Origin of the sequence: Megasphaera indica (assembly GCF_046614755.1) — a bacterium.
Classification (GTDB): Bacteria; Bacillota; Negativicutes; order Veillonellales; family Megasphaeraceae; genus Megasphaera; species Megasphaera intestinihominis.
Genome location: NZ_JBKKJR010000015.1, coordinates 1 through 57,671 on the forward strand (window position 1 = coordinate 1; position 57,671 = coordinate 57,671).

At 51.8% G+C, this 57,671-nt stretch carries 53 protein-coding genes (1 of these 53 running past the window's edge); 13 read left to right on the plus strand and 40 right to left on the minus strand.

Annotated elements, in window-relative coordinates:
- Positions 1-439 precede the first annotated feature (439 nt).
- The 5 genes from ACFCTO_RS08285 to ACFCTO_RS08305 all read right to left on the minus strand — a co-directional run bounded on the left by ACFCTO_RS08285 (position 440) and on the right by ACFCTO_RS08305 (position 6,682).
- On the minus strand, positions 440-1,348 hold the full coding sequence (locus tag ACFCTO_RS08285; RefSeq protein WP_499876711.1) for a hypothetical protein: 909 nt from the start codon (positions 1,346-1,348) through the stop codon (positions 440-442).
- Positions 1,349-2,813: 1,465 nt separating this feature from the next.
- Positions 2,814-3,374: a GNAT family N-acetyltransferase gene (locus ACFCTO_RS08290; protein ID WP_499876712.1), complete on the minus strand. Its 561-nt coding sequence runs from the start codon at positions 3,372-3,374 to the stop codon at positions 2,814-2,816.
- A gap of 285 nt (positions 3,375-3,659) precedes the next feature.
- Complete coding sequence (locus ACFCTO_RS08295) at positions 3,660-4,229, minus strand: kinesin (protein WP_147675874.1); 570 nt, start codon at positions 4,227-4,229, stop codon at positions 3,660-3,662.
- 230 nt (positions 4,230-4,459) lie between these two features.
- On the minus strand, positions 4,460-5,251 hold the full coding sequence (locus ACFCTO_RS08300; RefSeq protein WP_292299922.1) for a hypothetical protein: 792 nt from the start codon (positions 5,249-5,251) through the stop codon (positions 4,460-4,462).
- A gap of 75 nt (positions 5,252-5,326) precedes the next feature.
- Positions 5,327-6,682: a purple acid phosphatase family protein gene (locus tag ACFCTO_RS08305; protein ID WP_499876713.1), complete on the minus strand. Its 1,356-nt coding sequence runs from the start codon at positions 6,680-6,682 to the stop codon at positions 5,327-5,329.
- Between the two features lie 139 nt (positions 6,683-6,821).
- On the opposite strand from ACFCTO_RS08305, the gene ACFCTO_RS08310 reads away from it, so the two are divergent.
- Positions 6,822-7,418, plus strand: coding sequence for a manganese efflux pump MntP (locus ACFCTO_RS08310; RefSeq protein ID WP_499876714.1), 597 nt, complete (start codon positions 6,822-6,824; stop codon positions 7,416-7,418).
- 96 nt (positions 7,419-7,514) lie between these two features.
- Here ACFCTO_RS08310 and ACFCTO_RS08315 read toward each other — a convergent pair whose 3' ends face one another.
- Positions 7,515-8,540 (minus strand): branched-chain amino acid aminotransferase, encoded by a 1,026-nt coding sequence (locus tag ACFCTO_RS08315; protein ID WP_292299924.1) that lies wholly within the window; start codon positions 8,538-8,540, stop codon positions 7,515-7,517.
- Positions 8,541-8,767: 227 nt separating this feature from the next.
- Here ACFCTO_RS08315 and ACFCTO_RS08320 point away from each other — a divergent pair, with 227 nt between their 5' ends.
- The 3 genes from ACFCTO_RS08320 to bioA are packed head-to-tail and all read left to right on the plus strand — an operon-like array spanning position 8,768 to position 11,379.
- The gene (locus ACFCTO_RS08320; protein ID WP_499876715.1) at positions 8,768-9,334 is read left to right on the plus strand and encodes a biotin transporter BioY; all 567 of its coding nucleotides are present in this window, start codon (positions 8,768-8,770) and stop codon (positions 9,332-9,334) included.
- Between the two features lie 17 nt (positions 9,335-9,351).
- A complete protein-coding gene (bioD, locus tag ACFCTO_RS08325; protein WP_292261235.1) occupies positions 9,352-10,020 on the plus strand; it encodes a dethiobiotin synthase in 669 nt (222 codons plus the stop codon).
- Positions 10,021-10,032: 12 nt separating this feature from the next.
- The gene (gene bioA / locus ACFCTO_RS08330; protein ID WP_292261233.1) at positions 10,033-11,379 is read left to right on the plus strand and encodes an adenosylmethionine--8-amino-7-oxononanoate transaminase; all 1,347 of its coding nucleotides are present in this window, start codon (positions 10,033-10,035) and stop codon (positions 11,377-11,379) included.
- On the opposite strand, the gene ACFCTO_RS08335 is transcribed toward bioA, so the two are convergent.
- The 4 genes from ACFCTO_RS08335 to ACFCTO_RS08350 form a co-directional block, all read right to left on the minus strand.
- The gene (locus tag ACFCTO_RS08335; RefSeq protein WP_020311601.1) at positions 11,376-11,657 is read right to left on the minus strand and encodes a glutaredoxin family protein; all 282 of its coding nucleotides are present in this window, start codon (positions 11,655-11,657) and stop codon (positions 11,376-11,378) included. The genes bioA and ACFCTO_RS08335 overlap by 4 nt on opposite strands.
- A 32-nt stretch (positions 11,658-11,689) precedes the next feature.
- Entirely contained in the window at positions 11,690-12,088 is a 399-nt protein-coding gene (locus ACFCTO_RS08340; RefSeq protein WP_292261231.1) for a NifB/NifX family molybdenum-iron cluster-binding protein, read from the minus strand.
- Between the two features lie 296 nt (positions 12,089-12,384).
- Positions 12,385-13,518 (minus strand): L,D-transpeptidase, encoded by a 1,134-nt coding sequence (locus ACFCTO_RS08345; RefSeq protein WP_499876716.1) that lies wholly within the window; start codon positions 13,516-13,518, stop codon positions 12,385-12,387.
- Positions 13,519-13,572: 54 nt separating this feature from the next.
- Positions 13,573-14,901: a nucleobase:cation symporter-2 family protein gene (locus tag ACFCTO_RS08350; RefSeq protein WP_499876717.1), complete on the minus strand. Its 1,329-nt coding sequence runs from the start codon at positions 14,899-14,901 to the stop codon at positions 13,573-13,575.
- Between the two features lie 224 nt (positions 14,902-15,125).
- Between ACFCTO_RS08350 and ACFCTO_RS08355 the strand changes: the two genes are divergently transcribed.
- Together ACFCTO_RS08355 and ACFCTO_RS08360 are read left to right on the plus strand one after the other, a co-directional pair.
- Complete coding sequence (locus ACFCTO_RS08355; RefSeq protein ID WP_499876718.1) at positions 15,126-15,755, plus strand: DUF47 domain-containing protein; 630 nt, start codon at positions 15,126-15,128, stop codon at positions 15,753-15,755.
- Positions 15,748-16,743 carry an inorganic phosphate transporter gene (locus ACFCTO_RS08360; RefSeq protein WP_299722919.1) on the plus strand — a complete coding sequence of 332 codons (996 nt, stop codon included), beginning with the start codon at positions 15,748-15,750 and terminating at the stop codon, positions 16,741-16,743. Before ACFCTO_RS08355 ends, ACFCTO_RS08360 begins: the two co-directional genes overlap by 8 nt.
- Positions 16,744-16,885: 142 nt before the next feature.
- On the opposite strand, the gene ACFCTO_RS08365 is transcribed toward ACFCTO_RS08360, so the two are convergent.
- Together ACFCTO_RS08365 and ACFCTO_RS08370 are read right to left on the minus strand one after the other, a co-directional pair.
- Positions 16,886-17,890, minus strand: a complete 1,005-nt coding sequence (locus ACFCTO_RS08365) for a 1-aminocyclopropane-1-carboxylate deaminase/D-cysteine desulfhydrase (protein ID WP_299722922.1) — start codon at positions 17,888-17,890, stop codon at positions 16,886-16,888.
- 67 nt (positions 17,891-17,957) lie between these two features.
- Complete coding sequence (locus tag ACFCTO_RS08370) at positions 17,958-19,565, minus strand: gamma-glutamyltransferase family protein (protein WP_302420662.1); 1,608 nt, start codon at positions 19,563-19,565, stop codon at positions 17,958-17,960.
- A 170-nt stretch (positions 19,566-19,735) separates the two neighbouring features.
- On the opposite strand from ACFCTO_RS08370, the gene ACFCTO_RS08375 reads away from it, so the two are divergent.
- Entirely contained in the window at positions 19,736-20,626 is an 891-nt protein-coding gene (locus ACFCTO_RS08375; protein WP_302420663.1) for a diacylglycerol/lipid kinase family protein, read from the plus strand.
- Between the two features lie 22 nt (positions 20,627-20,648).
- Complete coding sequence (locus ACFCTO_RS08380) at positions 20,649-21,896, plus strand: amidohydrolase family protein (RefSeq protein WP_299722928.1); 1,248 nt, start codon at positions 20,649-20,651, stop codon at positions 21,894-21,896.
- Positions 21,897-22,051: 155 nt separating this feature from the next.
- On the opposite strand, the gene rpsR is transcribed toward ACFCTO_RS08380, so the two are convergent.
- The 4 genes from rpsR to ACFCTO_RS08400 form a co-directional block, all read right to left on the minus strand.
- Entirely contained in the window at positions 22,052-22,282 is a 231-nt protein-coding gene (gene rpsR, locus ACFCTO_RS08385) for a 30S ribosomal protein S18 (protein WP_014015538.1), read from the minus strand.
- A gap of 45 nt (positions 22,283-22,327) precedes the next feature.
- Entirely contained in the window at positions 22,328-22,768 is a 441-nt protein-coding gene (locus ACFCTO_RS08390) for a single-stranded DNA-binding protein (protein WP_337371856.1), read from the minus strand.
- Positions 22,769-22,784: 16 nt separating this feature from the next.
- Positions 22,785-23,069 (minus strand): 30S ribosomal protein S6, encoded by a 285-nt coding sequence (gene rpsF, locus ACFCTO_RS08395; RefSeq protein ID WP_014015536.1) that lies wholly within the window; start codon positions 23,067-23,069, stop codon positions 22,785-22,787.
- Positions 23,070-23,297: 228 nt separating this feature from the next.
- Entirely contained in the window at positions 23,298-27,041 is a 3,744-nt protein-coding gene (locus tag ACFCTO_RS08400; protein WP_337742106.1) for a phosphoribosylformylglycinamidine synthase, read from the minus strand.
- Positions 27,042-27,215: 174 nt separating this feature from the next.
- On the opposite strand from ACFCTO_RS08400, the gene ACFCTO_RS08405 reads away from it, so the two are divergent.
- Together ACFCTO_RS08405 and ACFCTO_RS08410 are read left to right on the plus strand one after the other, a co-directional pair.
- Positions 27,216-27,791: a xanthine phosphoribosyltransferase gene (locus ACFCTO_RS08405; protein ID WP_020723908.1), complete on the plus strand. Its 576-nt coding sequence runs from the start codon at positions 27,216-27,218 to the stop codon at positions 27,789-27,791.
- Positions 27,792-27,802: 11 nt separating this feature from the next.
- Positions 27,803-28,423, plus strand: a complete 621-nt coding sequence (locus ACFCTO_RS08410) for a hypothetical protein (RefSeq protein WP_020311590.1) — start codon at positions 27,803-27,805, stop codon at positions 28,421-28,423.
- On the opposite strand, the gene ACFCTO_RS08415 is transcribed toward ACFCTO_RS08410, so the two are convergent.
- The 3 genes from ACFCTO_RS08415 to pepD all read right to left on the minus strand — a co-directional run bounded on the left by ACFCTO_RS08415 (position 28,406) and on the right by pepD (position 31,061).
- Entirely contained in the window at positions 28,406-29,107 is a 702-nt protein-coding gene (locus tag ACFCTO_RS08415) for an FprA family A-type flavoprotein (protein WP_292282190.1), read from the minus strand. The two genes, ACFCTO_RS08410 and ACFCTO_RS08415, sit on opposite strands and share 18 nt — an antisense overlap.
- Positions 29,104-29,364: a 4Fe-4S binding protein gene (locus tag ACFCTO_RS08420; protein ID WP_239639863.1), complete on the minus strand. Its 261-nt coding sequence runs from the start codon at positions 29,362-29,364 to the stop codon at positions 29,104-29,106. Before ACFCTO_RS08420 ends, ACFCTO_RS08415 begins: the two co-directional genes overlap by 4 nt.
- Positions 29,365-29,606: 242 nt before the next feature.
- Entirely contained in the window at positions 29,607-31,061 is a 1,455-nt protein-coding gene (pepD, locus tag ACFCTO_RS08425; protein ID WP_440339637.1) for a beta-Ala-His dipeptidase, read from the minus strand.
- 255 nt (positions 31,062-31,316) lie between these two features.
- On the opposite strand from pepD, the gene ACFCTO_RS08430 reads away from it, so the two are divergent.
- Together ACFCTO_RS08430 and ACFCTO_RS08435 are read left to right on the plus strand one after the other, a co-directional pair.
- A complete protein-coding gene (locus ACFCTO_RS08430; RefSeq protein WP_499876719.1) occupies positions 31,317-33,386 on the plus strand; it encodes an OPT family oligopeptide transporter in 2,070 nt (689 codons plus the stop codon).
- Positions 33,387-33,571: 185 nt separating this feature from the next.
- Positions 33,572-34,870 carry a nickel pincer cofactor-dependent isomerase, group 22 gene (locus ACFCTO_RS08435; RefSeq protein ID WP_499876720.1) on the plus strand — a complete coding sequence of 433 codons (1,299 nt, stop codon included), beginning with the start codon at positions 33,572-33,574 and terminating at the stop codon, positions 34,868-34,870.
- A gap of 72 nt (positions 34,871-34,942) precedes the next feature.
- Here the strand turns inward: ACFCTO_RS08435 and ACFCTO_RS08440 are convergent, their stop codons facing one another.
- From ACFCTO_RS08440 to uxaC, 10 genes are all read right to left on the minus strand, one after another.
- Positions 34,943-35,530: a phosphatase PAP2 family protein gene (locus tag ACFCTO_RS08440; protein WP_481324993.1), complete on the minus strand. Its 588-nt coding sequence runs from the start codon at positions 35,528-35,530 to the stop codon at positions 34,943-34,945.
- 23 nt (positions 35,531-35,553) lie between these two features.
- Positions 35,554-35,994 carry an Rrf2 family transcriptional regulator gene (locus tag ACFCTO_RS08445; protein ID WP_020311820.1) on the minus strand — a complete coding sequence of 147 codons (441 nt, stop codon included), beginning with the start codon at positions 35,992-35,994 and terminating at the stop codon, positions 35,554-35,556.
- A gap of 12 nt (positions 35,995-36,006) precedes the next feature.
- Complete coding sequence (locus tag ACFCTO_RS08450) at positions 36,007-36,351, minus strand: molecular chaperone Hsp90 (protein ID WP_298674718.1); 345 nt, start codon at positions 36,349-36,351, stop codon at positions 36,007-36,009.
- 362 nt (positions 36,352-36,713) lie between these two features.
- On the minus strand, positions 36,714-37,352 hold the full coding sequence (locus ACFCTO_RS08455; protein WP_499876721.1) for a bifunctional 2-keto-4-hydroxyglutarate aldolase/2-keto-3-deoxy-6-phosphogluconate aldolase: 639 nt from the start codon (positions 37,350-37,352) through the stop codon (positions 36,714-36,716).
- Positions 37,353-37,593: 241 nt separating this feature from the next.
- Entirely contained in the window at positions 37,594-38,538 is a 945-nt protein-coding gene (locus tag ACFCTO_RS08460; protein WP_499876722.1) for a sugar kinase, read from the minus strand.
- Entirely contained in the window at positions 38,531-38,965 is a 435-nt protein-coding gene (locus tag ACFCTO_RS08465; RefSeq protein WP_020724132.1) for an HIT family protein, read from the minus strand. Before ACFCTO_RS08465 ends, ACFCTO_RS08460 begins: the two co-directional genes overlap by 8 nt.
- A 12-nt stretch (positions 38,966-38,977) precedes the next feature.
- Complete coding sequence (locus ACFCTO_RS08470; RefSeq protein ID WP_292106032.1) at positions 38,978-40,411, minus strand: glycoside-pentoside-hexuronide (GPH):cation symporter; 1,434 nt, start codon at positions 40,409-40,411, stop codon at positions 38,978-38,980.
- A 12-nt stretch (positions 40,412-40,423) separates the two neighbouring features.
- The gene (locus ACFCTO_RS08475; RefSeq protein ID WP_499876723.1) at positions 40,424-41,914 is read right to left on the minus strand and encodes a UxaA family hydrolase; all 1,491 of its coding nucleotides are present in this window, start codon (positions 41,912-41,914) and stop codon (positions 40,424-40,426) included.
- A gap of 3 nt (positions 41,915-41,917) precedes the next feature.
- The gene (locus tag ACFCTO_RS08480; RefSeq protein ID WP_499876724.1) at positions 41,918-43,375 is read right to left on the minus strand and encodes a tagaturonate reductase; all 1,458 of its coding nucleotides are present in this window, start codon (positions 43,373-43,375) and stop codon (positions 41,918-41,920) included.
- 14 nt (positions 43,376-43,389) lie between these two features.
- A complete protein-coding gene (gene uxaC / locus ACFCTO_RS08485) occupies positions 43,390-44,799 on the minus strand; it encodes a glucuronate isomerase (protein ID WP_499876725.1) in 1,410 nt (469 codons plus the stop codon).
- 354 nt (positions 44,800-45,153) lie between these two features.
- Between uxaC and ACFCTO_RS08490 the strand changes: the two genes are divergently transcribed.
- A complete protein-coding gene (locus tag ACFCTO_RS08490; protein ID WP_337947779.1) occupies positions 45,154-46,149 on the plus strand; it encodes a LacI family DNA-binding transcriptional regulator in 996 nt (331 codons plus the stop codon).
- A 122-nt stretch (positions 46,150-46,271) separates the two neighbouring features.
- Here ACFCTO_RS08490 and ACFCTO_RS08495 read toward each other — a convergent pair whose 3' ends face one another.
- The 11 genes from ACFCTO_RS08495 to ACFCTO_RS08545 form a co-directional block, all read right to left on the minus strand.
- A complete protein-coding gene (locus tag ACFCTO_RS08495; protein WP_499876726.1) occupies positions 46,272-46,961 on the minus strand; it encodes a GntR family transcriptional regulator in 690 nt (229 codons plus the stop codon).
- A gap of 425 nt (positions 46,962-47,386) precedes the next feature.
- Positions 47,387-48,025: a bifunctional 2-keto-4-hydroxyglutarate aldolase/2-keto-3-deoxy-6-phosphogluconate aldolase gene (locus ACFCTO_RS08500; RefSeq protein ID WP_303147759.1), complete on the minus strand. Its 639-nt coding sequence runs from the start codon at positions 48,023-48,025 to the stop codon at positions 47,387-47,389.
- 242 nt (positions 48,026-48,267) lie between these two features.
- Positions 48,268-49,212: a sugar kinase gene (locus tag ACFCTO_RS08505; RefSeq protein WP_499876727.1), complete on the minus strand. Its 945-nt coding sequence runs from the start codon at positions 49,210-49,212 to the stop codon at positions 48,268-48,270.
- Between the two features lie 129 nt (positions 49,213-49,341).
- A complete protein-coding gene (locus tag ACFCTO_RS08510; protein ID WP_370836687.1) occupies positions 49,342-49,761 on the minus strand; it encodes an HIT family protein in 420 nt (139 codons plus the stop codon).
- A 15-nt stretch (positions 49,762-49,776) separates the two neighbouring features.
- Positions 49,777-51,111: a gluconate:H+ symporter gene (locus tag ACFCTO_RS08515; protein WP_499876728.1), complete on the minus strand. Its 1,335-nt coding sequence runs from the start codon at positions 51,109-51,111 to the stop codon at positions 49,777-49,779.
- Positions 51,112-51,133: 22 nt separating this feature from the next.
- Positions 51,134-52,738: a mannitol dehydrogenase family protein gene (locus ACFCTO_RS08520; protein WP_303147766.1), complete on the minus strand. Its 1,605-nt coding sequence runs from the start codon at positions 52,736-52,738 to the stop codon at positions 51,134-51,136.
- A gap of 16 nt (positions 52,739-52,754) precedes the next feature.
- The gene (gene uxuA, locus ACFCTO_RS08525; RefSeq protein ID WP_292301455.1) at positions 52,755-53,834 is read right to left on the minus strand and encodes a mannonate dehydratase; all 1,080 of its coding nucleotides are present in this window, start codon (positions 53,832-53,834) and stop codon (positions 52,755-52,757) included.
- 363 nt (positions 53,835-54,197) lie between these two features.
- Positions 54,198-55,145, minus strand: a complete 948-nt coding sequence (locus ACFCTO_RS08530) for a 2-hydroxyacid dehydrogenase (RefSeq protein WP_020310313.1) — start codon at positions 55,143-55,145, stop codon at positions 54,198-54,200.
- A 121-nt stretch (positions 55,146-55,266) separates the two neighbouring features.
- Positions 55,267-55,704, minus strand: coding sequence for a MarR family winged helix-turn-helix transcriptional regulator (locus ACFCTO_RS08535; RefSeq protein ID WP_499876729.1), 438 nt, complete (start codon positions 55,702-55,704; stop codon positions 55,267-55,269).
- An 8-nt stretch (positions 55,705-55,712) separates the two neighbouring features.
- Complete coding sequence (locus ACFCTO_RS08540; protein ID WP_499876730.1) at positions 55,713-56,927, minus strand: MFS transporter; 1,215 nt, start codon at positions 56,925-56,927, stop codon at positions 55,713-55,715.
- A gap of 291 nt (positions 56,928-57,218) precedes the next feature.
- Positions 57,219-57,671, minus strand: the 3' portion of a protein-coding gene (locus ACFCTO_RS08545) for a 3'-5' exonuclease (RefSeq protein ID WP_499876731.1). Its footprint extends 102 nt past the window's final position; only the last 453 of its 555 coding nucleotides appear in the window; its start codon lies beyond the right edge, outside the window — the gene reads right to left on this strand; it ends in the stop codon at positions 57,219-57,221.

Sequence of the window (57,671 nt, forward strand, 5' to 3'; positions counted from 1 at the left end):
TGACTATGAAAAATTATATGCAAACTACAAGAAAAAGGCAGCTTTGATTGCTGGATAACTGATTGATAGAAACCTCAATTTAATTTGTACTCAAACTTGACATAGGACCACGTGCCTTCTGTTGCTCCTGCTGTACATCCGCAAGTGCCTTAGCAATATTCATGATTGTATCGTTATCAAGGTTCACTGTGTTATTGTTGTCCATCGTCATAATATATGCTCTCCCTTCTGAAAAGAAAAAGAGCTATTATGACGTGAAGCTCATAACCAACTTCATCATATCACAATAGCTCTTGTTTGTCTGTATACCCCAATATGTTGAGGTTTAAGTGTCTTACGAGTTGCCTTAGGGTAATTCCCTTCACGGCATCCGTAACGGCCCTTAAAACGGCTCTCAGCGCATTTTAATCAAGTAATAAAGCAAGGAGATAGAGAAGTCTTAGAAGTCCTCTGTGTCTTCTTCCTGCGCTTCATCTTCTCTCCAGTCTACAAGAAGACTGCCAGTATGTGTGAGGATATTCAGCTTTTCATAATCTCTACACACATCATACATGTCTACTAAGTGCATGTAGCTGTACACATTATTAATAGCCTCTTGTGTTCGTAGTGTCTTATTCTTCCCATGTAGGGCGAAACTGCTACGAATCATACAGGCACATTCACGGCTTTTCAATGGTGTAAGTTCCATATCACATCGCAACGGAGTACAGTAATGGCTTTCCAAAAAGGAATACGGATTCTTTTCAAAGGGGCGGCACTCAACAGGTGTATAGCCCTTTTTGCGTCTGTTCTGGTAGAAGGCCGTACCAATATCACCGACGGCGACCCCATCAGCAGAGGTAGACACAAAGAACACATAGGCATAACCTTTTTTACCCCATCCAATAGATATGGCCGTCATGGTGTCTTTTCCATTCTTGTGAAGCCAGTTCTTTAGGCTTCTATGTTCTTTGTGAATGTCTTCCTTTTTCATCCGCTTCCTATACGTAGCGTATCCAATGACCCATTTATTGTTAATGGCGGCATCTGCAATCGTGCTAAAGTATGCAAAGTGTGTCTGCAAGCCTCTGTTACGCTCTGCAAAGCGGTTAATGACTTCCTCATCCGTCAAAGCTTCCGTGAGCTTTAAAAGCCGCTCATTCTCTTTCTTTCTGGCTCTATTGGCTCTCTTGAATCGCCTTTTGTCTGCTTCTGTCCACGCATGGCTATATGGTGTCTTTTCCTCTGTGTCTTCCTCTTCATCAAGCTTACAATAACGCATGAGAGAACCGCAAGGCAGGTCAAAGACCGTAACAGTATCCATAGTGTCACATGCTTCCTGCTCCATAAATTCATTCAATTCATCCATCAAAATCAGCATCCTTTCTTTTTGTCTATACTATTTGTGTACCCCAAAGTCCCCTCATTGGCTCTATTAAGCCATTTATGCGACCTTCTAACCCCCCCTATTTTTGTAAGCTCAAAACGTCCTCATAACGTCCTACAAAGACCGATGAAGTCCCTAAAGACCCGTTAATGATGATTGTTAATGATTATCCTAAATCCCCAAAATAGACAGGACAATAGAACCACATAGGCTCTAAGAGAATCCCATACATCCCATGAAATCATCATGCGTATCCTCTTCTATCAGTATGTGGAACAATTAGACAACCATTCATACATGGCACTATTGGTTTCTTCGCATGGTGGAACAATTCATCAAGCGTACATAGGTGTACTCTTTTCTTCGGTTAGTGCCACAATAGCACCATGGTATATAGATGGCACATTTAACAGCCCTCATAGAACCATGTAGGACGCCATGTAGGACAAGCGACGGTTTCTTTCCTTATTGTGCACCAATAAATTTATGTAGGACGCCATGTAGGACAAGCGACAAGGAAGCGGCCAAAACCAACAGATGAGATAGAGTATACATTTTATGATATATTTATGCATCTTTTATGAATTATCATTCAACCATTATGCAAAGACCCCGAAAAGCTCCCATGAGTAGGACTAAGACACACTCAAAGAATGGCTCAACCATGCCACTTACAGGCCATAGCGCCCTCATTAGTTCCGATAATCAAAGATTATCGGTAGTAATATTTTAGGTAGGAAGCGGCCATGAATACGCCTAACGAGCCTTAAATCTGCTTCTGTATGTCACCATGATTATTACATCAAAGAACAGCAGACCCCCTAAAACCTCTCGTGTCTGCTCCTCAATGAATCTGAACAGTCGCAACGCCCTATGGGGGATAGCGGCCCGAAAGCTCAGACACATAAGGTCACACGGAAATTTCATACAAAACGGAGTCCCTAAAGGTGGTCATTACCGTAAAGGTAGTTATTCATATATACTCATGACTTACGACCCTGTGCCATGGTGTCTTTTCCCTTTTCTGTGTGTCTTCTCAAAAAGAAAACTCTCTATTTGCCTCTGTAATCAACTTTTATATATCTGTCCATGTTCTTTATCATGAAAAATATAAAAGCTCATTACAGGCTCAAATAGACGTAATTTTGATTAAATCATGTGAAAATCGGTTATTTCCTTCACGCCACAAAGGCTCTTTCAAAAGTGGTGTATGCGTTCGTAATGAGAGGGTCGTAGGTTCGAATCCTATTAGTGGCTCCAAAAAATCAAGAGGCTGTCGCATATGCGACAGCCTCTTTTTGCGTTTGAAGTTGAAAGCTATCGCTTCAAACATCATACATCCAACTGCTCCTAAATCAATTTAATTCCTTCTCCTAAGTTGCACATGACTGCCAAATCCCCCTCTCCCTACAAACTCCATGCTACAAACTATAAAGCAAAAAGGGTCTCATTTTTTTGCCGGAAATCGGGGATGAATGGTATGGGGTCCGATCATTTTTTCCATCCAGACGACGTCATACCAGCGGTCGAATTTGTAGCCGCTGTTGTGGAAACGGCCTACCAGGGTGTAGCCAAGGCGTTGATGGAAGTTCAGGCTGCCGTTGGTGACATACGGATCCTGGTCGTCACGGGGTACGGCAATGCAGGCGTTGATGTTGAGTATTCCCATGGATTTCAAGGCTTTTTCCAGTGATTCGTACAGCTTGCGGCCAATCCCGTGTTTACGGGCGTTTACATCGACGTAGATGCTCGATTCGACGGACCAGGCATAGGCTTCACGGCCATAGAATGCATGCGCATAGGCATAACCGATGACCTTGCCGTCTATTTCGGCAACCAAGTAGGGATAGTGCCGCGAAATTTCTTGGCGGCGCCGTTCCATTTCCGCCATATCCGGCGCGGTGTATTCAAACGTAATGGCCGTCTTTTCCACATAGTGTGCGTAAATCCTGGCCAAAGCTGCCGCATCATCTCCACAGGCTGGCCGAATCGTAATATTATCGCTCATGGCCGTATCTCTCCTTTTCAAAGAACCCCTCAGACCGCCTTCGGCGGCCAGCTCCCCTATCATGGGAGCCTTAAACCTCTCAGACCGCCTTTGGCGGCCAGTTTCCCTGCTCATAGGAGCCTTAAACCTCTCAGACTGCCTTCGGTACCCAGCTCCCCTATCATGGGAGCCTTAAACCTCTCAGACTGCCTTTGGCGGCCAGTTTCCCTATCATGGGAGCCTAAAAAAAAGACTATGGCATGCTCTCAGGATTTCCATGCCATAGCCCCTGTTCCCGGTATATGATTATTTCCAGAATTCCCACCAATGGCGGTTGTCTTTTTCGGCCAGCTGCTGGCGCAGGCTATCTCGTTCGGCCTGGACGGTGGCCAGTGTTTCCTGGAGTTGTTTGTGTTCGTCTTCGATGATACTGCCTTCTTTTTTCAGGCGGTCCAGTTCGCTCTGCAGGGCATCGGCCTGGTCCTTGTTCTGCTGAGCTTCCAGGGCTTTGACTTTGACTTCAGACAGTTCGTTCTGTTTGGCGATCAGGTTCTGCTGCAACGTGATGACCTGCTGCTGGGCTGTGTTGAGGTCCTGCTGGGCTTTGAGCAGCAAAATGCGCAGGTTGTGCGATTCTTGCTGGGCATTGGATACTTTTTCACTTTCCAGTTCGGTAATGGTCGCCTGGTCGTGGAGGCCGCGCAGCTGGTCGAGGATGCGGACAGCTTCCGTATCGAAGGCCCATTCGCCTTTCTGCATGGTGGCGTGTTCTTCTCCGTCATGATTGATTTCGTCCAGATGTTTTTTGACGAACTGGATGATGCCCTGACGGGTCTTGATATTATAGCGGTCCATTAAATCTCTTGTCGTAATCACGTGTTTTCTCTCCTCATGTTTACTATCTCTGTTTTTGCATTTACCTGGCTCATTTTTCCAATAAAAAAAAGGCTTAACCATGCCAGCCAGCGCAACAGCAATTCATATAAATCAATTACCTTTAGTTTACCGTATTTCAAAGAATAATGCAACGAAAAGGGGGCTGTCACATGAAGATTCCCGTCATGTGAGGCCCCATTTCAGTCGATGTGCAATTAGTATCTATCCGATTAGATGGAAAGTTGGACGAAATTCTGGCCAAAGCGCAGGTATTCGCCTTGGGGCAGTTTATAGGCTTTGGAAATGGCGTTGGCTTCTGTCGGGACTTCCGGCGTCGTTTCCAATTCGTAAGACTTGGCATAGGCACCTGCTGTGTCCGAAGCGGTCAGGCCGGATTTATCGAACTTCAAATCGCTGCCGTCATAGATGCGGATACCGATGACGATGCCGCCCTGGAGATAAGCATCCATATGGTGGTTATCATAAATCCAGCGGTCTGTTCCCTGATCTTCGGCAGTACTGCTCGGCTGGCCATAGGCAGCCGTCAGGTCTTCCTGGGTCATGCCAAGGTAGACGCCGCCAATGGATTCGTAACGGTCGGCGTTGAGGGAACGGCGTAAGGGCATCTTATTGTCTACGATGAGGTACTGATGGGATTTATGGCCCATCAAATCCATCTTGATTGTCCGGTCGCCGGTCTGTTCATGGATGGTAAAGGTCCCGGTCCGCGGGTAATCATAGGTACAGTCTTTCGGATCCGTCACCGTGCAGCCGTTGATGGTGTTTCCTTCGATGGTCATGACCAGGTTGCCCTTGGTGCTGTACCATTCACCGGCAGCCGGGTCGAGCCAGTCGACGACATTCTGGTCCGGAGCGGCCTGAGTCGTTGTCGTCACCGTAGCCGTTGCCTGCGGTTCTGCTGCCGTCGTTTCCGTCGTAGTCGTATCTTCTGCAAAGCAGACGGCTGATAAACTCATCGTCACGAGCGCACAAAGGATCATATTTTTTGCTAATTTTTTCATTCTCATTCGCTCCTCTTCTGTTTACTTTCTGTAACTGTTAATTATACACGTCTTCCAGAAAGAAAACAACCGTCTTTACTTCTGTTTATGTTTGTTTACACTTTTCTTAGCATGTTGCTTAGCACTCTGCTTATCTTTCTTGGTCTTCGTTTCCGGCGCCTTTACGGTGTTGTCTGCGTCCTTGGAAACTTCCGCTTCCTGGTGCTTGGCCGGGATGGAAACGGTATCGATCAGGGTGCCGTCATTTTTCAGGGCGCTGACGCGGAATTCATCCGGTTCGACCTGGAGCGTCAGGTACATGGGCATATCCGTCGGGTTATAGTAAACGACATCGGTCGGTTTCTTGACCGAGCCATCCCAGGATTCTGTTCCGGAGCGTCCCGTGGCAATGTAGACGGTCCCTTCTGTAGCGGCCTGGTCGTTCTTGATGGGAACGGTCCGTTCATAGCAGTGTTCATGGGCCGTAAATACCAGGGGGACATCGTATTTATCGAAGAGCGGCATGAAGTATTTGCCGTTTACATCGAGGGTGCCGTTATACGGGCTGTCCCAAGGCGGACGGTGCATGAGGACGACCAGCCGTTTCCCGGCCTTCTTGGCCGCAGCCAAATCCTTGTCGAGCCAGGCTGCTTCATCTTCCATCATCGTCGGACGCCAGCCGTTCAATTCTTCATAATCCGTATTGAGGGACACGTAGTGGACGTCGCCATAATCAAAGGAGTAAGCCAGGCGGTTCTGGTCCTTCGGTCCACCATAGGGCACGGCGAACAAGGCCTTATACGTATACGGTTCGGCAAATTTCCAATCCATGCTATAGGCTTCGTGGTTGCCCAGGACCGGGACAAAGGGGATGTGGCTGGTCAGGACATCGGCATTTTCAAACCAGTCCCGCCACTGGAAGTAGGCCTGCCCGTTGTCGGTAATGTCGCCCATGTTGATGAAGAAAGCCGCATCATCGTTCTGCTGCCAGGCGATCTGCGCCGTCTGACCCCAGACGCTGTAATCAGTGGACTGAGAGTCGCCGAAGACGAGGACTTTGTATTTGTTTAAATCTTCTTTTGTCGTCGAAAAAGTAATCCAATCGGTCGCACCATCGGCATTGACGATACGGTATTCATATTCCGTCGCCGGTGTCAGTTTCTGCATGTAAGCCCCATACGTATAGGGTGCCGGATTGTCGGCGTCGTAAATGGGAGGCCGTTTTCCTTCGGTCACATAAGCCAGCTGGACATCATCCTGGTCCTTGTGGCGGTATTCTACACTGTAATCGCTGCGGTCGCTGTCAGACTGCCAGGAAATGGTCTTGCCCGTCGCACTGTCCTTGGCGACGACCTGCATCAGGTTATCCACGGACATGGCCAGGGCCTGACCGGAAAATAAAGTAAACGCACTGAGGAGCGCCGCCAGGAGATGGCGCTTTCTATATTTCATGTGTTTTCACGTCCTTTCTTGTCACAAAATGTATTGTAGCACAATTCGTTGATTTGGCAATCTTTTTCGTTGACATCGATTTCCCTATCTCTTATAATAAGTGAATTGTATACTGCTGCATTGATGAGGAGAGAAAAGAATGAATACACTTGATTTGCTGTTGTTGGCTGTCGGCCTGTCCATGGATGCCTTTGCCGTTTCCATCTGTAAAGGCCTGTCACTGGGGAAAATCAACTGGCGCCACATGGTCCTGGCCGGCCTGTGGTTTGGCGGCTTTCAGGCCCTGATGCCGGCTATCGGCTATGGCTTGGGCAGTTTTTTCGCCGATATGATCGATGCCTATGATCACTGGGTCACGTTCATCCTGCTCGGCGCCATCGGCCTCAATATGATCAAGGAGTCCTTTGAAGCCGAAGAACACTGTGATGCCAGCATGAGTCCCTATACCATGCTCATGCTGGCTATCGCAACCAGTATCGATGCTCTGGCCGTAGGCGTCACCTTCGCTTTCATGGACATCGCCCTCGTGCCGTCTGTGACACTCATCGGCGTGACGACGTTCTTGTTCTCGGCAGCCGGGATAAAAGTCGGCAGCCTCTTCGGGATGCGCTATAAAAATAAGGCCGAACGTATCGGCGGGGCCGTCCTCATCTTGATTGGTTTGAAAATATTGCTGGAAGGCTTGGGCGTGTTGCAAAAAAAGGCTGTCGCATTGGCGACAGCCTTTTTTCTGTAGGGGCGCCACGTGGGGCGCCCGTTCGCGCAAATCGGTTCACGGGCATCTTACATATACCCGCGGGCTCGCCACGTGCGAGCCTCTACGAAATATAAATTATTTAACTTCGTGGATCCAGCCTTCCGGTCCTTCGATTTCGCCCATCTGGATACCCCGCAAGGTCTTGTACAGTTTCGTCAGGACAGGACCCATTTCGTCCATGCCGCTGGGGATGCAGATTTCTTTGCCGTGGTCGACGACTTTGCCTACCGGGCAGATGACGGCAGCTGTACCGCAGAGGCCGGCTTCAGCGAATTCGCTGACTTCTGCGAATTTAACCGGACGGTGTTCGACTTTCATGCCAAGCATGTCCGTTGCGATCGTAATCAGGGAACGGCGGGTGATGGACGGCAGGATGGAGTCCGATTTCGGCGTAACCAAAGTGCCATCTTTCTTGACGAAGAGGAAGTTAGCGCCGCCCGTTTCTTCTACGTACGTGCGCGTAGCCGGGTCGAGGAACATGTTTTCATCGAAGCCGTTCTGATGAGCCAAAATGTAAGGATACATGCTCATGGCATAGTTCAAGCCGGCTTTGATATGGCCTGTGCCGCGCGGTGCTGCACGGTCGAAATCAGAAATGCAGATCGTAATCGGTTTGACGCCGTTCTTGAAGTACGAACCGACGGGCGTGCCGAAGAGGCGGAACTGATATTCGTCAGCCGGTTTGACGCCGATGACCGGGTTAGTCCCAAAGAGATACGGACGCAGGTAGAGAGCGCCGCCGCTTTCAAAGGGAGGAATATAATCCTTATTGGCCCGGACGACTTCGTCGACAGCTTCCATGAACATATCTTCCGGAACCGGCGGCATTTCCAAGCGTTTTGCCGAGTCCATCAAACGTTTTGCGTTCTGGTCCGGACGGAAGGTGACCGTGCGGCCGTCTTTGGTTTTATAGGCTTTCAAGCCTTCAAAGACTTGCTGGCAGTATTGCAGGATGCCGGCACATTCATTGAGGACGACATTCGGGTTATCTGTCAATTCCCCTTTGCCCCATTTGCCATCTTTATAGTTGGCAACATAACGTTTTGCAATCGGCTGATATTCAAAACCCAAGGCCGACCAGTCAATATTAACATTTGACATCGCAATTCCTCCATTTCTTTTTTAAACAAAATAATTTATATCTATTTTGTAATTATAGATTAATCACTTCTTTCGCTTTTGTCAATGGGAGAAATTCTCACCGGATTATTGTTAACTAATTTATGCTATTTAAAAATTGACAATAAGTCGATTATTGGCTATAATCCAGATTATCGTAAACCTTTTAAATATTATTATGGTTTACATTTATCCAAAGGAGTGATTTCATGGTTTCTTCTGTCCTCTCAGCCCGTCGCTGGGATACGCGGGATATGGTCTTATTCGCCCTGTTCACGGCGCTCATCGCCATCGGGGCTTTTATCCGCATCCCTGTTCCGTTCTGTCCTTTTACGCTGCAATTATTGTTCACCACCCTGGCCGGACTGCTCCTGGGCAGCCGCCGCGGCGCCGCCTCGGTGGCCGTCTACGTCCTCTTAGGGCTGGTCGGCCTGCCAGTCTTCACGTCTGGTGGCGGTCCGTCCTATATTTTCCAGCCGACCTTCGGCTATCTCATCGGCTTCATCGGCGGTGCCTGGCTGACCGGATACATTGCCCATCAAAGCGCCATGCCATCGCTGCAGCGCCTGCTGGCTGCTGATTTTGCCGGCCTCATCATCGTCTACGCCTGCGGCATGGTCTATTTAGCTTTAATCAATAACGTATACCTGGGCACACCGATCAGTCTGTGGACACTCTTCGTCTACTGCTTCGTCCTGCCCATTCCCGGTGACATCTTTCTCTGCATCGTCGCCGCCTTCCTGGCCCGCCGGATACGTCGGACCACTGCCCTCTAGAAAGGAGTTCGTTTACTATGAGTAAAGGTTTATTCATCACCGGGACGGGGACGGACATCGGCAAGACCTATGTCACGGCCCTGCTCATCAAGACACTGCGCCAGCACGGCTATGACGTCGGTTATTATAAGGCTGCCATCAGCGGCGCCCCGACCGTCGCGGCCAGTGATGCCGGTTATGTAAATGAGGTAGCCGGGATTGGCGAATCGCCGGACCTGCTCTTGTCTTATCTTTACGACCACGCCGTGTCGCCTCACCTGGCAGCCCGCTGGGAAGAGAAGCCCATCGAAAAAAGCGTCATCCTCCGCGACTGGCAGCGCGTCACGGCAGCCTATCCCTACGTCACGGTCGAAGGCAGCGGTGGCATCATCTGTCCCCTCCGCGAAGATGATGCCATCAGCTTCCAGCTGGAAGATCTCATCGGCTGGCTGCACATCCCATCGCTCATCGTCTGCCCTGCTGGCCTGGGGACCATCAACGGCGCCGTCCTTACCGCCTTTTATATGAAAGAAAAGGGCCTGCCTGTCCAAGGTTTCATCGTCAACCATTATACGGGAAGCCCCATGGAAAAAGACAACATCCGCATGATTGAAAAGCTCAGCGGCAAGCCCGTCCTGGCCGTCGTCGGCGACAACGCCGAACTTTTACAGGCCGATGCCCAGGCTTTGATTCAACTATACCAGTAAGGAGTGATTTACATGAGTTTACTTGAAGCTGACTTAAAATACATCTGGCATCCGGCCCAGCAGATGAAGGACGCCGAAGTCTTCCCACCCGTCGTCATCGACCACGGCAAGGGCTGCTATCTCTATGACACAGAAGGCAAAGAATACATCGACATCATCAGTTCCTGGTGGTGCAATCTTCTCGGCCACTGCAACGACGAAATCAACGACGCCATCAAAGACCAGCTCGGCCAGCTGGAACACGTCATCTTTGCCAATTTCTCCCATCGTCCTGCCATCGAGCTCTGTCAGGCGTTGCTGCCGCTGCTGCCAAAAGGGCTGACGCATTTCAATTTCACCGATAATGGCTCATCGTCTGTCGAATGTGCCCTGAAGATGGCCTTTCAATATCAATATCAATCAGGCCATCCCGAACGGCAGCGTTTCATGTGCCTGTCCGAATCGTATCACGGCGAAACCATCGGCGCCTTGTCTGTCGGCAGTATGGACCTCTATGCCCGCATCTACAAGCCCATGATGATGAACAACATCCATTTCGATGGCCTCGACTGCTACCGCTGTCCTTATGGCCAGACGCGAGATACCTGTAATTGTGAATGTTTCGTCGGCGCTGAAAAGGCCTTTGCCGCTTATGGAAAGGAAACGGCTGCTCTCATCGTCGAACCTATCCTGCAAGGCGCAGCGGGTATGCGCATCTACCCGCCGGAATACCTGCGCCGCCTGCGCCAGCTCTGTGACCAATATGGCGTCCTGCTCATCGACGATGAAGTCGCTGCCGGATTCGGCCGGACAGGCAAGATGTTCGCCATCGAACACGCCGGCGTCAGCCCGGATATCCTCTGCACGTCTAAAGGACTGACCGGCGGCTACCTGCCCATGTCCCTGACGATTACGACCGATGCCATTTACCAGGCCTTCTACGACGATTTCAAGACCCACAAGGCCTTCGTCCACAGCCACACCTATGCCGGCAATCCCCTGGCCTGCCGGGCAGCCCTGGCTGTGCTGCACATCATGGAACGCGACGATATATTAAAAAAAGCTGCCGAAAAGAGCATCTACCTTCACGAAAAGTTAGACGCTGCTCTCGGCAGCCACAGCCATGTCGGCGAAATCCGCCACATCGGCCTGATCAATGCGATTGAATTAGTTGAAGATAAACGGAGTAAACGCGCCTTTGACCCGGAAAAGCGGGTCGGCTGGCACATCTTCCGCAAAGCCATGGACCTGGGACTGGTCCTGCGCCCCATTGGCGACGTCATTTACTTCAATCCGCCCCTCACCATTGATGAGCAGACCATGGATGAAGCCGTCCGCCGCTGCCGGGATGCCGTCCATGCCGTCTTAGGCGACGATTAAGCCTTCAGCGCCGCATCCAGGGCCGCTTTGACATGGGCCTTGATGTCGTCATAAGACTGGCCTGGCTGGGCTTCGTAGAGTTTTTCCGTGCCGATGAACATAGACGGCACATAGTAGTAAGAATGGCCCTGTACGACTTCGGGGTGTTCCGATTCTTCGTACCAGTCGACGGCTACCTGGCGGTAAGCCGGATTTTCTTCGATCAGTTCAGCCAAGGCTTCTTTGGCGCCCTTGCAATAGGGGCAGCCGTTCATATAAAAAGCGGTGATATTCTTCACGGGAATCGTCTCCTTTCCAGGGAACAGACAGGTTACTGATGACCTCCGCAGCCGTGGGAACCGCAGTGATGTTCACCATGGCCATGCTGCTGGTCGTGATGGCTGCAAGCTACGTCGGGATTGAATTTCAGCGTACCATTGAGCAAATCCTTGACGGCTTCATCGGCACTGCCCGTAACGCCGCCATAGAGGTCAATCGAAGCGGCCGCCAGGGCCTGCTGGGCTCCGCCGCCGATGCCGCCGGCAATGACGGCATTGACTTCCTGGGCCTGCAGGAAACCGACCAGGGCACCGTGGCCCTGACCATTGGTGTCGATGACGTCAGCCTTGACGATATGGCCATCTTCGACATCATAGATCTTGAATTTTTCCGAATGGCCGAAATGCTGGAATACATTCCCATTTTCATACGTAACTGCTACTCTTATCATAACAATTTCTCCTCCAATCTGCAATAACCGGACGGGTCCTCGCGGCCCGTCTTTTTTGACATATGTCGATTAATTTGATTTCAGTATATGACATATGTCAGTATTTGTCAATAAAAAAGGCGCTGTCGCATAAAGACAGCGCCTTTTTGAGTTCATCGTAGGTCGTTTATCGTTCGTCATAGGGGCGCCCACGTGGGGCGCCCGTTCACGCCAATCGGTGCATGGCCATCTTGCATATACCTGACGGGCTAAAAAGGTACGTGCGAGCCCCTACAAAAAAGCCATCGCATCAAACGTCAATCATTCCCGCTTCCCGGCGAGATGACGACGGTCGGTGTACTGTTGCCTTTGACGGAGTACATATTATAGACGTAGTCCGGCGTCAGTTCACCTTTGAGATGGAATAAAGAGTAGGCGTCGACGGCGTTCATGTAAACGACGTCGCTCTTGACGTATCCCGGGGCGATGCCATAAGGACTGGTCAGGATGCCCTGCTGGGAATTCCACTGTAAATCCAGTTTCAGCGCCGTCGCCACGGCCACGGACGGCAGGTAAATCTGGCCATTCTTGCCCAGTGCCCGCTTGGCCAGTTTATGGCCGTTTACAACTAAATCGTAAGCCTTGGCGATGTACGTGACGTTGCCATCGGAGGCGTTGATCTTATCGGAGATTTCCTGGAAATCAGCAAAATCTTCTACGCCATAGCCGGCCAGGGCCTTCTTGACCTGAGCGATGCTCAGGGACTGCCAGCCGTAGCCGTCAGGATAGATATAATAAGAAACCGTATGGTCCGGGTCGACGTCGATGACCAGGCGGTCATAATAGACCGTGACCGGCGTCCCGACGGATACATACTGGTAGAGGTCTTCTACATCGGCTTCTTTCATGCGCACGCAGCCATTGGATACGTAGCCGCCGATGGATTCAGGATGATTGGTCCCATGGATCCCATAGTTACCGTAAAAGCCGATCCAGCGGTAGCCAATAGGGTTGTCCGGTCCTGAACCGATCTGGATGCTCGTGTCATCCGGGTCGACCCAGGTCGGGTTGACTTCCTTATATTGGACGGCATAGTAACCGGTCGGCGTCGGCGTCGACATCTTGCCGACCCCGACGTGATACATCTTGACCTTCGTATCGCCTTCATAGAGCGTTAAGATACGGCTGGCCAGGTTGATACCTATTTTCTTTTCCGATTCGACCGCCTTGGCCTGCTGGCCTTCCTTGGCGGCCGTCTGGCTTTTCGTGTCCTTCTTCGCCGTTACGGCTGGCTGGGCCGGTTTCGTTTCTTCCTGCGGCGCCGCCGTCGGCTTGATTTCCACTTTGACTGCAAAAGGAGCCGGTCCAGTCTTCAGTTCCGGCGTATCGGCCCAGGCAGCTCCAGCGGTCACGGCCAGGACGCAGGTCAGAGCCATCATTCGTTTCAGCAAAAAAATCCCTCACTTTCATCGCGCTGATGCGCCTTTATTTTGATTTACATTTATTTAATCTTCGTTTACATCATCTTCCCGGCCGCTGCCATTCAGAATCAGGTTGAGGACGACAGCCGTAATACTGCCCAGGGTAATGCCACTGTGCAGGACGATGTTCGCCCACGACGGGAAGCTGTGGAAAAAGTTCGGCGCCGTCAGGGTGATCATGCTGACGCCGATACTGATGGCGACGATCATCAGATTGTACGTCCCGTCGAATTTAACTTTACTCAAGGCCCGGATACCGCTGGCAATGACCATGCCGAACATGGCTACGCCAGCACCGCCTAAGACGGAATTCGGGATAGAGGCGACGACAGCCGCCATCTTCGGGAACAGACCCAAAGCGATGAGGATGATGCCAGACGCGGCGACGACGAAACGGCTCTTGACGCGGGTAACGGCGATGAGGCCGACGTTCTGGGCAAAGGCCGTATAAGGGAAGCTGTTGAGGATACCGCCGATAAAGGTCGATAAGCCATCAGCCCGGAGGCAGCGTGCCAGGCGGCTGCGGCCAATGGGGCGGCCGACGATGGACCCGATAGCAATGCAGTCCCCCGTCGTTTCTACCATCGTGACAATCATGACGACGATCATCGACAGGATCGAGCCGATATCAAAAGTCGGGAAGCCGAAGGAAAAAGGCGTGACTAACCCGATCCAGGCCGCGTTGCCGACTTCGGCGAAGTTCGTCTGCCCTAAAATCATGGCGATGATCGTCCCGCCGATGAGTCCCAGCAGGACAGAAACATTGCTCAAGAAGCCCTTGCCGCAGCGGTAAATAGCGATGATGATGACCAGGGTGATGAAGGCCAGGAACAAATTCATCGGTAAGGCGAAGTCCGGCGACTTCGGATTGCCGCCGCCCATCCAGTTGACGGCTACCGGCAGCAGGGTGATACCGATGATGGTGATGATCGTCCCCGTGACGACAGGCGGGAAAAAGCGGATGAACCGGCTAAAGAAAGGGGCAATGAAGAAAGTGAACAGCCCGGCAATGAGAATCGACCCGTAAATGGCCGTAATTCCGTGTTCCGCCCCGATGAGGATCATCGGCGTGACCGACGCAAAAGTGACCCCCTGGATCATCGGGATGCGGGCGCCGATTTTCCAGAAGCCTAAAGTCTGTATCAGCGTGGCGATGCCGCAGGAAAATAAGTCGGCATTGATCAGGTGGACCAGTTCAGCCGGCGACAAGTGCAGGGCCTGGGCAATGATGATCGGTACGGCTACGGCCCCGGCGTACATGGCCAGGACGTGTTGCAGACCGTAGGCAAAGAGCCGGCCAGCCGGCAGCATTTCGTCAACGGGATGGATCCGTTTAGTCAGGTTTTCGTTCATTTCGTAAAAGTCACCTCATGTTCAAAAAAAGCCTGCACCATGGCAAGCGATTTTTTCTTAACAATATACATACCTATAAAAAATAACAATACCGTTTTTATTATACCATTGCCTCAAAAAAAATAAAACATGTAGATAAATTTTACTCAATCTTTACATATTCTTTTCAAAACAATGATATGTCTCTCATATACTGATTTTAAGTACACAGAGGAGGAAATAACGTGTTCAGTATCAGCAACAAGCACGAAGAATTCTTCGATTATCTCATGACCAACGCCGAAAAATTCCATCGCGGCGCCCTCATCGCCCATGAAGTCATGGAGGACGTTTCAACCATTTCCATGCATCTCAAGGAAATCGTCAAACTGGAACACACGTCGGACAAAACCAACCAGGAAGTCATCTTCAAATTGTCCCGTGTCTTCATCACGCCTATCGACCGGGAAGATTTTTACAAACTGACGTGTCAGCTCGAAGACTGCATCGATTCCCTGCAGGGCGCTCTCATGCGCACCAGCATGTATCACGTCACGGAAGCGCCGAAAGCGGCCATCGCCATGACCGAACAGATTGTCACTATGGGCGAAGAATTGAAGAAGATTTTCTCTTTCTTGAAGGATATCGACCACAACGAAGCCAAACTCATGCGTCATGCTGAACGACTGAACCGCCTCGAATCGGAAGTAGACCATATCTATCGCCAGGAAATTTCCAGGCTCTTCAGCGGCGATGAAACGGACCTGCTCAACGTCATCCGCTGGAAAGGTATCTTAGGGACTCTGGAAGAAGCGGCCGACCACGTCGAAACCCTGGGAAATACCATTAAAGAGGTGACCATGAAATATGCTTGATATGTCGCTCATCATCATGGTCGTCGTCCTGGCTCTGGTCTTTGACTTCATCAACGGCTTCCACGATACGGCCAATGCCATCGCAACCTGCGTATCGACACGTGCCATCCGCCCTGGCGTCGCCATCGTCGGTACGGCTATCCTCAACTTCCTCGGCGCCATGATTTCGACAGGTGTCGCCAAGACGATTGGCGGCGACATCGTCGTCTCGCCGACGTTAGTCAACGAAATGATCATCATCGCCGGCCTGGTCGGCGCTATCATCTGGAACCTCCTGACCTGGTGGGTCGGCATGCCTTCCAGTTCGTCTCACGCCCTCATCGGCGGCATGATCGGTGCCATCATCGTATCGGCCGGCGTAGCCGCCCTCAACGGCTGGGGTATCCTGAAAATCGTCCTGTCCCTCATCATTTCACCGGTTTCGGCCATCATTACGGGCTTCATCATCATGAAGATCATCTTTGCCGTCTGCCATTCATTCAAACCGGCAAAGGTAAACCTGGCGGCCAACAGGCTGCAAGTCGTGTCGGCGGCCCTCATGGCTTTTTCCCACGGCTCCAATGATGCCCAGAAATCCATGGGTATCATCACCCTGGCATTGGTATCGGGCGGCTTCATCACCAGCCTGGAAGTACCGGACCTGGTCAAATTCCTCTGCGCCCTGTCCATGGCCCTGGGGACCAGCGTCGGCGGCTGGAAGATTATCCGTACCGTCGGCGGCAAGATATTCAAGATGCACCCCGTCCACGGCTTTGCAGCCGACTTGAACTCAGCGGTCGTTATCTTCTCGGCCACCCTGCTGCACCTGCCCGTCTCGACGACGCACGTCGTTTCCGGATCCATCATGGGTGTCGGTTCGGCACAGCGCATCAAAGCCGTCCACTGGAGTGTCGCCCGGCAGATGGTCACGGCCTGGGTCATGACCATTCCCTGCACGGCTGCCATGGGTGCCTTGTCGTACGTCATATTGACAAAAGTGTTCTTCTAATCTAAGGAATCAGGCGGGACGCCCATCGCTGCTGTCCGTTTTGGCAGCCGTCCTATGCCTTCCGTTGGTCGGCACTTGACGGGCCAAAAAGGCTTTGGGCGTCCCCTACGAAAAAAACGTGTCCCCTAGGGGACACGTTTTTTTATTTCACGATTTCAATCTGGTTTCTGAGTTCGTTTTCAAATTTGATGCGATGGGCTTTGGTGTAGAGGCCAGGCATGCCGCCGGTATGCACGAGGATGACCTGCCGGCCCAGTTTGATTTTCTTTTCTTTGATCATCGACAGGACGCCGGCAAACATCTTGCCCGTGTAGCACGGATCGAGGAGGATGCCTTCGTGACGGGCCATGGTGTAGATGGCTTCGCGGACCCGCGGTTCCGGTTCGTTGTAGCCCTTGCCGATATAGCCCGTTTCGACGTGGAAGTCGCCGTCGAAATCAAAGCCATATTCTTCCTTGGCCTGCTTAAAGTAGGCCTTTAATTTTTCCATGTCGAAGGGCATGACGGCAATGCCTACCAGCTTCAAATTCGACTGGATGGCTTTCAAGCCGCAGTACAAGCCGAGATACGTACCCATACTGCCGACGGCGACATAGACCGTCGCCCCGTCGATCTGCTGTTCCTTGGCCTGGGCGTCGAGTTCGCGGGCGCAGTCCATGTAGCCCAGCATACCCGTCGTATCGCTGCCGCCCATGGGGATGAAGTAAACTTGTTCACCCTTCTTTAATTCGGCGGCCATGACTTTCTTGACCGTTTCTTCGAGCTGGACGTCGTGGTCGCGGCCATCGTCATGCTTGAGGACGACGCGGGCGCCAAAAATACCGTCGAGGAGTAAATTGCCGCTCAGTTCGCCATCGGTATCGCCGACAGCGACGATAATGCATTTCAGGCCGAATTTCGCGGCAACAGCCGCCGTCAGGCGGCCATGGTTGGTCTGCGGCGCTCCGACGGTCACAATAGTCGTCGCCTGAGAGTTGAGGGCTTCGATCATCAGATACTCTAATTTACGCAATTTATTGCCACCGCCACCGAAAGGCGTCAGGTCATCGCGCTTGATATAGATTTCACGGAATAATTCCTGCGACAGGCCGGACAGGTATTGGAGCGGCGTCGGATTAGGGTCTAAAATAGAAAGTTTCGGTTTCATGGGGACAGTCCTCCTTTAGTTTTCTCCATCCTATCATATTTTCCGGAAGAAGAAAAGTAAACGACCTTTACCAGGCGGCGACACAGCCATCGGCCCGGGGTTCGGTCCCACCCATGAGCGTCCCCTGGTCATCGCGCCAGATGATCTGTCCCCGGCCATAGGTCTGGATATCGTCTTTGACGACGACGTCATGGTCGCGGCGGCGCAGTTCTTCGACGACAGCGGTTGGAAAGGCCCGTTCCATTTCAATGGTCTTGCCGCCGACCCACTGCCAGCGCGGAGCATCCAGGGCTGCCTGAGGGTTGAGATGATAGTCGATGGTATTCAGGAGTACCTGGAACTGCCCCTGGGGCTGCATGAAAGCGCCCATGACGCCGAAGGGGCCGACAGGACGGCCGTCTTTCGTCAAAAAGCCGGGAATGATTGTATGATAGGACTTCTTCCGCGGCCCGACGCAGTTATCGCTGGCTGAGTCCATAGAGAAGTTATGACCCCTGTCGCTAAGAGAAATGCCGTATCCCGGAACGACGATGCCCGAACCGAAACCGCTGTAGTTGCTCTGGATGAAAGAAACCATATTGCCTTCGCCGTCGGCACTGCACAAGTAAACGGTACCGCCACAGTTTACATCGACCGGCTGCGGCAGCAGGGCCTCGTGGCCGATAAGGGCCCGCCGCCGGTCGGCATAGGCTGGAGAGAGCCAATCGTCGACAGCCGTCTTCATGAAACGCGGGTCGGCAATATATTTCTTGCCATCGCAGAAAGCCAATTTCATAGCTTCAATCTGGCGGTGGAGCGATTTAACATCATCCCGTTTACTGAAAGTAAACCCACCGGCAATATCCAGGGCCATGAGGACGACCAGGCCATGGCCGTTGGGCGGCATTTCCCAGACATCGTAACCACGGTACGCCGTATGGATTGGGTCGGTCCACTGCGGCCGATACGCTGCTAAATCGGCCTTGCGGATGAGGCCGCCCGTTTCCCGGGACCAGGCATCAATGGCATCGGCCAGCTCACCGTCGTACAGGGCCCGGCAATGGCTGTCCCGCAGGATTTCCAGAGACTTGGCCAGTTCCGGCAATTTGAGGATATCACCGGCTTTGGGCGCCTGGTCATGAGGGAAAAAAGTATCGAATAAGTGCTGAAAGATTTTCTTCCCCCGATAAGGTGCAAAGGATGCCATACTGTCGGCCAGCATAGCTGCCAAGTTCGGCATGACCGCATAACCATCCCGGGCATAGGCAATGGCCGGTTCAAAGAGTTCTTCAAAGGCCAGTCGGCCAAAACGGCGATGGACTTCGGCCCATGCCGCCGGCGCCCCTGGGACCATGACCGGCTCCCAACCCCGGAGCGGGACCTGGTCATAGCCCCGCTTCAGCAATTCATCCCGCGTCAGTTCTGCCGGGGACCAGCCGCTGCCGTTGATGCCATAGAGTTTCCCCTTCGTCCATATCAGGGCGAAGGCGTCGCTGCCCAGGCCGTTGCTGGTCGGCTCCAGGACAGTCAGGCACATGGCCGCAGACAGGGCAGCGTCGATGGCGTTGCCGCCTTTTTTCAGCATATCCAGCCCAGCCTGGGCAGCCAGGGTCTGAGACGTGCAGACCATGCCCCGGCGGCCATAGACCACTTCCCGGTGGGAGCCATAGGGATACACAGATGCATCAAAATTCATTCCAATCTCCCCTTTTCAAAAAATCACAAGTGAACCTTACTTAAAGAGTTCGACGAAAATCAGAGAAATCCTTTGTTTACACCTTCACGAACGACTTTTTTACCGCTATAATAGTAATCATCAGTCACGTTAAGGACTTATCACAATTTACAAGTAAGGAGTAGAGCAAGTTGAAACGGTGTATGTTAATCGTCAACCCTACAGCAGGGCGTGAACGGGCAAAATATCACAAGGATAATTTAAGACAACAACTGGAAACGATGTTCGACGACGTCGAATTGCGGGAAACGCAGAAAGCCGGCGACGCGACGGAATGGGCCAAGGAAGCAGCCCTGACCGGCTTCGATTCGGTATTTTCCATGGGCGGCGACGGGACGCTGAATGAAACCATCAACGGCCTGGCACAGGCCAACAGTGCCATCCACTTCGGCTTCATCCCCCTGGGAACCATCAACGATCTGGCACGGGCCCTGAACATCCCCCTCCATCCGGAAGCTGCCATCGCCATGCTGCAGCACTGCAAGACGGTCAAAGTCGACATCGCCAAGGCCAACGACCGCTACTTCGTCAATACCATTGCCGCCGGCATCATGCCCGAAGCCGTCGGCCACGTATCCATCGAGCAGAAGACGCGCCTCGGCCCGCTGGCCTATTTCCTGACCGGCATCAAGGCCATGCAGGCCCATAAGACGTCGCTGTTCAAGATCACGACGGCCCAGGGCTCGACAGTCCACCGCTCGCCCCTCATCGTCGCCATGCTGACCAATTCCGTAGGCAGTTTCCGCAACCTGGCGCCCCAGGCCCTCGTCGACGACGGAAAGATCTGGCTGGGCATCTTCAAGGACTTCAATTATCTGGACCTCATCAAGGTCATCCCGGAATTCCTGGCCGGCCAGCCGCTGACGTCGGAACTGATGACCTTGAAGACCATGGACCGCGTCCGCATCGAACTGCTGGACGACAGCCATCTCTCGACCAACATGGACGGCGACGAAGGGCCGGATTTCCCCCTGGACATCGAAGTCCTGCCATCATTCTTATCTGTTTACGTACCTGCGTAAACGATAGACAAGGAGCGTTTACATGTTCATTAAAGGAAATTTTCTCTACACGCCGTCACGCCATGAACTGACGATCCGTGAAAATCAATATGCCCATATCGAAAACGGCGTCGTAACGGGCTTCATGACGGACCTGCCGGAAACGACAGGCCCGGAAACAGTCGTCGATTACAGCCAGGATATCATCATTCCGGCCTTCGTCGACCTGCATATCCACGCCCCGCAGTACATAAACCGCGGCCTCGGCTTTGACGAAGAACTCCTGCCCTGGCTGGAACATTACACCTTTCCGGCCGAAGGGAAATTCGCCGATCCCGTCTTTGCCCGCCGCGTCTATACAGCCTTCCTGAAACGCCTCCAGGCCGAAGGGACCCTATGTTTTTCCGCCTTTGCGACGATTCATAAAGAATCGACGTGGCAGCTCATGGAATTGGCCGAAGCCATGGGTTTCAAAGCCTATATCGGCAAAGTAAACATGGACCGCAACGCCCCGGACTATCTCCTGGAAGATACGGACCGCTCCCTGGCCGATACGGAAGAGCTGGCCGTCCGCTGCCGCGAAGCATTGCACAAGGTCCGCTTCATCGCGACGCCGCGCTTCGTCCCGTCGACGACAGAAAAACTGATGACCGGCCTGGGCCGCCTCTGTGAAACCTACGACTTGCCCGTCCAATCCCATCTGTCGGAAAACCGGAATGAAGTCGCCTGGGTCAAAGAGCTCCATCCCGACTTGCCGTCTTATACGGCCGTCTATGATACCTTTGGCCTCTTGCGGCCCGAAAAGACCATCATGGCCCATGCCATCTATTTATCAGACGAAGAAAAACGTTTACTTCGCGATAAAGGCGTTTACTTAGCACACTGCGCCCAGTCCAATGCCAACCTGACCAGCGGCATCATGCCCTTGCGGCGCAACCTGGAAAACGGCCTGACTTGCACGATTGCCAGCGACGTCGCTGCCGGCCATACACCGGCCATGAACAAGCAGATTGCCTTGACCATTGAAATATCGAAACTCTATTCCCTGCAGCACGATAGAGAAAAAGCCCTCACCATCGGTGAAGGCTTGTATTTGGCCACCAAAGGACCGGGCCGCTTCTACGGCCGGACAGGCAGCTTTGAAAAAGGCTACGCCTTTGACGCCCTGGTCATCCACATGGACGACATCGAAGGCCTGGAACGGACGCCTTTTGAAAAACTCCAGCAGTTCATCTACGACGGCGACGACCGCAACATCATCGCCCGCTACGTAGACGGAGTTAGCCGTTAGCCGTTGTAAGGGCCGTCCCAAAGGGCGGCCCGCTGGGAATTTGGATAATTCTCCTAGTACCCTGACAGGAAAATCGTACATATTCCGATGCGGGCGCCCCACGTGTCGCCCCTACAAAAAAAAGGACTTGCCGCAAAGCGACAAGTCCTTTTTTATTATTCAGCCGTATACGGCAAGAGTGCGATTGCACGTGCGCGTTTGATGGCAACAGTCAGTTTACGCTGATGTTTAGCGCAAACGCCGGAAATGCGGCGCGGCAAGATTTTACCGCGTTCTGTTGTGAAACGGCGAAGTTTTGCAACGTCTTTGTAATCGATCTGTTCAGCATGATCTACGCAGAAGCTGCATACTTTTCTTCTCGGTTTTCTCGAGCGATCTCTTCTCATGTATAGTTTCCTCCTTCAAGAATTAGAAGGGGTGTGTCTGACCTTTTAGAATGGGATTTCTTCGTCTGTGCTGGAACCCATGCTGTCAAAGCCGGTTCCCGGTGCAGCCGGTTTGGGCTGCGGTGCACTAGCATGCGGTGCCGGAGCAACCTGCTGGTGTTCTGATCCCATTGTCTGGGCAACGAAGTCGCATACAACTTCCGTGCGATAGCGTTTCTGGCCATCCTGCGTTTCGTAAGAACGAACGGAGATACGGCCCTGGACGAATACACGGCTGCCTTTGGACAAGTTATTGCCACAGTTTTCCGCCAAATTACCCCAAGCAACACAAGGAATAAAATCAGTTAATTCCCGCGGTTCTGAACTGCCGGCCGGAATATACGACCGCGTGCAGGCAACGGTAAACATAGCGACTGCCCGGCCGGTCTTCGTAAAACGGATTTCCGGGTCACGAGCTAAATTCCCTAATAACTGGACTGAGTTCATACCTTTGCGCCTCCGGTTATTCGTCGATCTTGACGATCAAGTGTTTCAGAATAGTATCGTGGATCTTGATGACACGGTCGATTTCTTTGATGACGTCAGGTTCGCCTTCAAAGTTGATCAAAACGTAGTAGCCATCAGCCTGTTTTTTAACAGGGTATGCGAGATGACGTTTACCCCAGCGATCTACTTTTTCGATAGTGCAGCCGTTCTTGGTGAGAAGGTTGGATACCAATTCAACGATCGGATCTACTTCTGCTTCTTCGAGCGGTTTTGCAATAAACATGACTTCGTACTTGTTCACGAAATCACCTCCTCTTTTGGACATATGACCCTTCCCGCAGAAGGGTTAGGAGCTTGACACAGTTCAAGCTTGTTAATTATATCATAGGTGATGGGGAAATGCAAGAAAAAGCTGCCATTCGGCAGCTTTTTTTGTAAGTGGCTCGCAGCCAGTGTCTGTAGGGGTCGCCACGTGCAAGCCCCTACGACTAAAACTAACACGGGAGCCACGAACAACGAACCACTAATTTTATTTAAAGTATTCTACGCCCGATTTGAAGATCGGCTGGAGTTTGTTGCCAGCGATGTTCTGGAAGACGTCTTCGGCGCTGAAGCGTTCGGTGTGCGCCATCTTGCCCAGGACACGGCCATCGGGGCTGGTAATGCCTTCGACTGCCAGGACCGACTGGTTCGGGTTGTATTCGCTGTCATAAGTCGCTTTGCCGGAAAGGTCGACGTACTGTGTGGCAATCTGGCCTTTAGCAGCCAGTTCGCGAATCTGTTCCGGTGTGGCGACAAAACGGCCTTCGCCGTGGGAGATGGCGACGGTGTGGACGTCACCGGCTTTGCAGCTGCTGAACCACGGGCTCATGACGGAAACGACCTTGGTTTCGACCATGCGCGACAGATGGCGGCCAATGGTATTGTATGTCAGCGTCGGGCTGTCCGCTTTCAACGGCTGGACATGGCCGTAAGGCAGGAGGCCGAGTTTAATCAGGGCCTGGAAGCCGTTGCAGATACCGAGAGCCAGGCCATCGCGCTGATAGAGCAGGTTTTCCAGGGCTTCCGACAGGACCGGGTTGCGGAACAAGGTGGCAATAAACTTGCCTGAACCTTCCGGTTCGTCACCGGCACTGAAGCCGCCAGGGAACATGATGATCTGGGCTTTGGCAATGCGTTTAGCCATTTCATCGATAGATTCTGCCAGATCCTGCGGCGTGTTGTTGCGCAGTACCATGACATCCGTCGTAGCGCCAGCCCGTTCAAAGGCAGCGGCCGAGTCGTATTCGCAGTTCGTGCCCGGGCAGACGGGAATGAAGACCCGCGGCGTACCAAAGGCTTCGCTGCGGCGCGGACCATACGTCGTGAACAGCGGCAGTTCGGCATCACCTGTACCGCTTTCGCTCTTGATGGGGAAGACGTGGCTCAGCGGTTTTTCCCAGGCATCCTGGAGGTCTTTCAGGGAAATCGTCACGCCATCGACGGTCACATCGGCAGCAGCCGTCGTCTTACCGACGAGGGAAACGTGAGCCCGTTTGACCCATTCAGCAGCCGTAGCAGCGTCGGTTTCGACGAGGATCGAGCCATAGCGGAGGTTGAACAGTTCCTGCGTAGCAAAGGATGCATCAACGGCGAAGCCAATGCCATTGCCAAAGGCCATCTGGGCGACGTCAGCGGCGATACCGCCCTGACCGACGGCATGCATGGCTTTGATTTTACCATCGAGGACAGCCTGATGGAGGAAATCGCAGTGAGCTTTGAAAGTATCGAAGTCCGGCATTTCTTCAGCGTCGCGGGGCAGGTCGAAGAGGAGGACTGCGTCGTCAGCGGCTTTGAATTCCGGTGAGATGATATGGTTCGTGTGTTCCGGTGCAATGGCAAAGGAAACGAGCGTCGGCGGAACGGTGAGGTTTTCAAAGGTACCGCTCATGCTGTCTTTCCCGCCGATAGCGGCCACTTCCATGACCTGCTGGGCTACGAAAGCACCGAGGAGGGCGCTGACCGGCTGGCCCCAGGCCTTTTCATTGGTTCCCAGGCTCTGGAAGAATTCCTGCATGGTCAGATAGACTTTCTTGCGGTCGCCGCCGAGGGCTACCAGTTTGGCAATGGACTGGATGACGGCGTAGAGGGCACCGTGGAAGGGGCTCCAGATAGCCAGGTCCGGATCATAGCCGTGGGTAAAGATGCTGGCCGTCGTCGTATTGCCGTGTTCAACCGGAATCTTGGCAACCATGCCTTCGACCGGCGTCTTCTGGTATTTGCCGCCAAAGGGCATGAGGACCGTGCGGGCACCGATGGTGCTGTCGAAGCGTTCGGCCAGGCCCTGTTCAGAGGCGATATTCAGGGTACCCATGGTATCGAGCCAGGTCTTGGCGACGTCTTTGACTTCCGGAACCTTGAAGAAATCTTTGTCTTCCGGAGCGACGACGACGGCTTTACGATGCTGTGTGACGCCGTTGGTATCGAGGAAAGCGCGGGTAATATTGACGACGTTCTGGTCGCGCCAGTGCATGACCAGGCGTTTTGTATCCGTAGCGACAGCGACGATCGTCGCTTCCAGGTTTTCTTCGGCGGCATATTTCATGAATTCATCGACGTGTTCCGGAGCGACGACGACAGCCATACGTTCCTGCGATTCGGAAATAGCCAGTTCCGTACCGTCCAGGCCTTCGTATTTCTTCGGGACTTTGTCGAGGTTGATGTCCAGGCCGTCTGTCAATTCGCCGATAGCGACGGAGACACCGCCGGCACCGAAGTCGTTGCAGCGTTTGATGAGTACCGTGACTTCATGGCGGCGGAAGAGGCGCTGGATCTTGCGTTCCGTCAGGGCATTGCCCTTCTGGACTTCGGCGCCGCACGTTTCCAGGGATTCGACGGTATGTTTCTTGGACGAGCCCGTAGCACCGCCGCAACCGTCGCGGCCGGTCTTGCCGCCGAGGAGAATGATGATGTCGCCAGGGAGCGGTTCTTCGCGAACGACGTTATTGCGCGGAGCTGCGCCGAGGACGGCACCGATTTCCATGCGCTTGGCAATGAAGCCGGGGTTGTAATATTCTTTGACTTCGCCCGTAGCCAGGCCAATCTGGTTGCCATAAGAGCTGTAGCCCTTGGCAGCGCCTGTCGTCAGCTTACGCTGGGGCAGTTTGCCGACGAGCGTATCTTTGACCGACTGGCGCGGGTCGCCAGCACCGGTGACGCGCATGGCCTGATAGACATAGGAACGGCCGCTCAAGGGGTCGCGGATACAGCCGCCCAGGCAGGTAGCTGCGCCGCCGAACGGTTCGATTTCCGTCGGGTGGTTATGGGTTTCATTCTTGAAGAGGAGGAGCCATTCTTCTTCGACGCCATCGACATCGACAGGGATGATGATCGTGCAGGCGTTGATTTCTTCCGATTCGTCAAGGTTATCGAGTTTACCGGCAGCTTTCAATTCTTTGACGGCAATAGTCGCCATATCCATGAGGGTCTGTGGTTTCTTACGGTTCAAGTTTTCCCGCGTCGTCTCATATGATTCATAAGCGCGCTGGATGGGCGCCGTAAACGTCCCGTTTTCAAAAGAAACATCCGTGAGTTCGGTCATGAACGTCGTATGACGGCAGTGGTCCGACCAATAGGTGTCGATGACACGGATTTCCGTCACCGTCGGATTCCGTTTTTCTTCATCCCGGAAGTAGGTCTGGACGAACTTCAAATCATCGAAGCTCATGGCCAGGCCCATGTGTGCCGACAGTTCTTTCAAAGCGGCGTCATCCATGGCATCGAAGCCGTCGATGACGGGAACGTCAGCCGGTTTTTCCCAGGGCATTTCCAGCGTCGAGACGGGGTCCAGCGAGGCTTCGCGGGCTTCGACGGGGTTGATGCAATAGTGTTTGATGGCAGCGACGTCATCAGCGGATAAGCTGCCGGACAAAACGAGGACCTGTGCCGTGCGGACGAGGCTGTCGTTCTTCATGGTCAGCATCTGCAGGCACTGCATGGCCGAATCGGCGCGCTGATCGTACTGGCCCGGCAGATATTCGACGGCCAGGACCGTGTCGTCCTTGCCAGCCGGCAATTCGTCATAGACGGCATCGACAGGCGGTTCGGAGAAAATCATATTTTTAGCCGCTTCAAAAGCCGCATCATCGAGCCCGGATACGTCATAGCGGTGGTAAATGTGAATATCGGTCAACCCTTTAATCAACAGGTTTTCCTGTAAATCAGTGAGCAATCGTTTTGCTTCGTCAGCAAAAACACCTTTCTTGGCAACATACAAACGTCGGATAGACTGCATGTCATGACCTCCCTCAAAGATAGATAACTTATCATTAGACAACTTTAGTATACCTGTTTTAAAACCATAAGTAAACTTAGAATTTTATTGACTTGCCTATAAAATCGTATTAGACTAGTACTATTATAGTAGACAATGTTTACCATTTTTCATCACAGGGAGGACATGGAAGTAATGGAAGAATTGAAACAGCGAATTTTACAGGATGGCCTGGTCATCGACAACCGGATTTTGAAGATTGATAACTTTTTGAACCAGCAAATCGATACGAACCTCATCAATCACGTCGGTCAGGAGTTCGCCCGCCGTTTCAAAGACGTACACATCGACCGCATCGTCACCATCGAGGCTTCGGGCATCGCCGTAGCCTATGCGGCTTCCCTGGCCATGGGCAACCTGCCTATCGTCTTTGCCCGCAAGAAGAAATCCCTGCTCACTAAGGGCGAACAGTATACGGCCAAGATCTACTCGTATACGAAAGAAGAAGAATATACGGCAACGATCAGCAAAGCCTATCTCCACGCCGGCGAATCGGTTCTCATCATCGATGACTTCCTGGCCAGTGGAGCCGCTGCCGTCGGCCTGACGGACATCGTCGCCCAGGCAGGCTGTACTGTCGCCGGTATCGGCATCGTCGTCGAAAAGACTTTCCAGAGCGGCCGCAGGACGTTGGAAGATAAAGGCTTCCGCGTCGAATCCCTGGCCCGCATCGCCCGTTTTGAAAATAACAAGCCTGTCTTCGTCGAATAAGGAGAATCATCATGCGCGCCCAATTTTTTGACGGTTTCGATTTTGCCACGTATAAATTCAGTATCGTCGCCATCGAAGAGGTGGACGACTTCTTTAACATCGAGGAATTCGGCCTCCATCCCATCATGTACAATGAAGCCTGCCTGCGCGGATATACGGCGATCTTCGGCTTCAACGATGAAAAGATGCTGACCCTCCATAAATTGCTGACCAATAACAACGGCATGGAACCGCCTGCCATCGACGGCATCCATCCCGTTTCCTTCCATTCGCCGGCAGGAGACCTGAAATATGAACTCAACCACGTCATGGATTACAGCGGGTCCATCCTCATCGCCAACAGCTTCATCGATAAATACTTCGTTCCCTTCGGTTTCCAGCTTCCCCATGCTTTCCGAAAAGTCTACGAGCTGACTTTCGACAAGGGCCTGTTCGTCAAGGTCCAGGACCACTCCCAGGAAGCACAAGAACTGCGCATCGAATACGAAGAACCCTTGAATTCCAAGAAGAAGCTCCAGATCAAATGGGGTAATTTGACCCATAAGTCGGAAGAATACGGATTCGACGACGAAACGATTGCGCAGTACATGGACCTCAGTTACGATACGAAATATTTATTTGATCACGTGTGATACATAGAAATCCCGGACAGCCGGCCATTGGCTCTGCAAGATGAGGCCATGGCCGGTTGCTGCTGTCTGGATAGGCATAGCGGCGATATCGGCGATGATGGCTTTATCGCTTTCAGAGGCCGGGGCAAAGACCCGTTCAAAATAGGGTTCGGCGCCTTTGAGGATGGCTTCCTTGGAATAACCGGCATCGACCGGCGGTTCTTCGGCTAAATACTGGCCAAAGAGGTCATTGGAGAAGAGGATTTTTTCCGAAGCCAGCCAGGTGACCATATTATCCGGCCAGTGGAGCCCCGGCGTATGGATGAACTGGAAGGTATAATCGCCTAACGTCAGGCTTTCGCCATGCTGGACGACGCGGAAATCAGCTTCCGGATACGTCGGCTGGAGCCGTTCCTTCGTGGCCGGCGTACAGTAGATGGGCAGCTGGGGATGACGGTCCAGGACGGCCTGCAGGGCTCCGCTATGGTCTTCTTCGGAATGGTTGAGAATCAGGGCATCGATCTGGCTGACAGGCAGGACACTTTCGATGTCCTGTATATAGGCATCGGCTGCTTTATCGGGAACCGTGTCGATGAGGATATTCTGTTTCCCCCGAAGCAGGTAAGATAAAAAAGAAATGGAAATCTTCGGCTTCTTGATGGTCTTGCCAAAGACAAAGATGTGTGGATTCAGCGAGTATTTCATAGTGCAGCCCTCCTGGCAGTTTCATATTGTTTTTGAGGAATATAGTAACACTTGTAAATTTCACAAGCATCCATACAGCGGTTGCAGCGCAGACATTTAGTCATATCGACGCGGGGCCGCCGGATGCCGTCGGCGCAAGTCTGCATCGACAAAGCTTCATACGGGCAGATACTGATGCAGCAGCCGCAGCCTTCACATTCCTTGCGGTTAAAATAATCGGGTGTAACCAGTCGGTCAATATGCGTTTTTTCCATCATACTCCCTCCTTTTCGTACACTTATACTATAGCAAAAATATCCGAATAAAGCCGTTGCAAATACAACAAAAGAGGCTGTCGCATGAAGACAGCCTCTTTTTGTTAAGTTTTACTGTAGGGGTCGCCACGTGGGCGACCCGCTAGGTATTTATATGACGCCCATGACATTTGACTGGGAAATCACATATATCCAGGAACGGGCTTGCCACGTGCAAGCCCCTACGAGCCACGAATCACTAGCCACTAATTATTTAATTTTCCCAATGTCTTGGCGACGATGCGGGTCAGGAGGGCTACCGTATCGAGTTCGACCGATTCATCGGCGCTGTGGATGTCATGCGTCGTCGGGCCGACGGAGATGATGTCCAGTTTCGGGTTCATGGAGAAGAAGTACCCTGTTTCCAGGCCGCCGTGCATGGCTTCGATGCGGGCTTCTTTGCCGGCTTCTTCCTTGTAAACGTCAGCGACGAGGGGAACGAGTTTACTGCGCGGATTTTCCGTCCATGCCGGTTCCGGCGAAGCCAGTTCGATGTCACAGCCTGTCAACTCTGCGTAAACGGGAAGGATAGCCATCAATTCGCGCAGGCGGGCATCGGCCGAAGCGCGGGGGAAATACTGGATGGCGACATGGTCGCCTTCAGTCCGGATCGTACCGATGTTGGCCGACAGGTCCGGCAGCTTCGGCAGCAGCTGGTTCATGGCGAAGACGCCGCAGTGAAGGATGTTCAGCAGGCTGACCAGATTCTTCGTATCGTCAGCCGAGAAGGTCTGGGCCGGTACGTCGGCACTTTCGACGAGGAAGTGGGCGTTCTTTTCGACTTCACCATACACTTCCGCGATTTCGGCCTGTTCTTCGCCGACGGCTTTCTTCACCGTTTCACCTGCGTTTACATCGTCGACAACGATAACAGCCGAGGCTTCCGACGGGATAGCATTGGCAGCTACGCCACCCGTGATAGATGCCAGGACATAGGATACGCCGGCCTGGGCAATGCGGCGGAGGGCCAGGCTCAGGGCCTTGATGGCGTTGCTCTTGCCGTCGTTGATGGTTTCACCGGAATGGCCGCCGGCAAAGTCTTTGGCCGTGATAGTAAACGCCTGTTTACCTTCAGCAGCCTGCCAGTGGATGGGCCGGCTGAAATGCGTATGGACGCTACCGGCCGAGCCGACACAGAGGACATCCATGTATTCAGAGTCACAGTTGATGATGTACTGCACATCCTGGACGTATTTCGGATCCAGATGGGTAGCCCCGGTCATGCCCGTTTCTTCATCGACCGTAAAGATGAGGCGCAGCGGGCCGTGCTGGATATCCTGCTGGATGAGATACAGCGCCAAGGCGACGGCAATGCCGTCATCGGCACCGAGGCTGGTCCCATCGGCGTGGAGGATGTTGCCTTCGCGGACCAGTTTGATTTCACTGGTCAAGGGATCGAAATCGACGCCGGGCTTAGCGACGCAGACCATATCCATATGGCCCTGGAGGACCGTAAGCGGCCAATCTTCGCAGCCCTTGCTGGCCGGAACATTGGCGATTACATTATATACTTCGTCCTGTGTTACATCGGCAACGCCCAGTTCATGGAGACGGCTGACGATATAATCGCTGACGCCTTTTTCATGGTGGGACGGACGCGGATGCTTGGCCAGTCCTGCAAATTCGTGGATGACACCTTCAATGATTTCATGATCGTTCATATGACAAACGCTCCCTTCAAAAAGTCTCTGCGATTGACTTGCTTAATCGTTTATTTATTATACCACGGACGAGGCGCATCGGGCTACTATCCGCATGTGTATATTTTTGCTTGCGAAAAAGTAATTATACAGCTGTTTTTCCGCGTACAGTGTACAAATTGATATATGACGAATGCAGAAAAATTGAGTATAATATAAGCATCAGTGAAGTTGTACGTTTTAGTACTGCTTAATTTTTATTTGGGAGGTTTTTCTATGAAACCACAATCAAATTTGACTGTGAACTACCCAAGTATGCCGGAATTGACGGCCCGCGGTATGATCCTCGGCGCCCTGATCACCGTTATCTTTACGGCTTCCAACGTATACCTGGGCTTAAAAGTCGGCCTGACGTTCTCGTCGTCCATCCCGGCTGCAGTCATCTCCATGGCAATCCTGCGCATGTTCAAACATTCCAACATCCTGGAAAATAACATGGTACAGACGCAGGCATCTGCTGCCGGCACTTTATCTGCAATCATCTTCATCCTGCCGGGCTTGCTCATGCTGGGGTACTGGCAGGGCTTCCCGTTCTGGCAGACCCTGCTGCTCTGCGCCTGCGGCGGCTCTCTCGGGGTCTTGTTCACCATCCCCCTGCGCCGGGCTATGGTCGTCAACAGCGACCTGCCGTATCCGGAAGGCCGGGCTGCTGCTGAAATCCTGAAAGTCGGCAGTGAAATCCGCAAGGAAGAAGCCAACGGCGAAGACACAAGCAAAAAAGAAACAGGCATGAAAGATATCGTCGGCGGCACGGCCCTGGCTGGTCTCTTCAGTCTCTGTTCCAACGGCTTCCACGTCGTTTCTTCCGAATTCAGCTACTGGCTCTCGTTCGGCAAAGCCGTCACCCAGATTCCCCTGGGCTTTTCGACAGCCCTCCTCGGCGCGGGTTACCTCATCGGCATCGCCAGCGGCATGGCTATCTTAGTCGGCACGCTCCTGGCCTGGTATGTCTTCGTTCCCTATCTGACGTCGGTCATCACGCCGGCTGAAGGCCAGAGTGCCGCCGCTTTCGCCAAGGCCATCTGGGCTCAGAAAGTCCGCTTCATCGGTGCCGGCTGCATCGGTATCGCCGCTGTCTGGACCTTGATCCGCCTGGCCAAACCAGTCGTCGACGGCATCAAGATGTCCATCAACGCATTGCGCGCTAACGATACGGAAGAAAAGAAGATGCTCCATCATACGGACATCGACATGTCGCCGAAATCGGTCGGCCTGGTCTTCCTGGCCATCCTCATCGGCTTGTTCATCACTTTCTACACCTTCGTCAGCAACGCCGGCCTTTCCATGTCGGTAACGCTCATGTTCATCGTCGTCGGCATCCTGGTCGCCATCCTCATGGGCTTCTTCGTCGCTGCTGCCTGCGGTTACATGGCAGGCCTCATCGGCACGTCGGCCAGCCCGATTTCCGGTATTGGCATCCTGGTCGTCCTCGGTATCGGCTCTTCGGCCGGTGTCTTTGAAACCATGCAGGGCACGCAGTTCGCTACGGCCTTTGCTATCTTCATCACCAGCGTCATCGTCAGCATCGCTTCTATTTCCAACGATAACCTGCAGGACCTCAAGACAGGCTACCTCGTCGGCGCTACGCCGTGGAAACAGCAGGTCGCCCTCATCTTGGGCTCAATCATCGGCTCCTTCGCCATCGCTCCGGTCCTGAACCTGCTCTATCAGGCCTATGGCTTTACCGGTGCCCTTCCCCGTGCCGGCATGGATCCGACCCAGGCCCTGGCAGCTCCGCAGGCAACCTTGATGACGACCATCGCCCAAGGTATCTTCAGTGCCAGCCTCGACTGGAACTACATCCTCTTCGGTGTCGGTGTCGGTATCGCCGCCATCATCATCGACCTCATTTTGACGAAAAACACGAAATCCCTGGCATTGCCGCCGCTGGCTGTCGGCATGGGCATTTACCTGCCGCCGACACTGGAAATCCCTCTGGTCATCGGTTCGGTCATGGGTTATCTCATCCATAAGTCCCTGAAAGCCCGCGCTGCCCGCCGCAGCCCTGGCCACGAAGAAGAAGACGTAGAAGCCTGCAATCATCGCGGTGTCCTCTTTGCATCGGGCCTCATCGTCGGCGAAAGCCTCATGGGCGTCATCATCGCCTTGCTCATCGTCGTTTCCGTTACTTCCGGCGGCAGCGAAAACCCGCTGACCCTGGTCGGCAAAGACTTCCAGTCTACAGCTGATATCCTCGGCCTGCTCTGCTTCATCGCCATGATTGCCATCTTCGTCCGCCACATCTTGATTACCAAGTTCAATCCGGAAGATGCCGAAAGCAAGTAAGGAATATGCCGCTTACATTAGAATTTCATTAAAATTTCGACAAAATCCTCAAAAAAAGTCCTCGTACACAATACATTTTTTGGTACGAGGGCTTTTTTTGCATATTTCTTCTTTTCCCCTAACGGCGTATAATAAGGGTATCCCGCAGACTATCCTGCGAGTCCACTTTAAAGGAGGTCCTTTCTTTGTTCTTTCCCAAACTCGACAAGCAATCCCTGACCGACGGTATCGTCATCCCGCAGATGGTCAAAGTCCACCAGTCTTTCCCCCATAAAGATTTAACCGATCCCGTGGGCACATTGAAACAACAGCTCCTGGCTCTCGATGAAAAGACGACGGCCAGCCTGCCTGGTAAACGCATCGGCATCACAGCCGGCAGCCGCGGGCTCCCGCATTACAAGGAAATCATGAAAGCCCTTTGCGACCAGCTCAAGGCCTGGGACGCCAAACCCTTCGTCTTCCCGGCCATGGGCAGCCATGCCGGAGCCACCGCTGAAGGCCAAAAGGCCCATTTAGCTCAGTTCGGCATCAATGAAGACTACTTAGGCGTCCCCGTCCTTTCCACCATGGACGTCGTCGAAGTCGCTACCTTGGACGATGGCTTCCCTGTCTACTGCGATAAAAACGCCTACGAAGCCGACGGCATCATCTTATTCAACAAAATTAAACCGCATACACACTTCAAATATAAACACGAATCAGGTCTGCTGAAGATGATCTGCATCGGCTGCGGCAAGCACAAAGGCGCTTCGACCTTCCACGGCCGGGGTTATGACGCTTTCGGGCCCAACCTGGAACGCGTGTCGAAAGCCTTCTTGCAGCATGTAAACGTCGTTTTCTCCGTCGGCATGGTCCAGAGCCCCAGCGATGACATCGCCGCCCTGGAAGTCATCCCGACAGATAAATTCTTTGAACGCGATGCTGCCTTGCAGACCATGGCCAAAGCCGAAATGCCCCGGCTGAAACTGCCCCACATCGACGTCCTCATCGTCGACGAAATCGGCAAGGAAATCAGCGGTACCGGCATGGACCCGAACATCACGGGACGGACGGAACGCTTCAGTCAGGAACCGGCCTTCCGCGCCTTAGCGCCGGACATCGAACGCATCGTCATCCTGGATATAACCGAGGCTTCCCATGGCAATGGTGCCGGCTGCGGTATGGCCGACATCGTCAGTTACCGCTTCGTAAACAAGATGGATTTCGCTTCCGTTTACACCAACTGCATTACGGCCAAGTCCTTCCGCATGGCCCTCCTGCCCCTGTATGGCAACAGCGATAAAGACGCCATCGAAATGGCCATGGCCCACGCATTCCTGACCGACCCGAACCAGGCTAAAATCGTCCGCATAAAGAACACGCTGAAACTAGAAGACATCGAATGTTCCGTCTCGTGCTTAGAAGATATAAAAAACGATCCGGACATGACAGTCACATCCGAACCGTTTACATGGAAGTTTAACAAAGAAGATAACCTGTGGTAAAAAGAAGGGGGCTGTCGCACGTGCGACAGCCCCCTTTTTGAGTATTAAGTTTGCAGTTTGACCAATCCCCCATCAGCACTTGCGCCACCAGGTCTGTACGACCGTGGCCCCAACGTGCCAATAGTAAAGGATGTGGTCAGCTAGTTGTGAACAACGTTTACTATGGTAAACGATATGGCTGGCCGCAGCTCCGATGAAGAAGCCGCCGACGACGTCGCTGACGTAATGGAGACCGCTGAGTATCCGCGACGATGCCAGGACGCCTGTCCAGGCCAGGGCCGGCAGTCCCCAGGGGTTATGCCGGGCCAGGAGCATCAGGGAAATGGCCAGGCTGTTCATGGAATGATTGCTGGGAAAAGACGCATTGGCCTTATGCGCTACCAGCGGCGCCGCGTCACCACAGGCAAAAGGCCGGGGGCGATGCCAGATTTTACCGATGACCCAGGAAACCGAAGAGCCCACGATGACGGAAAAGAGACAGTAAACTAATGTCTTCCGACGTTTAATCTGCTCTGAAACCGGCCGCGACCGGAACCATTCGATAAGGCCATAAATGATGAACAGCCAGTAGCCGAACCGGGTAATCCAGGTAAGGATCCGAAGCCAGGTCCTGCGCCGGGCAATGAACCATTGAACGAATAAAAAGATAGACCTTGCCATGATAGCCTCTCTTTCAGCCGGACTCAGCCCTGTTTTGCAAAGACGTCCCGCATCGTTCCCGCTACATCGGCCAAGGAGATGCTGCGCATCTTATCTTCCATGGCGTCCTGCACCTGATGCAGCCTGTCGTCCAGGCCAGCATGAATCGTCTTGCCCACCGGACACTGCGGGCAGGGATGTTCGTGGAAATGGAAGAGCGAGTCGCCGCCGACGCAGTCTACGGCATGGTAAACGTCATATAAACTAATGTCAGCAATCGGTTTTTCCAACGCTGTGCCACCGGTCCCGCGCTTGACCTGGATCAACCCGGCCGCTTTGAGCTGGATGAGCAGTTTGCGGATGATGACGGGATTCGTCCCTACGCTGGCAGCAATGAAGTCACTCGTCACTTTTTCCGTTTTGCCGAAGTAATCGATACACAGCAGGGTATGAACGGCCATGGTAAATCGACTGGAAATCTGCATATGAAAGACTCCTTAAATGGCTTTTAATTCACGAAGGATAGCCAGGTCAGCCGTACAAGCCGGGCAGTCACAGAATTTAGCCCCTTTGGCCTGAATATCTTTGGCATGCGCCAAGAGCTGTTTCGCTGCATCGGCCCCCATGATCTGGACAGCATGTTCCGAAGCTGCAAAGTTCAGGAGTTCATCAATCGTCGAGACGCCCTGCTTCAAGGCTTCGATATAAGCCGGCGCAGCTGCGTCTTTATCGGCAGCATCGAGCCAAGTCTGAGCGGCCGTTTTCAGCGTCGGATTGCAGCTGGGAGCTGCCATCAAATCATGTGTCTTAGCCGTAACGAATTCTACAGTTTTTGCATCCATTTTAAAAAACCTCCTATAAATGACGAATCAAAACATCCAGGATAGAATTATCCTGATTACATCCCTATCATACGACATTTTTATTGTAAAGTCAATGGTTACATATTATATACTTAGTTGAACTATTTTAAACTAATTTATTTTAATTTAAATGTTTGCCATCCGCCTGGTTATCACACTTTTAAAATGAGCATGTTCTCCATTTAAACGTTTTCCTTTGCGTGTAAACAGTTGTAAAAAAGAGGCTGCGCACGTGCGACAGCCTCTTTTTGAGTTTTAAGTTTGCAGTTTTTAGTTTGTAGTGGATGGGTAAAAATTTAAAACCAAATTTCTACAAACTACAAACTCCATACTATAAACTTTTAAATTCGAGCAGCCCGGACGGCGGCGATGAATTTCTTGGCCGTAGCCGTGATTTCATCGGCCGTCTTGCCGCCGCCTGTGAGGGCACCGCCGGCACCGACGGCAACGCAGCCGGCTTTGATCCAGTCACCGGCGTTTTCTACATTGACACCGCCTGTCGGCATGAGCGGAGCCTGCGGCAGGGGACCATGGATGGCCTTGATGGCTTTCATGCCCAGGATTTCCCCAGGGAAGATCTTGACGACGTCAGCGCCGTATTCCAGGGCCGTAATGACGCCGTTGAGGGTCGTCGTCCCCGGCATGACGGCCACGCGGTAGCGGTTGCAGAGCTTGATTGTTTCTACATCCAGGGCCGGCGATACGATGAACTGGGCGCCGTCGAGGATGGCGACGCGGGCCGTAATGGCATCGAGGACCGTACCGGCACCGATGAGGACGTCGGGATTATCGGCATACTTCTTGGAAAGGGCTTCGATGACTTCATGAGCCCGCGGCGTCGTAAAAGCCAGTTCAATGGCCGTGACGCCACCTTTGATGCAGGCTTCGGACATCATCATCGCTTCTTCCGGTGTCTTGCCTCGAACGACAGCGACGACGCCGATTTCCTGAATTTTCTTAACAACATCTAATTTATCCATTACTTTATCTCCTTTTGGTTCATAAAATAATCGCAGGCCGCAGCGTAGGGGCGCCACGTGGGGCGCCCGTTCCACATTTATCGGCCATGTCCTATTCACGGTTAATGGGGGTGTTTTGCACCAATCATACAGATTGATGCAGGTGTCATTAACGCAGGTCGCAGGCCGCAGCGGTCCCATAGGACCGCACGTAGGGGCCGTCCCAAAGGGCGGCCCGCTTGTGGGAATCCCACAACCAACATCATGCGTTCTGTTGGAATACCGCCAGTTGTTCCCGCGTCGGCAAGCCTTCGTTATCACCGGCGACCTGGATGGCCATGGCCCCGATGGCAGCGCCCCGGCGGGCAGCATCTTCCAGGCTCAGGCCATCCAGGATGGCACTGGTGAAGCCGACGGCAAAGCCGTCACCGGCGCCGACAGTATCGACGACGTGGTCGACGTGATAGCTCGGCACGCGGTATTCCTGGTCATCGGCCGTGCGGATATAGGTCCCATGACTGCCGCCCATCTTGATGACGACGGTCTGAACGCCGCGCTGTAAGTAGTAGCCGGCGATATCTCTTTCATTGTCCATTCCCGTCAGGATTCGGCCTTCATTGAGGCCAGGCATGACGATATCGGCATACTGGGCGGCGTCGTTGATGACACGGGCCATGATTTCCTGGGATTTCCAGAGCATGGGCCGCAGGTTGGGGTCAAAGGAAATGCGCACGCCTTTGCCGTGGGCCCGCATCATCAGCGTATAAATCGTTTCCCGGCACGATTCCGACAGGGCCAAGGGAATCCCCGTGACGTGCAGGTGGTCGACGCCGGTCCAGTCGATTCCGGAGAGGTCCACCGGCCGGAAGTGGGAAAAGGCCGTGTGTTTACGGATATTGGCTACCGTCGGGTCCCCTTCCAGGACCTTTTCCTTCATCTGAAAGCCTGTCATATGGTCGTCATCAGTCCAGACATAGTCATCGTGGATGCCATTGGCCTTGAGGAAGTTGCAGATACACTTCCCGAAGGGGTCGACACCGACCTTGGAAATATACGACACATCATTGCCCAGCCGGGCCATGCCGACGGCGTAATTCAGTTCCGCCCCGCAGACATGGCGGGAAAAATGTTTCACTTCTTCCAGCGGCCCCATTTCTTCAGCAATCAGCAAGCCCATGGCTTCACCGATAGTAAGCACTTTACTCATGGTTTTCCTCCAATTGTGCCTTTATTTTGTCAATCATGTCTTCATAGGCGGCATCCGTCAAATAGACGCGGTCCGGATTCATGGCAAAGGTACTGTTCCATTCAAAATCATCTTTGTATTTCGGCACTAAGTGAACGTGGAGATGATGCCCCGTGTCGGCATAGGAACCATAGTTTACCTTATCCGGATGGAATGCCTGATGGATGGCTTTCGCCGCCTTGGCAACGTCGGCAAAAAAGGCATTGCGTTCTTCGTCGCTCAAGTCCGTCATTTCACTGACATGGTCTTTATAGGCGACGATACAGCGGCCGGGATGACTCTGTTCTTTGAACAGGACCAGCATACTGACCGATAAGTCGCAGATGTAAATGCCGAATTTAGCAAGCGGTTCGCCTTTTACGCAATAACCGCAGTTCTTATCTTTCATGACAAAGCCTCCTTATTCAATCGTGCCGTGTTCCCATTTACCATGGTTCAGATCATCGGCAATCTTCTTGAATTTGTCGTCTGTCAAGCCATAGAAGAAGTAGAGGATGATAGCAGCAATGCCGAGGGCAACGCCCGGATACAAGGTCATAGCTGCTTTAATCCCCATCAATGTCATTTCACTCTGAACGGCATTGGCGACGTAACCTGTCAGTACCAGGATGCCCGAACTTACGACAGCAGCCAGGGCCTGGGCGATTTTACGGGAGAAGTTGAAAGCCGCATAGGTAATCCCTTCTTTGCGGATGCCGTTGTGCCATTCGCTGTAGTCGATGACGTCGGAAACAAAAGCCCAGGTAACGCCGTTCGGAATAGCCAGGGCTACGTAGCCGATGGTGACCAATACGATAAAGGTGTAAATATTAGTCGGGATGACGAAGTTCAAGAGGTCAGCCGCACAGCCGATGAGCAAGCCGCCGATGGCCGTCTTTTTCTTGCCGAACATCTTGACCAGTTTCGGGATGAGCAGGATACCTACGACGGAGCAGCCCATCATGATGCCGTTTACAATCGGCTGCAAGCCCATATGGCCTAAGTTATACTGGCAGAAGAAAATCATCATTTGGTTATTCGTGTTCATCGCCGAGATGGTAAACAAAGTCATCAAAATAATGCATAAAAGCGGTTTGTTAGTAAACACGAGTTTAATATAATCCGAGAATTTTGCTTTCTGTTCATTCTGGGTATTGCGCTTGACCGGAACGTGTTCATGGCAGTTGAAATAGCAGATGGCAAAGCCGATGACGCCGATGATAGACATGACGATAGACGCAGCAAAGAAGCCTTCATGGGGCGAAGCGAACATGAGGACGACCGGTACGAAGGCCATGCCGGTAATGAGCTGGGCCCCGATAGAACCGGCCTGGCGGGTCGTCGCCATCTGACTTCGTTCTTCGACATCGCGGGTCATGACACTGGCCAGGGAAGAATAAGGGATGTTAGTAAACGAGTAAACGAGGCCCCAGGCCATATAGGCACCATAAGCAAAGAGAATCTTACCGGTCGGCGACAAGTCCGGCATGGTAAAGGTAATGACTGTCAAAATAGCCAGGATAACAGCCGATGCCATCATGACCGGGCGGAACTTGCCGCGGGGACCGATATTCTTACGGCCGTCGATGACGGAACCGGCGATAGGATCCATGAAAGCATCGAAAATTTTCGTAAAGGCGAAGATACCTGCAACGGCAGCGGCCGGAATGGTGCAGACGTCGATCCAGTATTTCGTCAAATAGGCCTGGCCTAAGTCGAACATGAAACCGTTCCCAAAGTCACCAAAACCGTAACAGATTTTTTCACGCCACGATAATTTAACATGGCCTTCCTTAGAAGCTGCCGGCGTAACGGTCTCCGTCTTGTTCGGCAACGTCCCTGCTTGTGTGCTCATAGCACTCCCTCCTTATAAAGTAACTCCGTTTTTGAATATAGCCAGTTCGTGCTTGTCCAAGGCTTCCGATTTCGCATGGACACGACCTGACGCTACGTCAAGAATATACTGGAAAAGGCGGTCTGCTGCGGCTTCCCGCGATTCCCCTTCGGCAATGGTCCCGGCATTGAAATCGATCCAGTTCCGTTTGAAACCGGCCAGGTGACTATTGCTGGAAATCTTAATCGTCGGTATGGGGCAGGCAAAAGGCGTCCCCCGGCCCGTTGTAAACAGTACCATATGGGCTCCGGCAGCGGCCAGCGCATTGGAGGCCACTAAATCATTGCCTGGAGCCTGCAACAAGTTTAGGCCTTTTTTCGTCGCCCTGTCTCCATAGGCCAGGACATCTTCGACGAGAGCTCGGCCGCCCTTCTGGACACAGCCCAGGGACTTATCTTCCAGCGTCGTGATGCCGCCGGCCTTGTTGCCTGGCGATGGATTTTCATTGATCTTTTCGCCATAACTCATAAAATACTCTTTGAAATGGTTGATGAGGTCGACGGTCTTGTCGAAGACTTCCCGATTGCGAGCCCGGTTCATGAGCAACGTTTCGGCGCCGAACATTTCCGGCACTTCCGTCAGAATCGACGTACCGCCAGCTGCGATGAGGCGGTTGGAAATCTCCCCGACCAGGGGATTGGCCGTAATGCCTGAAAAACCATCGGAGCCGCCGCATTTCAAGCCAATCGTCAACAGCGATGCATCGCAGGGCTGGCGATGGAACTGAGCCGCGTAATGGCAGAGTTCCTTGACGATAGCCGTGCCGGCTTCAATTTCATCTTCCACGTCCTGGCAGACCAGGAATTTGACACGGTCCGGATCATAGTCGCCGATGACTTCTTTCATCAGGCTGACCTGATTGTTTTCACAGCCCAGGCTCAGGACCAGGACGGCACCGGCGTTGGGATTGTGAATCAGCCCACTTAGTATCTTTTGTGTATGGACCTGGTCATCGCCTAACTGCGAGCAGCCGTGGGGATGGCTATAGGCATAGATACCGTCGATGTTCTCCGTTTTATAAGCCTGGGACGCCGTTTCAATGGCTCTGGCAATATTGTTGACACAGCCGACGGTCGGGATGATCCAGACTTCATTGCGGATGCCGGCACTGCCATCGCTCCGTTTATAGCCCTGGAATTCGTATTTTTTTTCACTTTTCCAGGGAGACCGATCGGCTTTTTCCGGTTCATAGGTATAGTGAAGTAAATCACCGAGTTTACTTTGGACGTTCTGCGTATGGACCCAGGCACCGACGGGGATATCCGTTTTAGCCGTCCCGATGGGAAAGCCGTATTTGATGACGTCTTCGCCTTTGGCAATCGGCTGCAGGGCCACTTTATGCCCTGCCGGGATGTCCTGGCAGACCGTAAAAGTCTTGCCGCCAGCCGTGACGACGCTGCCTTTGGCAACGGCGTCGACAGCTACGACGACATTATCATGAGGGTGTATTTGGAATACGTTCATCGTTTACTCCTTCGTCAATTCGGCAATGTGAGCTTTGACACCGATTTCAGCCATGCGGTCCAGATGAGCCGTAACGGCATCGGCAAAGCCGTCGATAGCCGACAGGTCTTCGCCCCACCAATCACTGCGTGCCATAATGGCCTTGACGTAATCGGCCGTCGTTTTACCGGCCTGTTCTTTGACAAAGGCCAGTTTATCTTCATCATCGTGGATTTCATAAGTATTGCCCGGCCGTGACCCGATAAGACAATGTTCACCAGCCTGGGTCGTCCGATAGAAAGCCAGGAAAGCGGCAAAGGAATAGGTCAGCCATTTCGGAAGTTTCCCCGTCGCTGCCAGACTGTCTTTAAAGGTCGGCAGGATGCGGGCTTTCCACTTGGAAATGGAATTCAGGGAAATCGAGAGCAATGCGTGTTTGACAAAAGGATTTTCAAAGCGTTCATAAACGGCCTTGGCAAAGGCAACGGCCTTTTCTTCCGGCAAATGGACGGTCGGAACGATTTCATCGAAGACGGTCTGGTCCAGGGACTTGCGGATGACCGGGTCTTCCATGCACTGGCCGACATAATCGAGACCGGCCAGATAAGCACCGAGGACCATAGACGTATGAGCCCCGTTGAGGATGCGCACTTTTTGTTCTTTAAAGGCCTGGATATGGTCCGTGAGTTCAACATGGAATTTACTTGAGTTTAACGGCAGCCGCGAAGCCAGCGCCGGGTCGCCGATGACCCATAAGGAGAAAGGTTCGGCCTGGTCGAGCAGGCTGTCTTCATAGCCCAGTTCGTCCTGCAGAGCCGCGATGGAATCAGCCGGATAACCGACGACGATGCGGTCGACCAAGGTATCCGTGAACTGGCAGTGCTGGTCAAGCCAGGACTGGAAAGACGCTTCCAGTTTCCACAGGGATACATATTGGTTTACACAGTCCCGAAGGAGTTTACCGTTGTTGTCATTCAATTCCGTCGGCAACATGGTCAGGCCCTTATCGGCAGCGCCTTTATAAAAGGTATAGCGTTCATAGAGGAACTTGGTCAATTTTGCCGGGAAAGTCGACGGCGGGCAATCTGTAAAAGCATCTTTTTCATCAAAGGTAATGCCGGCTTCCGTCGTATTCGATACGACGAATTCCAGCGAATCTTCGTGAGCCAGGGCCATGAACGCATCATATTCATCGCGGGCGCTGAGCACGGTCTGGACGGAAGTAATGACCCGGTTTTCTTTATAGACTTTGCCATCCTGCTGGCCGCGCAGGCAGACCGTATAAACATCATCCTGTTTAGCAAAGCGGTCCGTCTTGCCCGACCGGGGCATGATGACAGCGACGCTGCCATCAAAACCATTTTCTTCATTAGCTACATCGACGGCGTAATCGACGAAGGCCCGTAGGAAATTGCCTTCTCCGAACTGTAAGATACGGACGGGATGTTTAGCTTTTGTATAAAGTTCACTGACGTTTTTCATCGTTTACCCTCCGTTTACATTTGGAACTGGAAGTAGTTGGCTACGTTGTTATAGCAGATATCTTCGACGAGCTGACGGAGTGCGTCTTCATCGTTCGGATATTCGCCGTTTTCGACGAGATTGCCGATCCAGTTGCAGAGGATTCGGCGATAATATTCATGACGGGCATAGGATAAGAAGGACCGGGAGTCGGTCAGCATCCCCAGGATGTTGCCAAAGACGGACAAGTTAGCAATACTCGTCATCTGGTCGATCATGCCCTGTTTCGTATCATTGAACCACCAGGCAGCGCCCTGCTGAATCTTGCCGCGGGCTTCAGGACCCTGGAAAGCGCCGATAATAGTGCCGATCATGGCGTTATCATTCGGCGTCCCGGAATAGAGAATCGTCTTCGGCAGGATATGGCATTCATTGAGATGATCCAGGAAGGCGATGAGGCCTTTGCAGCAATTCCCTTCGGCAACACTGTCAAAGCCCGTATCCGGTCCTAACTTTCGGTACATTTCCGAATTGAGGTCGCGCAGGGTAGCGAAGTGGAGCTGCATGACCCAGCCGCGTTTGTAATATTCACCAGCCAGGTAGGTGAGGACAGCCGTCTTATAGGCTTCCGTTTCTTCTTTACTGATGCTTTCGCCTTTCAAGGCCTTGACAATGATAGCATCGACAGTCGCTTCATCGGCTTCGCGGCAGAAAACATATTCCAGTGCATGGTCTGTAGCGCGGCAGCCCATTTCTTCAAAGAAGGCGATGCGCTTGTCCATGGCTTTGCGGATATCGGCAAAAGTCTTGATTTCAACGCCGGCAGCCTGACCGAGGCGGGCCATGTAATCGGCATAACCGGCTTTGTCGACGTTCATCAGCTTGTCCGGACGCATAGCCGGATATACCTTGGCACTGCATGTCTTTTCTTCTTTCAGCTTCTGATGCCATTTCAAATCATCGGCCGGGTCATCAGTCGTGCAGATGACTTTGACATTTGACTGTTCGATCAAGCCCTGGACGCCCATGCCTTTTTCCTGCAACTTGGCATTGCAGCGATTAAAGATGTCTTCGGCATTCTTTTCCGTCAGCGGTTCGGTAATGCCAAAATAGCGCTGCAGTTCCAAATGACTCCAATGATACAGCGGATTGCCAATAGCTCGTGAAAGAGCTTTCGCATATTCGACGAATTTTTCCAAATCTGTCGATTCTGTCCCGGTAACCTTTTCTTCCGGTGTCCCATTGGAACGAATGAGGCGCCATTTATAGTGGTCACCGCCGAGCCATACTTCGGTAATGCTGCGGAAATGGTGATCTTCTGCGATTTCCTGCGGAGAAATATGGCAGTGGTAATCAATAATCGGCATATGCTCTGCATAATCGTGGAATAAATGCTTGGCCGTAGCCGTATCCAATAAGAAGTCTTTGTCCATGAATTGTTTCATTTTGTCCGTCTCCTCCCAATATAAGGCCGCTAACTTCATCGGTCATTGGTAAACTTTATTGTAAGCTCTTACATTTATCTTCACTGAAAGAATATCATGTCATTACCTAAGTGTCAACGTAATATGATTTTTCCGTATTAAATTTGAAAAATTAATCATTTTCCATGCTTTTAACTCATAATTATGAATGGGCGATCCATTTTATTATTCTTTTTGTGCCTAGATTTTCTTGTTTTCCTATTCCGCTTAGTTAAGCGCTTACATTTTACATTTTCGTATCCCCTCCTTTTTCCAGAGAAAAGTATGCTATAATGTAAGCAATCCAGATTTTTTACATAAAGAGGAACGATCGCCATGAACATCACCATTTACGACATCGCCCAGAAATGCAATGTATCGATTGCCACCGTCTCCCGCGTCCTCAACGGCAGCACACGGGTCAGTGAAAAGACACGGGCGAAAGTCCTTCAAGTTATGAAAGAAATGGGCTATAAACCCAATCCCTTCGCCCGGGGCTTAGGTCTCGATTCCATGAAAATCGTCGGCGTCATCTGTACCGACGTGGCCGATATATTCTATGCCCATGCCGTATCCCTGCTGGAAGATGGCCTGCGGAAGCACCATTTCGACGTCATGCTCTCCAATACCGGCAGCGATACAGGGCATAACGGCAAATATATTTCCGCTATGGCCGATAAGCACGTCGATGCAATCATCACTATCGGCACGCCATTTTCTTCCGAATCCGATGTCCGCCAACTCTGTGAAACGGCCCGGCAAATCCCGGTCATCACCATCAACAGCGATTACCATCAGCCCAATATGTACAGCGTCGTCTGCAATGAAAAAGAAGGCATGAAAATGGTCATCGCCGCTTTGGCTGCCAAGAACTGTCAGGACATCCTCTACATTTACGATTCCCTCACCTACAGCGGCCGCCATAAGCTCGACGGTTTCCGCCAGGGGATCCGGGAATGGAGATTGACGGAGAAACCAGAACTCATCCAGCAGATTCCCCGGACCTTGCAAGATACGGAAGCACTCATCGACCGTTTAGTCGCAGACGATATGCCCTTTGACGCCATCGTCACGTCAGAAGACATCTTTGCCGTTGCGGCCCAGCGTGCCGCCTTGCGCCATGGAAAAAACATTCCCGTCATCGGCTGCAATAACTCCATCCTGGCCCAATGTGCCACGCCGACCATTACCAGCCTGGACAATAAACTGACCAGCCTGTGCAATGCCGCCGTCCACATCGTCACCGAGCTGACCGGAAAAGAAGCTGATTCCGTCCCAGTCCGCACCGAATTCAGTGCAGACCTCGTAGAACGGGAAAGTTTCAGGAGGTGAAAAAAGAGGCTGTCGCACATGCGACAGCCTCTTTTTGAGTGGTTAGTGGCTAGGGGTTAGTGGTTAGCTGAAAGTTTAAAGGTTTTCGCTGCAAACTCCCAACTCTGAACTATAAACTATCTTTACCGGAAATACTCTGGATATTCTTTTTTCAGCACTTCTACATCACCCATGACCTTGTCAATGTGTTCGGTCATGATGCGCTTTGCCAGCTCTGTATTACCGGCAAAGATAGCGCCGACTATGCTTTTGTGCTGCTCGTAGAGAAGATGCATCTGCTCAGCAGCATCGCTGACATTGAGGACGCGGGCCCGGGCATAATCCAGGTTCGATTCTTGGACAATCTGCCAGATATGCGGTTTCCCACAGCCTTCATAAAGTAGAGAGTGCAGGGTATTATCACTCTTGAAAAATTTTTCTGCATCTTTTGAGATGATGAATTTGCCCTGCTCGAAAATACAGAATTCTAATTTCGTCCGCCACGGATCCGGAAAATCCTGGCAAGCCAGTTCTACGATAGCCCGTTCCAAGGTGACCCGGAAAAAGCGGAACTCTGCCAGCTGTTCCGTGTGAATCTTAGATACGAAGGTCCCGCGCTGCGGTAAAATTTCGAGCAGCCCCTTTTGCGACAGGCGGATGAAGGCTTCCCGCACCGGGGTCCGGCTGACATTCAAGACACCCGATAGTTCCTGTTCAGACATGGCCGTACCTGGCGGCAGCTTCAAAGACATAATGTTTTCATACAACACGCGATAGGCGTATTCCCGCACCGTTTCATTCGGCGCTTTTTCAAATAATTCCAAATTCTCCATAACAACTCCATCATTCTGAAAATCAATGCCTGCTTTTCTCAATTTCATCTTATCACAAAACGGGCACAAATTGTATATTTCCAGAAGAAAAAAAGAACCCTTTCCGACATTGGTAAATTAATTTATTTTGATTTACACACTTTTAAACGGCTTAATTACCGTATTTTTCTTTTATAACATCACGTCATTTAAACAGATTGTGTGAACGTGTAAATTTTCTAAAAGGTATTGACCTTAAAAAAACATATTTATTTCATTAATGAAACTACGCACTACAAATTATAAAGAAACGGGACTGGTGCATGATGACATAGGCCTTCATGCGTCAGTCCCGTTTTTAAAGCAACCTCTCAGACCGCCTTCGGCGGCCAGCTCTCCTATGAGGAGAGCCTTTCATCAAACGTCAAACATCATACATCAAATTTTTACTTCCGGGCAGCCTGGACGGCGGCGATGAATTTCTTGGCCGTAGCCGTGATTTCATCGGCCGTCTTGCCGCCGCCAGTGAGGGCACCGCCGGCACCGACGGCGACGCAGCCGGCTTTGATCCAGTCACCGGCGTTTTCTACATTGACACCGCCTGTCGGCATGAGCGGAGCCTGCGGCAGGGGACCATGGATGGCCTTGATGGCTTTCATGCCCAGGATCTCCCCAGGGAAGATCTTGACGACGTCAGCGCCGTATTCCAGGGCCGTAATGACGCCGTTGAGGGTCGTCGTCCCCGGCATGACGGCCACGCGGTAGCGGTTGCAGAGCTTGATTGTTTCTACATCCAGGGCCGGCGATACGATGAACTGGGCGCCGTCGAGGATGGCGACGCGGGCCGTAATGGCGTCGAGGACCGTACCGGCGCCGATGAGGACGTCGGGATTATCGGCATACTTCTTGGAAAGGGCTTCGATGACTTCATGAGCCCGCGGCGTCGTGAAAGCCAGTTCAATGGCCGTGACGCCACCTTTGATGCAGGCTTCGGACATCATCATCGCTTCTTCCGGTGTCTTGCCTCGAACGACAGCGACGACGCCGATTTCCTGAATTTTCTTAACAACATCTAATTTATCCATTACTTTATCTCCTTTTGGTTCATAAAATAATCGCAGGCCGCAGCGTAGGGGCGCCACGTGGGGCGCCCGTTCCACACCGATCGGCCATGTCCTATTCACGGTTAATGGGGCCGTTTTGCACCAATCATACGGATTGATGCAGGTGTCATTAACGCAGGTCGCAGGCCGCAGCGGTCCCATAGGGCCGCACGTAGGGGCCCGTCCCAAAGGGCGGCCCGCTTGTGGGAATCCCACAACCAACATCATGCGTTCTGTTGGAATACCGCCAGTTGTTCCCGCGTCGGCAAACCTTCGTTATCACCGGCGACCTGGATGGCCATGGCCCCGATGGCAGCGCCCCGGCGGGCAGCATCTTCCAGGCTCAGGCCATCCAAGATGGCACTGGTGAAGCCGACGGCAAAGCCGTCACCGGCGCCGACAGTATCGACGACGTGGTCGACGTGATAGCTCGGCACGCGGTATTCCTGGTCATCGGCCGTGCGGATATAGGTCCCATGGCTGCCGCCTATTTTGATGACGACAGTCTGGACGCCGCGCTGTAAGTAGTAGCCGGCGATATCTCTTTCATTGTCCATTCCCGTCAGGATCCGGCCTTCATTGAGGCCAGGCATGACGATATCGGCATACTGGGCGGCGTCGTTGATGACACGGGCCATGATTTCCTGGGATTTCCAGAGCATGGGCCGCAGGTTGGGGTCAAAGGAAATGCGCACGCCCTTACCGTGAGCCCGCATCATCAACGTATAAATCGTTTCCCGGCACGATTCTGACAGGGCCAGGGGAATCCCCGTGACGTGCAGGTGGTCGACGCCGGTCCAGTCGATACCGGAGAGGTCCGCCGGCCGGAAGTGGGAAAAGGCCGTGTGTTTGCGGATATTGGCTACCGTCGGGTCCCCTTCCAGGACCTTTTCCTTCATCTGAAAGCCTGTCATATGGTCGTCATCAGTCCAGACATAGTCATCGTGGATGCCATTGGCCTTGAGGAAGTTGCAGATACACTTCCCGAAGGGGTCGACGCCGACCTTAGAAATATACGACACATCATTGACCAGCCGGGCCATGCCGACGGCGTAATTCAGTTCCGCCCCGCAGACATGGCGGGAAAAATGTTCCGCTTCTTCCAGCGGCCCTATTTCTTCAGCAATCAGCAAGCCCATGGCTTCGCCGATAGTAAGCACTTTACTCATATTTTTCCTCCATAAGATATTTCCTAATAGCTAAAAAGCCATACACTATATTAAGTGGAAACAATTGAATTAATAAAGGGCCAAGTCCAAGAAAATACATACTTCACATGACTGGCCCTTATTCGTATTTTACAATTGTGCTTTTATTTTATCAATCATCTTTTTATAATCCGCATCAGATAAATAAATGCGGTCTGGATTCATGGTAAAGGTGCTATTCCATTCAAAATCATCTTTATATTTCGGCACTAAATGAACGTGGAGATGATGCCCTGTATCGGCGTAGGAACCATAATTTACCTTATCCGGGTGAAAGGCCTGATGGATGGCTTTCGCTGCCTTGGCGACATCAGCAAAAAAGGCATTACGTTCTTCATCGCTCAGGTCAGTCATTTCACTGACATGGTCTTTATAGGCGACGATGCAGCGGCCAGGATGACTCTGTTCTTTAAACAGGACCAGCATACTAACCGATAAATCACAAATGTAAATGCCGAATTTAGCAAGCGGTTCGCCTTTTACACAATAACCACAGTTTTGATCAATCATATTCAGCTCACCTCATCAAATAAACAATGACAAAATTAATACAACCGCTAACCCGCTAACCGAGTTAACTAATTCTAATAAGCCCCAAGTTTTAAAAGTTTGTCCCATCGACAGATTGAAGGTTTCTTTCATCATCCAAAATGCTGCATCATTCGGCATCGTAATGGTATTACTCCCAACAGCAGTTGCTAACATCAGCAATGTTGGATTAACATTAAATACCGGAATCAAAGGTGCAACAATGCCTGCCGCAGTAATCGCGGAAACAGCCCCTTGACCAGTTGCCCAACGAATAACAACCGTAATGGCAAAGGCTAAAATCAGCGGCGAGACAGATGTCCCTGCAACAGCAGCTGCAATATGATGACCGACACCTGCATCAACAATGACTTGTTTAAAAACACCACCAGCACCAATAATCATAACAACCGTAGATATCCCTTTAATAGCAGAGGAAATCGTATCAGAGGTTTCAGAAATTTTACGCCCAGCACGAATGCCAAAAACATATATAGCCACAAGTACCGCTACAAGTAAGCTAACGTTAGGGCTACCTAAAAATTCAAAAGTCGTATAAACGAAAGTACCTTTAGCAACAAAATTAGCAATAATAGTATGCCCAATCATAAAAACTGCCGGCAACAATGGTATCAATAAACAAATAGCAAAAGACGGTAATTTAAAAGACTTCAATGAGTTTTCGTCAATATTCCCTAATTTAGGAACTGCGAGGGTATCAAGACCTTTTAAAAACCGAGGTAAAATGATACCAGCACAAATAACAGAAGGAATAACTACGACCAGCCCCAAAAGATATACCATCCCGCTGTCAGCTCCAAAAGCATCCACCAAAGCTACCGGTCCTGGCTGAGGCGGGAAAACGCTATGTGCTTGTGCAACACCTGCTAATACCGGAATAATCAAATACATATAGGGAATTTTAGCTTCCTTAGCAATACTAACAACCAACGGAACAACTACCATAAACCCTACTTCAAAAAACATGGAAATACCAAAAATAATACCAACAAACATAACGCCCCATCGTAATGTGCGTGTTCCACAATGGGCAACAATAGTATCTGCAATTTTTTTAGATGCACCACAATCAGTCATTAATTGACCCAAAGCAGCCCCAAGAACGATGACTAAGCCAACTCCGCCTAATGTACTACCAGCCCCTTTAGTTATCGTTTTAACTAAAGTAACTGTATCCATTCCTTCCATAAAAGCAACAAAAATAGCAATAAGCAACAAGGCAATCATGCTGTGCAATTTCATTTTTACAGTCATGAACAATAATAATACAATTGCCACGCCTACCCATAAAACAGGTATAATGTTTTCCATAAATAGCGCCTCCTAACAAATTTTATTTTACATATTTAACTAACGTATTCCGAACGGCATGAGGACCGGCAATGAGTTCATCAAAGTAGCCTTCAATTTTTTCGCCCAGGCCGACTTCATAGAGGTCGCTGCCAAAGATGTCCTTGTTGGCTAAGATGGATTTCAACTTGCCTTTGGCCGAATCAGGATTCCCCAGGGTAATGCCTTCCAAGGCAGCCTGCAAGTCTTTCAGCAAGGGGTCCGGGCTCAGTTCAAAGTGCTTGCCTTCGTCATCGACAGCTAACAAATAACGGCACCAGCCGGCGATGGCTAAGGGGATATATTTCAAGTCCTTGGCTTTGTCGCCATAGGCTTTGATGGTTTCACCAAAACGGATTCCGACTTTTTGCGATGTATCCGACGCGATGCGCTGGGGCGTATCGGGCAGATTCCCATTGGTCAGGCGCTGTTCGAGGACTTCCTTGATGAAATCTTCCGGATTGAGGACGCCCGGATTCGTTACGACCGGCAGTCCTTCCTGGTAACCAATTTTTTCAATGAGACCTTTAATCTGCGGATCTTTCATTTCATCAGCAATGAGCGTGTAGCCTAACAGGCAGCCATATACAGCCATGGCCGTGTGCAGCGGGTTGAGGCAGGTGCACACTTTCATGCGTTCTACTTTGTCGACAGTATTGCGGTCAGTAAAGATGACGCCAGCCTGTTCCAATGCCGGGCGTCCGTTGGGGAAGGTATCTTCAATGACAAGATACTGCGCGTTTTCAGCATTGACAAAGGCAGCATACGTTCCTTTTTCCGTATGAATCAATTCCGTATCGCCAAAGCCCAATTCTTTAAGATAGCCCTGTACCTTTGCAGAAGACCGCGGTGTAATTTTATCAATCATGCTCCAAGGGAAGGTAACCTTCTGCGGGTCATTGACATAATCGACGAATCCTTTGTCGGCAACGCCATTGGCTGCCCATTCATCAGCAAATGTCAAAATGGCTTCTTTGATTTTGTCACCATTATGGGAGCAGTTATCGAGGCTCAAAAAAGCGAAAGGATAGGCGCCAGCCTGATAGCGGGCATAGGCCAAGGCAGCGATGCAGCCCATGGAACTAGTCGCCTGTTCCGGTCCCTTCTTCATGTCTTCGGCCACAGCCGGGAAGAAATTACCTGCATAATCCTTCAATTTATAGCCTTTTTCGGTAATCGTGAAGCTGGCGACCTGTAAGGAAGGATTGGTAAAGATATCTTTCAGGCGCTGCCAGTCTGCCTTAAAATCAGGGCGGCAGACGACAGATTCCATAACCGAACCGATGACTTCTTTTTCAAAACGGCCATCGGCATACATGGTGACGGCCAGGCTCAAGTTATCGAACGGACGATAGACTTTTTCAATGACTTCTTCATCATATGTTTCAGCCGTGATGATACCGGTCTTAGCCAGCCCTTTATTTAACAGATGCTGTTGAAGGGCTGCAATAAAGGCACGGAAAATATTACCGCCGCCAAAATGGACCCACTGCGGAGCCTGCTGGGTAGCTGCCTGTACCGCTTCATCATCGTAAGAATAAAGAGTGATACCAGCTTTTTCCCATTCAGCACGATTTTCTTTCAAGCTTTGCCGATTCAAATGCAACATCGTAAGTTCCTCCTTTTTATAACTGCCCGCACGTGCGGTTAATAGCATCCCATAAGCCACAGATGTAGTTAGCACCGAGGGCCCGGTCGTAGAGTCCATAGCCCGGACGGCCTTCTTCGCCCCAGATCATGCGGCCGTGGTCCGGACGGATAGGACCGTCGAACCCGATATCATAAGCGGCTTTGACGATTTCGTACATATCGAGGTTGCCGATTTGCGATTTATGAGCGACTTCGTTGAAGACCCACGGTTCATGGACCTGGATGTTGCGGATATGCAGGAAGTTCACGCGGCCCATTTTCCCGAACTTGCGGATGATGTGGGGAATGTCGTTCTGACGGTTCGAGCCAAGGGAACCGGTGCAAATGGTGAAGCCGTTGCTCGGGCTGTCGACCATGGCTGCGATTTTGTCGAGGTCGTCTTCGTTTTTGACGATGCGCGGCAGGCCAAAGACGGAAATCGGCGGATCATCGGGATGAATGGCCATCTTGATGCCGACTTCTTCAGCGACAGGAACGATGGCTTTGAGGAAATATTCCAGGTTCTTGCGCAGGCCGTCTTCATCCATGCCTTCATACTGTTCAAACAGGTGCGACAATTCTTTCAGCCGTTCCGGTTCCCAGCCGGGAAGGACGAAGCCATTGCTGTTGTCGAGGATTTCCCGGGCCATGTCCTGCGGCGTCTTGCCGGCGATGAGGTGGTAATCATAAGCCAGGACCGTCGAACCGTCGTAAAGGGGTTTAGCCAGGTCGGTCCGGGTCCAGTCAAAGACGGGCATGAAGTTGTAGCAGACCATCTGGATGCCGGCTTTGGCAGCATTGCGCAGGGACGTGATGTAGTTTTCAATATACTGGTCACGGCTGGGCAGGCCCAATTTGATGTCTTCATGGACGTTGATGCTTTCCAAATCCTTGAAGACCAGGTTGTTCGCTTCAGACTGCTGCTTGATGTGAAGCAGCGGTTCTACCGGCCATACTTCACCGACAGGAATGTCGAATAAAGCGCCGACGATACCGTCCATACCAGGAATCTGGTCGATCTGCTGCAAAGTAATTTTGTCATCTTTTTCTCCGTACCAACGGAAGGTCATTCTCATAAGGCAATCCTCCAATTATAAATTAATTATAAAATTCTTGTTTTCATTGATGTTTCTTTTATTTCTTCTGGCATTTACATACTACCATACTAGTATTCATTAGACAAGATAAGGCATCATAATTTGAATAAGTGGAATAGAAAAATTGAATCCATGATTTTTTTGCATAAAAAAACAAGGCTGTCGCAGATGCGACAGCCTTGTTTTAGTGGTTAGCAGCTAGTGGCTAGGGGTTAGCGGATGGTTTGAAATATTAAGGCAAAAAGGGACCACGTATGATGGTCAACCCCTTCATGCGTGGTCCCTCATGAACTGCAGTCTGCGAACTGCGGCCTGCAGGCTTGCCACCAGGCAAGCCCTATATTACAAAATGACGTTCTTCTGATTTCCGGCTAAGTATGCGTCGATGTTGTCAAAGACGATGACGGCGCGTTTCGCCATAGATTCTGCCGTAGCGAAAGCGACGTGCGGCGTGACGATAGTGTTCTTGGAATGGAGCAGCGGGTGATTGGTGTCGAGAGGCGGTTCGTTTTCAAAGACGTCGATGCCGGCACCGGCGATTTTACCGCTGTTCAATGCATCAGCCAAATCCTGGGATACGACGACAGGACCGCGAGCTTCGTTGATGAGGAAGGCCGTCGGTTTCATGTACGACAAGGTTTCTTTATTGATCAAGCCCTTCGATTTGTCCGTAACCGGGCAATGGAGGCTGACGATATCGGCCTGTTCCATCATTTCTTTCATGGGCAGGTATTTAATCAGTTCCGTATCTGCTTTATGGGAGAAGCCGTTATAGGCGATAACCTTGGCGCCAAAGGCATGGACCAGTTCGGCGACGCGATGGCCGATATGACCGGTACCGACGAGGGCGACGGTCTTGCCTTCCAGTTCGTTGCCGACGAGGCCGGCTTTCGTACCGCCAGCACGGCAGGCTGCATCGACCTGAGGTACGCGGCGGAGCAAATCGAGCATCATGGCGATGGTCAATTCAGCTACGGCAACTGTCGAATAGCCGGACGCATTGCTGACTTTGATGCCTTTGGCTTTGGCCGCATCGAGAGCGACGTGGTCGACACCGGTAAAGGCGACGTCGATGTACTTCAAGTTCGGGCAGGCATTGATGACTTCGGCTTTGAGGGGCATATTGGCGATGATGAGGATATCGGCGTCCTTGGCTTCTTCAATCTGGACGGCCGGGTCATCGTTGCGTTCATACGCAGCGAATTCATAGCCTTTTTCTTTCAAGGGTTTCACATACGAATCAAGTAATTCCTGGCTGATACCTAACGATTCCAACAAGACAATTTTCATTTGTAAAATCTCCTTTCAGCATAGGTAATATCTTGATTTAATTATACGCATATATCGGCAATTTGTAAGCTATCTATGGGAAATCAGTATAGGTATACCCTCTATATGATAAAAACATATACTATTTTTCGTCTAAGGCCGCTTGTACTTTAGCATATAGGCTCAATAATAGTTTTCGTTCCTCTGGCGACAGGCCTTGCAGAGCCCGTCGCCGATGAGCTGTCACAAAGGGTTCTGCCTGGGCGAACAAGTCCTGGCCGGATGCTGTCAATTCGATATACTTTCCCCGCCCCTTTTCCATAGGATGGCGGCTAATGAGGCCTTTCTTCTCCAGCCGGCTCAAAGTGCGCGTAATAGCTGCCGCTTCTACCTTAAAATGACGTATCAAATCGGCCTGGGCAATGCCGCTATTCAAATGGATGAAGTTCAGGACCATCCATTCCGAGCTGTGAAGTCCCAAAGGCGCTACACAGCCATTTAAAGTCCGGGAAAAGATACGGGTCGTACAGAATAACTGCCGCACCAGTTCATCGTCTTGCCGGTCTCGTACATCCATCATGATACCTCTCAATCTTCATGGATATCAGCGACAGCTCCTTTCCCCGCTTTCTGGCTGGCCATGACATCGCTGCCATAACGATAATGACAGAACATAAACAGGACAGCAAAGCAGATCATGAGAGCTGTAACGCTCCAGTACATGTGACGGTAACCTACCATGCCGGCGATGACGCCTAAGACGAGGATACCCGTGCTGGTGCCGATATCGAGCATATTATAGAAGGTCGCGCTGGCAGAACTGCGCCGTTCCGGGCGGACCATATTCAAAATCCACGTCAGCAGGGCCGGAAGCAGCAGGCCTGCACCTAAGCCATAAAAGACGGACGCTGCCAATAAGACCGTGAGCGAATGAGCTGCCATGATGAGCAATAAGCCGATCAAGTACAAGACCGATCCGGGCATGACGACGGCAAAAGCACCTTTAGCATCGAGGAGACGGCCGCCAAAAGGACGGGAAATGAAGACGAACAGCGTCCCGATGATGAAGAACAGGCCGGCATTTTCGATATGCGCTTCAGCAGCCATCATGGCGATATACGTATTGACACTGCCATAGGCGGCACCGAAGAAAATCGTCAGAATAGCGGGAAGGCCCGTACCGGTTTCACAGATGCGGTCGCGCAGAGAAGCCTTTTCCGTCACTTCTACACGGCGGACTTTCTTGCCGGCATGACAGAAGACACTGGCAAGGACAGCCAGGAAGGAAACGGCGGCCGAGGCAAAGAACAGGGCTGCTGGGCTGATGTCATTGAGTAAAAATAAACCAACAGCCGGAGCCAGGGCCATCATGACCGTACTGCCCAGGCCGAAATAACCAATCCCTTCGCCGCGGCGGCTGGCCGGGATGACATCGGCGACGATAGCTGCCGCAAAGGTCGTACTCAGGCCAAAACCGAAGCCGTGGAGGATGCGGGCGGCGACGATGGCGTGGATACTATCAAACATATAATACGACACGGTAGCCAAAATGGAAAGGGCCAGGCCCAGGTAAAGGCACTTCTTTTTCCCTAAATAGTGGACACCCGTATCAGTGAACAGACGGATACAGATGGCCGAATAACCAAAGATACCGCCGATGAGGCCGATTTCCCCGCCCGTAGCCCCTAAGCTGGCCGCATAGAGGGTAATCGTCGGCAAGAGGAAATGAAACCCGGCAAACAAAAAGCCGTTGGCCAGGACCAGAGCCATGAAATCACGAGTCCATAATCTTTCTTTTATCACTGCAATCGCTCCTTTTATAATTGACTAGTCAAATTTATTGACGGAATCTATCATAACACCGTTATATTGACTAGTCAATACTATGGAGAAAAAAGGCGCTGTCGCATGAAGACAGCGCCTTTTTGAGTTTTAAGTTTACAGTTTGTAGTTTTTAGTGAATGTTTTTAAATTTAAAGCCATCTTCTGCAAACTACAAACTCTGTACTACAAACTATAAAGTAAATGGAGCCTTGCATTATGGCAGAAAGCTTCGTGCGACAGGCCCCTACAAAGTCCATAATACAAACTCTATCACAGTGTCTTCAACTTGAGGTGCGTCGCCTTGAGGAGTTCTTCCATGGACGAAGCGCCGACGATTTCTGCGGCTTTGAGGACGATGTAGGCACAGGCGCGGGCGTCGTCCAAGGCCTGATGGTGATGGAAGGAATAGCCCAGGTGACCGGCGACGGTGTCCAGTTTATGATTGGGCAGGTCCGGCCAGACGCGGCGGGAAATCTCGACAGTGCAGGCATAGGACGCCTGGGGCTTTTCCAGGTGGTACGTCTTCAGCAGGCTGCGCAGGACCCGCGTATCGAAGACGGCATAGTGGGCGACCAGGATGCGTCCTTCCAGATGAGGGCGGATGCGGTCCCACAGGGCATCGAACTTCGGTTTATGGGCGACCTGGTCCGGCGTGATACCATGGATCTGGATATTGCCCGGATCAAAGACTATGAAAGGCGGTCGGATGAGGGTATAGCCTTC

What these genes read in the sequence shown, in the direction of transcription:
- ACFCTO_RS08310 (WP_499876714.1), top strand. Translation starts at nt 6,822, where the DNA reads ATGAATACACTTGATTTGCTGTTGTTGGCTGTCGGCCTGTCCATGGAT.
- ACFCTO_RS08460 (WP_499876722.1), bottom strand. Translation starts at nt 38,538, where the DNA reads ATGAGTAAAGTGCTTACTATCGGTGAAGCCATGGGCTTGCTGATTGCT.
- ACFCTO_RS08450 (WP_298674718.1), bottom strand. Translation starts at nt 36,351, where the DNA reads ATGGATGCAAAAACTGTAGAATTCGTTACGGCTAAGACACATGATTTG.
- ACFCTO_RS08500 (WP_303147759.1), bottom strand. Translation starts at nt 48,025, where the DNA reads ATGGATAAATTAGATGTTGTTAAGAAAATTCAGGAAATCGGCGTCGTC.
- ACFCTO_RS08445 (WP_020311820.1), bottom strand. Translation starts at nt 35,994, where the DNA reads ATGCAGATTTCCAGTCGATTTACCATGGCCGTTCATACCCTGCTGTGT.
- ACFCTO_RS08440 (WP_481324993.1), bottom strand. Translation starts at nt 35,530, where the DNA reads ATGGCAAGGTCTATCTTTTTATTCGTTCAATGGTTCATTGCCCGGCGC.
- ACFCTO_RS08465 (WP_020724132.1), bottom strand. Translation starts at nt 38,965, where the DNA reads ATGAAAGATAAGAACTGCGGTTATTGCGTAAAAGGCGAACCGCTTGCT.
- ACFCTO_RS08305 (WP_499876713.1), bottom strand. Translation starts at nt 6,682, where the DNA reads ATGAAATATAGAAAGCGCCATCTCCTGGCGGCGCTCCTCAGTGCGTTT.
- ACFCTO_RS08505 (WP_499876727.1), bottom strand. Translation starts at nt 49,212, where the DNA reads ATGAGTAAAGTGCTTACTATCGGCGAAGCCATGGGCTTGCTGATTGCT.
- ACFCTO_RS08480 (WP_499876724.1), bottom strand. Translation starts at nt 43,375, where the DNA reads ATGAAAAACGTCAGTGAACTTTATACAAAAGCTAAACATCCCGTCCGT.
- ACFCTO_RS08515 (WP_499876728.1), bottom strand. Translation starts at nt 51,111, where the DNA reads ATGGAAAACATTATACCTGTTTTATGGGTAGGCGTGGCAATTGTATTA.
- ACFCTO_RS08405 (WP_020723908.1), top strand. Translation starts at nt 27,216, where the DNA reads ATGGAAGAATTGAAACAGCGAATTTTACAGGATGGCCTGGTCATCGAC.
- bioA (WP_292261233.1), top strand. Translation starts at nt 10,033, where the DNA reads ATGAGTTTACTTGAAGCTGACTTAAAATACATCTGGCATCCGGCCCAG.
- ACFCTO_RS08290 (WP_499876712.1), bottom strand. Translation starts at nt 3,374, where the DNA reads ATGAGCGATAATATTACGATTCGGCCAGCCTGTGGAGATGATGCGGCA.
- ACFCTO_RS08390 (WP_337371856.1), bottom strand. Translation starts at nt 22,768, where the DNA reads ATGAACTCAGTCCAGTTATTAGGGAATTTAGCTCGTGACCCGGAAATC.
- ACFCTO_RS08400 (WP_337742106.1), bottom strand. Translation starts at nt 27,041, where the DNA reads ATGCAGTCTATCCGACGTTTGTATGTTGCCAAGAAAGGTGTTTTTGCT.
- pepD (WP_440339637.1), bottom strand. Translation starts at nt 31,061, where the DNA reads ATGAACGATCATGAAATCATTGAAGGTGTCATCCACGAATTTGCAGGA.
- ACFCTO_RS08455 (WP_499876721.1), bottom strand. Translation starts at nt 37,352, where the DNA reads ATGGATAAATTAGATGTTGTTAAGAAAATTCAGGAAATCGGCGTCGTC.
- ACFCTO_RS08495 (WP_499876726.1), bottom strand. Translation starts at nt 46,961, where the DNA reads ATGGAGAATTTGGAATTATTTGAAAAAGCGCCGAATGAAACGGTGCGG.
- ACFCTO_RS08490 (WP_337947779.1), top strand. Translation starts at nt 45,154, where the DNA reads ATGAACATCACCATTTACGACATCGCCCAGAAATGCAATGTATCGATT.
- ACFCTO_RS08510 (WP_370836687.1), bottom strand. Translation starts at nt 49,761, where the DNA reads ATGATTGATCAAAACTGTGGTTATTGTGTAAAAGGCGAACCGCTTGCT.
- ACFCTO_RS08410 (WP_020311590.1), top strand. Translation starts at nt 27,803, where the DNA reads ATGCGCGCCCAATTTTTTGACGGTTTCGATTTTGCCACGTATAAATTC.
- rpsR (WP_014015538.1), bottom strand. Translation starts at nt 22,282, where the DNA reads ATGAGAAGAGATCGCTCGAGAAAACCGAGAAGAAAAGTATGCAGCTTC.
- uxuA (WP_292301455.1), bottom strand. Translation starts at nt 53,834, where the DNA reads ATGAGAATGACCTTCCGTTGGTACGGAGAAAAAGATGACAAAATTACT.
- ACFCTO_RS08415 (WP_292282190.1), bottom strand. Translation starts at nt 29,107, where the DNA reads ATGAAATACTCGCTGAATCCACACATCTTTGTCTTTGGCAAGACCATC.
- ACFCTO_RS08420 (WP_239639863.1), bottom strand. Translation starts at nt 29,364, where the DNA reads ATGATGGAAAAAACGCATATTGACCGACTGGTTACACCCGATTATTTT.
- ACFCTO_RS08535 (WP_499876729.1), bottom strand. Translation starts at nt 55,704, where the DNA reads ATGATGGATGTACGAGACCGGCAAGACGATGAACTGGTGCGGCAGTTA.
- ACFCTO_RS08380 (WP_299722928.1), top strand. Translation starts at nt 20,649, where the DNA reads ATGTTCATTAAAGGAAATTTTCTCTACACGCCGTCACGCCATGAACTG.
- ACFCTO_RS08315 (WP_292299924.1), bottom strand. Translation starts at nt 8,540, where the DNA reads ATGTCAAATGTTAATATTGACTGGTCGGCCTTGGGTTTTGAATATCAG.
- uxaC (WP_499876725.1), bottom strand. Translation starts at nt 44,799, where the DNA reads ATGAAACAATTCATGGACAAAGACTTCTTATTGGATACGGCTACGGCC.
- ACFCTO_RS08360 (WP_299722919.1), top strand. Translation starts at nt 15,748, where the DNA reads ATGCTTGATATGTCGCTCATCATCATGGTCGTCGTCCTGGCTCTGGTC.
- ACFCTO_RS08300 (WP_292299922.1), bottom strand. Translation starts at nt 5,251, where the DNA reads ATGAAAAAATTAGCAAAAAATATGATCCTTTGTGCGCTCGTGACGATG.
- ACFCTO_RS08530 (WP_020310313.1), bottom strand. Translation starts at nt 55,145, where the DNA reads ATGAAAATTGTCTTGTTGGAATCGTTAGGTATCAGCCAGGAATTACTT.
- ACFCTO_RS08370 (WP_302420662.1), bottom strand. Translation starts at nt 19,565, where the DNA reads ATGAATTTTGATGCATCTGTGTATCCCTATGGCTCCCACCGGGAAGTG.
- ACFCTO_RS08350 (WP_499876717.1), bottom strand. Translation starts at nt 14,901, where the DNA reads ATGAACGAAAACCTGACTAAACGGATCCATCCCGTTGACGAAATGCTG.
- ACFCTO_RS08365 (WP_299722922.1), bottom strand. Translation starts at nt 17,890, where the DNA reads ATGAAACCGAAACTTTCTATTTTAGACCCTAATCCGACGCCGCTCCAA.
- ACFCTO_RS08470 (WP_292106032.1), bottom strand. Translation starts at nt 40,411, where the DNA reads ATGAGCACACAAGCAGGGACGTTGCCGAACAAGACGGAGACCGTTACG.
- ACFCTO_RS08430 (WP_499876719.1), top strand. Translation starts at nt 31,317, where the DNA reads ATGAAACCACAATCAAATTTGACTGTGAACTACCCAAGTATGCCGGAA.
- ACFCTO_RS08475 (WP_499876723.1), bottom strand. Translation starts at nt 41,914, where the DNA reads ATGAACGTATTCCAAATACACCCTCATGATAATGTCGTCGTAGCTGTC.
- bioD (WP_292261235.1), top strand. Translation starts at nt 9,352, where the DNA reads ATGAGTAAAGGTTTATTCATCACCGGGACGGGGACGGACATCGGCAAG.
- ACFCTO_RS08520 (WP_303147766.1), bottom strand. Translation starts at nt 52,738, where the DNA reads ATGTTGCATTTGAATCGGCAAAGCTTGAAAGAAAATCGTGCTGAATGG.
- ACFCTO_RS08320 (WP_499876715.1), top strand. Translation starts at nt 8,768, where the DNA reads ATGGTTTCTTCTGTCCTCTCAGCCCGTCGCTGGGATACGCGGGATATG.
- ACFCTO_RS08340 (WP_292261231.1), bottom strand. Translation starts at nt 12,088, where the DNA reads ATGATAAGAGTAGCAGTTACGTATGAAAATGGGAATGTATTCCAGCAT.
- ACFCTO_RS08285 (WP_499876711.1), bottom strand. Translation starts at nt 1,348, where the DNA reads ATGGATGAATTGAATGAATTTATGGAGCAGGAAGCATGTGACACTATG.